The sequence below is a fragment of the Iodidimonas nitroreducens genome, assembly GCA_000710935.1.
Taxonomy (GTDB): Bacteria; Pseudomonadota; Alphaproteobacteria; order Sphingomonadales; family Rhodothalassiaceae; genus Iodidimonas; species Iodidimonas nitroreducens.
Genome location: BAYV01000024.1, coordinates 1 through 47,879 on the forward strand (window position 1 = coordinate 1; position 47,879 = coordinate 47,879).

A 47,879-nucleotide genomic window follows, 5' to 3' on the forward strand; every position below is an offset into this window, starting at 1 on the left:
CGGTGCGCGCCTGCCGATCCACCCGCAGGGCGACTTCGATCACCGCCCCGCAATCCATGGCATAGCGCGCCGTGCCATCCTCAAGCCGATCAATCACCGCCTTGACCGAGGCTTCGGCATTATCCTGCACATGGCCCATATAGCGATCCACCACAGCAAGCCCATAAAGATCGACGAGCCGCCTCACCTCGGCCACGCCCCGCTCATTGGCGGCCAGCTTCGCCTTCAGATCGGCGATATTCTGATCGGGATTGCGCGCGGGCCATGGGCCTTCGCCCAAACCCTTGCGGAGATCATCCTCCAGAAACCGGCCTTGGTGGCGGATCAGGCAGGGGGGGATCAGCACGCCTTCTTCGCGGATATCCTTTGATTGCGCCGGCATCGATCCCGGGGCGATGCCCCCGATATCGGCATGATGGCCGCGCGAGGCGACATAAAACTGCGGCTCCCTTTGTGTGCCGCCCCCCTCATCGCCCCCCTCATCGCCCTCCATAAAAACGGGGGTGACGACAGTAATATCGGGCAGATGCGTGCCGCCATTGAAGGGATCGTTCATCATCACCGCATCACCGGGATGAAATTGCCCCGCAAAGGCGGCCATCACTGCCTTTACGCTTTCCCCCATCGAGCCCAGATGCACCGGCATATGGGGGGCATTGGCGATCAGATTGCCATTGCGATCAAACACCGCGCAGGAAAAATCGAGCCGTTCCTTCATATTCACCGAATGGGCGGTGCGGGCCAGCACCACCCCCATATTTTCCGCCACGCTCATGAACAGATTATTGAACACCTCGAGCAGCACCGGATCGGGCTTATCCTCATCACCCGTGCGCATCCGGCGTGCCGCCACCCGCTCCATCAACAGATCATCGCGATCGGTACGCACCGCCTGCCAGCCGGGCTCCACCCCATAGGTTCCGGTATCATCCAGAATGACCGCGGGCCCTGCTATGGGGCGATCCACCGCCAGATCCTGCCGCCGATAGAAAGGCGCCTCTAAAAGCGCCAGCCTGCCATTCTCATCCCGGCAGGTGATCGGCCGATGCTCCAGCGGCTGATGCGATCCCGAACAGGCCTCAAGGGCCAGAGCGCTTTTCTCGCCCTTCGCCACGGCCTCCACGCTCACCGCATCCACGATCATCGGGCGGCCTTCATCAATGAAGCCGAAATTCTGCCGATGTGCCGCCTCGAAGGCCAGCTTTGCCTTCGCCACTGTTTCAAAGGGTACCAGAAGGGTGCTGTCGCTGCCGCGATATTTCACATGGACCTGACGTGTGCACAGGATCGCCTCGGCGCCTAAATCAGCGCCCGGATGATCCGGTGGCACCAGCTGATCGGCCAGAGCAGCGCGGGCTTCGCCCTCGATCTGATCAAGGGATCGGGTGATGGCCGCCTCATGATCATCATCCAAAGTCAGATCAGCCGCCTGCTCGCGCAATTCCCGCAGATCGGCAAGGCCCATCCCCAAGGCCGACAAAACCCCCGATAAAGGATGCAGCAAAACCCGCGTCATCCCCAAAGCATCGGCCACTAAACACGCATGTTGCCCCCCCGCCCCGCCAAAAGCCACAAGGCTGTAGCGGCTGATATCATGGCCGCGTTCAACGGTGATTTTTTTGATCGCCCGGGCCATATGCTCCACCGCGATGGTGATAAAGCCCTGCGCCACCGCCTGCGCCGACATTTCAGCACCCTGCTGCGCTGTGATCTTTTGGGCCAGCGCCTCAAAAGCGGCCACCACGCCATCGCGATCCAGCTTTTGCGCCTGATCCGGGCCAAAAATGGCAGGGAAATGATCCGGGGCCAGAATGCCACGCATCACATTGCAATCGGTGATCGTTAAAGGCCCACCCTTGCGATAGCATAAAGGCCCGGGATCGGCCCCCGCCGATTGCGGCCCGACCCGCAGGCGCTGACCATCAAAGGAACAGACCGAGCCGCCCCCCGCCGCCACCGTGTGGATCAGCATCTGCGGCACCATCAGCCGGGCCCCGGCAATTTCCGCATCGAAACTGCGCTCATAAGCCCCGGCATAATGGGAAACATCCGTTGAGGTGCCCCCCATATCAAAGGCGATCACCCGATCATGACCGGCAGCCAAAGCCGTTTCCACCGCCCCCACAACACCCCCCGCAGGCCCCGATAAAATCGCATCCCGACCGCGAAAATGATCCGCCTTGGCCAGGCCCCCCGATGAGCGCATGAAAAAAAGCGGCACGCCCCCCAAAGCGGCATCGAGCCGGCTGACATAGCGGCGCAAAACAGGGTTGAGGCCGGCATCCGCAACGGTGGTATGCCCCCGGGGCACCAGCTTGATCAGGGGGGCCACATCATGGCTCATGCTGATCTGCGCGAACCCCGCTTCCCGCGCCAGTTCGGCCGCCCGCTTTTCATGGGCGGTAAACCGATAGCCATGCACAAAGGCAATCGCCACCGCCCGCAGCCCGGATCGCCGAGCCGCCTGCAAATCGGCCAACAAGCGCTCTTCATCCAGTGGGATCAGGATCTCGCCATCCGCCGAACAGCGCTCATCCACCTCGATCACATGGGAATAAAGCGGCGCGGGGCGGCGAATATCCAGATCAAACAGATGCGGCCGATTTTGCTGGCCGATCCGCAAAGCATCGCCAAAACCGCGGGTGATGAGCAGCGCAACCGGCTCGCCCTTGCGCTCAAGCAGGGCATTGGTGGCCACCGTGGTGCCCATGCGGATGCCGGAAATTTCGGCTTTCGGAAAAGGCGCATCATCAGGCACCGCCATCAAACGCCGCATCCCGGCCACCGCCGCATCATCATAATGATCGGGATTATCTGATAAAAGCTTGGTGCTGATCAGGGTGCCATCGGGCCTGCGCCCGATGATATCGGTAAAGGTGCCCCCCCGATCAACCCAGAATTGCCATTGGCCATCCGACACCGCATGTTCCCCGCTCGGCTGAGAAAATATTTTGCTGCCATGGCTTATGAATCATAAGCGCAACAAAACAGAGCTAAGCGCCACGCAGAACAAACTTCAAGCCTTGTCGGTAAAATGATTGCCGGATCAATCGCCCCGGATCAATCGCCCCGGATCAATCGCCGGTAAAACCTTTTTTCAGGCGATCATCCAATGTGATGCAATCGAAATCGCGCAGGGCAAATTGAATCCACAAGCCTGCCAGAACGGGTATCGCCGCCCAGAACAAAAGATTGCCATCAAATCCCACCAGATACACCTTCCATGAGGCCACTGTGCTCACCGCATGCATCAAAAAGACCAGCAGATAGCTGAAGGTTTTCATGAAACCCAAAAGAAAAGCGATGAGAATGATCCCCTGCACCAGCCCCAGAACCCAGGTCAATTCCGCCGCCAGATCAACGCCATAGAAATTCGAGAAAACCCCCGCCGTGTGGGCGGGATTGACGAATTTATCCAGGGTCCAGATTCCCATGAACAGGAAAACGGCAATCCGTTGAAGCAATAATGGAAAAGCGGCTTTATTGGTGCTTGTCGAAATCATATCAGGTCCCTGTTTCTCCCATAGAACAAAACCCTATTCTGTGTGGGGGGGGAACGACAATGAACCTCTTATCACAACCCCGTGTATATTCATGGAAATATGTGAAACGATTTTGCTGGAACCCATAAGCAGCGAAGGCTAGATAAACATCATGTCGATTTGGGACTCATTATTTTCCGCCGCATCCGGCTTGCTTCGCCTTATCACGGGAAGTGAGAATGAGGATGATGCAACCCGAAAGATCACCTTTACCATCGGGGTGATCGCCTTATCCGCCAAAATGGCCAAGGCCGACGGACAGGTGACGGAAGATGAAGTGGATGCCTTTCGCGCCATTTTCGATATTCCCCCCCATGAATTGAAAAATGTGGCCCGGGTCTATGATATGGCGCGGCAGGATACCGCCGGTTTCGAGGTTTATGCCAAGCAGGTGGCGGCCCTGTTCAAGGATCGTGCCATTATTTTAGAGGATCTGCTCGACGCCTTGTTTCATATCGCCCGAGCCGATGGTTCGGTGCATCCTTCAGAGCTTGATTTCCTGCACAAGGTGGCGGGCATTTTCGGTTTTAGCGATGCCGAATTCGAAGCCCTGTCGGCGCGCCATATCGGCACGGATCGCAACAGCCCTTATACGGTTCTGGGCGTTTCACCCGATATTGCCGATGCCGATCTCAAAGCCGCCTATCATCGACTGATCAAGGAAAACCATCCTGATCGCCTGATGGCCATGGGCCTGCCGCGCGAATTCATCAGTGTTGCCAATGATCGTTTGGCTTCCATCAATGCCGCCTATGATCGGGTAAAAGCCCAAAGAAACCAGTGATCATGCCGCCAAAACGCATCCTATCCCGGACTGCCGCATGAGCCTTGGCCATATCCTGTTTGTTTTGCTCATCACCCTGCTTTGGGGGGTGAATTTTGCGGCCATCGCGGTGGCGGTGGATCATTTTCCGCCCCTTTTGGCCAATGCCATACGCTTTGCCATGGTTTTGGCGGTTCTGTTTCCTTTTTTAAAGCCGGTCAGGGGGCAGATGAAAATTCTGCTGTCCCTTGCCTGTATTTTGGGGATTTTCCATTTCGGTAGTGTTTTTCTGGCGATGGCGGTGTCTGCCGATCTGGCCCCCGTCGCGATCATTGCCCAAACCAATGTGCCTTTTGCAGTGATTTTGGCGGTTCTGTTTTTAGATGAGCGAATCGGCATCTGGCGGATTTCCGGCATTGCCCTTTCCTTTGCCGGCGTCGTGGTTTTGGGGTTCGAGCCGGGGGGCACCACCACCCTCACATCTATCGGCCTTGTTTTATTTTCCGCCTTTTCCTATGCCGTGGTGGCGATCCTGATGCGCCGGATCAAAGGGGCCCATCCCATGACCGTGCAGGCATGGACCGCTTTGGCCGCCATTCCCGGTTCGCTTTTTTTATCGTCACTTTTCGAGTTTGGCCAAGCTGAAGCCTTGTTCGCAGCCCCATGGCAGGCCTATGCGGCCATCGCTTATTCCGCCCTTGGGGCCTCGATTCTGGGCCATGGCGGGATGAATTATCTTTACCAGAAATACCCGGTCACTCTGGTCAGCCCCTTTTTGCTGATGGCGCCGGTTTTTGCCGTGCTCACCGCCGTTTTATTCCTTGAAGAACATCTGAGCATCAGCGATCTTCTGGGCGGCGCGATGACCCTGCTTGGTGTTTTGATCATCAGCCTGCGGGCCCGACAAAAAGCCACCAACCGCCCCTGATCTGCCACCCCTGATCTGGATATAGAGATGGATAGCCACCTGACCCAAATCCATCGGCCTTCGCCCAATTTCGGCCCCCGTCATCCGCTTTTGGGGCGGGATCTCCCCGATCTTGTGGTGCTGCATTATACCGGCATGATCAGCGCCAAAGCCGCGCTGGCCCGCTTATGCGATCCGCGATCCTTAGTTTCGGCGCATTATCTGATTGATGAGGATGGCACCCTTTATGGGCTGGTGGCCGAAGATCATCGCGCCTGGCACGCGGGCAAAAGTTGCTGGGAGGGGATCAGCGATGTGAATAGCCGATCCATCGGGATCGAATTGGTCAATCCCGGCCATGGCTTTGGTTATCGGCCTTTTCCCACGCCGCAGATTGATCGGCTGATCGCCCTGCTGCACGATATCCGGCAGCGCCATCCCATCGCCGATTGGCATCTTCTGGGCCATAGCGATGTGGCCCCGGCCCGCAAAATCGATCCCGGAGAGCGCTTCCCCTGGGCTTTGCTGGCCCGACACGGTTTGGGCCTTTTTCCCGAAATCAAAGCCCTTGGCTCGGCGTGCAATATTTCTGTCACAGACTTGCAATATGACTTGATGGCCTTCGGCTATGATCTCGACCCTAATGGCCTTTATGATCATAAAACCATGCAGATCGTGCGGGCCGCACAGCGTCATTTTACGCCCGATCATATCACCGGGGTGGCGCAGCCGGCGCTGGTCGCATTTTTAAAGGCCCTATGTTATGCCAAAGCCCAACAGGGCAAGGTCACAGACGAACAGGAGTTTCCATGACACTGCTTAAAACCGCCTGCACAGGCTTTGCTGCTTTTTTATGCATGGCAGCCTCTGCACCCGCTGATAGCGGCTTTCGGGCGGTTGCAAAAGATCGCCCCACGCTTTTGGCACAGGCTGAATTGGAAACCCCCAAAGCCTCGGCGCAGATGATCGAAAGCTGCCTGGAAAATCCCAATCGCACCTGCGCTTTGGCCTCGGCCCTTTTGGTCACCGCCGAAGAAGAATTGCCTATCGCCCGGGTTGATACGCTGATCGCTTTGGGCAAAAGCTTTGCGCGTATCGGGGATCAGGATCGCGCCGCCCAAACCCTTGATCTGGCCCTTGAGGCCGCGCGCGATATTGGCATTTCCATCGGCACCGAACAAAAGCTGGCCCTGATTGTCGGGCCGCTCACCGAAATCGGGCGCAGCGAAGAGGCCATCGCCATCGCCTCCGACCTTAATGATCGTTTCCTGAAAGCCGATGCCTTTGGCGAGATTGCTCTCGCCGAGGCCCGGCGCGGCAATATCGCCGCCGCACTGGATCATCTCGATCGCATCACGGAACCGCTGCTGGCTTTGCGTTCAACCGTATCGATGATCGAATGGCTGGCCAATGAAGATCAAAATGATGCCGATCTTCCGGTATCCGCCCTGATGGATCGCCTTGATAATCTTGATCATGATCTGCTCAAGGCTTTGGGGGAAACCCGCCTCGCCCGGATCGAGGCAGAGCGCGGCCAGCCCGAAACGGCCCGGGATCTGATCGCCAAAGCCAGCGAAGCCCTGGGCGCTTTATCCCTCAATCATGAACGGGCGCGGCTTTATGCCGGGCTTGCCCTGGCCAGCCAGGCGCTGGGGGACCAAGCCAGTTACGAAGATTATGCGGATCGGGCGGCGAATCTGGCAGCGGGGGTGCGATCCGATTATGATCGCCCCATCGCCATTGCCGATGCCGTTCATGCTCTCACCCTTGGTGGCCATATTGATCGCGCGGCAAAGCTTGCGCAATCCGTCACGGGCCTGCGTGAACAAAGCGCCCTGATCCGGCGCTTGGCGGCTTTGCCCGGTTCCCGGCCCATTGTGCAGGCCTTGAGCGATCATCTGCTTGCCCTGCTGACCGAAGAAGATTCGCGTTTCGAGCGGGATCGGGCGCGGGTCGCCATGGCCGAGGCTTTGGGCGATGTAGCGGCTATCGAGCAGGCCACCCGCATCATTGCCGCCATCGAAAGCGATGATGCCCAGGGGCAGGCTTTGGCGGTTTTAGCGCGGTCCTTATAGGCTTTTATAAGGGTGGGGGCTGCTTATTCCCCCTCATCCGCCTCTGTGCCAAAAAAGCGCACCAGATCAGCAATATTCGGGCGCGGGCGTTCGGTAGGCTGTGCTGCGGCGCTGCCAAAAAACAAAAATCCGGCGATCCGGTCGCCTGAACCCAAGCCCAAATGGCTGTGCACGGCCGGGCTATATGCGGGCCAATCGGTTAGCCACTGCCCCACATAGCCCAGCATATGCGCTGCCATCAGCATCGCCATGGCGCTGGCCCCGGCGGAAAGCTGCTGTTCCCATAGCGCGATGGGTTTGGCATCCGATGGGCAGGAGGCCAGCACCACCAAAAGCGGGGCCTGCCGGGCAAAGCCTTCCATCTTGGCTAATTGGGCTGAGGTGCAATCGGGGTTTTCCTGTTGAAAGGCCCGTATGATGATCGCCGACAGGGCTTCTTGCCCTTCGCCTTCAAATACGAAAAACCGCCAGGGCGTGAGCTTGCCATGATCGGGCACGCGCATGGCGGCTTCTAAAATCCGGGCCAATGCCGGGGCATCCGGCCCCGGGGCGATCATATCCCGGGTTTTCACGGATCGACGGGTCAATAAAACATCGATGGCTTCGGGTCGGGCCTTATTCAATGACATGGAACGTTCTCTGGTTGTCTTTAGCGGGATGAACCCTAAAATAGATTAAGCGCATTTCTCTCAAAGGAGGACCGTCATGAAACGCTGGCCCACATATTCGTTGCTGATCCTTGGCTTGATGGCCCCGGCTCAACTCAGCGCACAGATACAAGATCCATCCGAACAAAAGCAAGATAGGGCGCAATGGTCGGCAGAAAGCGGCACATTGGATCGTGATCTTTCGATCCGCCTGCCCAAGGGCTTCAAGGCCACCCTGTTTGCCGATGATCTGGGCCGGGCCCGGCATCTGGCGGTACGCGCCGATGGCACGGTTTATGCCTCGCTCTATGGCGAAAAGGATGGCGGCTGGCTCTGGGCGCTCAATGATGATGACGGGGATGGCAAGGCGGATCGCCAGAAACTTTTTGGCGATTATGGCGGCACCGGTCTGGCGATCCATGATGGTTGGCTTTATTTCAGCTCGGATACCAAAATCGGCCGCTATAAGCTTGGGGATGAACCCATGCCCACCAGCGCCCCGGAAACAATTGTCAGCGGCTTTCCTGAACAAAATACTCATGCCACCAAGCCCATGACCTTTGATGGCAAGGGGGCGATGTTTGTCACGGTTGGCGCGCCTTCCAATGCCTGTCAGGAACGCGCCCGCACCCCGGGCAGTATGGGGCTGAAGCCTTGCCCGCAGCTAGAACTTCAGGCCGGAATCTGGCGTTTTAATGCCAATGAAACGGGGCAGGTGCATGGCAAGGATGGCAGCCTTTATGCCACCGGTATTCGCAATGGGCTGGCCATGGATTGGAACAAAAGCGCCGATGCCCTTTATTTCCTCAGCCATGGCCGGGATCAATTAAGCCAGCTTTTCCCGCAATATTATAATGATCAGCAAAATGCCGAATTGCCTGCGGAAGAATTTCACAAGGCTTATGAAGGCAGCGATCATGGCTGGCCCTATAGCTATTGGGATCATATCCGGGGCGAACGGATGGTGGCGCCGGAATATGGCGGCGATGGCAAAACACCGGTCAGCGATGCCGATTACGTCGAACCGCTCAGTGTTTTCCCCGGCCATTGGGCACCCAATGATCTGGTTTTCTATGATGGTACGGCTTTTCCCGATGCTTTCCGGCATGGCGCGTTCATTGCCTTTCACGGAAGCTGGAATCGCGCCCCCCTGCCCCAGGCGGGCTATAATGTCGCCTTCATCCCCATGGATGCGGAGGGCACGGTGACCGGCGAACCCATCATTTTTGCCGATGGTTTCAAGGGAACGGATGAACTCGCCTCGCCCCGCGCCGCCAAGCATCGCCCGACCGGCCTTGCCATTGGCCCCGATGGTGCTCTTTATATTGCCGATGATGCCGCAGGGCGGATCTGGAAGGTGACCTATGAAGGCCGTTAAGGTCATTCTTGGCGGGCTGCTGCTCGCCGTCCCGGGGTCGCTTGCAGTGGCGAACGACGACAGCCTGAACAGCCATGGCAGGACGGTTTATGAGCAGCATTGTCTGGTGTGCCATCAGGCCGATGGGGGCGGCGTTCCCAATATGCAGCCCGAATTATGGTCATCGCCCCGGCTCAATGGTCCGGCTCCGGCGCTGATCCGCTTCATCTTGCATGGCAGCGCCGAACTGCCCCCCGAGCAGCGCAGCCATGATAATATCATGCCGGGCTTTGCCACGCTTATTGATGAGGATCTGGCCGCCCTGTTGAGCTATCTGCGCCAGACATTCGATAATGATGCCCCCGCCATCACAGCGGCGCAGATCGCCAGGGTCCGCGCCGCTGAACAGATGTCGGCAGATGACAATTAAGAAACTATAAAGTACAAAATTATCAACCAATGAGAAACTTTAGGTAAGTTTTTTTGTTGACATAGACATAAAATCCCGTACCCTGATCTCGTTGCATTCTATTTTGCAATTGCGGTCCCGATGCAATAGAGCGCCGCGTTCGTGGTTTTTTCCTGATCGTGCGCTTGAGCATTCCCCAAACTTCACCCGCTGTGTTCTTCACAGCGGGTTTTTTTATGAGCACAGCGGTTTTTTGATGGCAGATGCACAGTCCTGACTTGCACAATATATTCATATTCGATATGTATAAATCTGTTATATGAATAACTCCGACAGTCAGGACATCCCATGTTGAAAAAGCGCATTCCCCTCACCATCCTTGCCGTGCTGATGATGGGCGCCGCCCCATCCTTGGCCGAGCCCATCACCCAACAACGCGACCTGCCCGCCTTTGAAAAAATCCGCATCAAGGGGGCAATGGATGCCAATATCATGGTTGGCGGAAGCCAATCGGTTGCCATCAGGGCTGAACAGGATGATCAGGACCGCATCAAAACCAGCGTCAAAGACAAAACGCTGATCATCGATATGAAGGGCCGATTCCAGTCATCCGATAAATTGCTGGCCACCATCAGTGTGCCCAATCTTAATGCCATCATGATCGATGGATCATCGGATGCCACCATCAAGGGTATTAAAACTGATCGCTTCTCTGCCGAGATCAGCGGCTCGGGCGATATTATGGCCGATGGCACCTGCGGATCCGCCGATTACGAGATCAATGGCTCCGGGGATATCGATATGCGCGCCTTGCGCTGCGATCAGGTGGCCATCGAAATCAATGGCTCGGGCGATGCCGATGTCTATGCGGGCAAGGGCATCACGGTCGAGATCAATGGCTCGGGTGATGTGTCCGTAGCGGGCAAGCCACTGGTCAAATCCGTCTCGATTTCAGGGTCGGGCAATTTTGAAATGCATGATGGCGAATGAGGGCTTGATGCCCACCATGGCCCCTAAAGCCTCGACCGCCACAGCAGATGGCTTGCACTTGGCGGCCCAGATAGGCACACTCCCCCGCGGGCAAATAAGACACCATGGGGAGATGACACAATGCGCTTATTCGAATTAACCGGCAGCGATGAGGAACTGAGCTTTTCCCCTTATGTGTGGCGCATTCGCATGGCGCTGGCCCATAAGGGGATCGAGCCCGAGCGGGTTTTTACCCGCTTTGGCGATAAATCGGCCTTTGCCCCTTCGGGCTCATCCACTGTGCCGGTGATCGAGGATCAGGGCCAATGGGTCAGTGATAGCTGGGCCATCGCCTGCTATCTGGAAGACAGCTATCCCGAACGGCCTTCGCTTTTTGGCGGGGCTATTGGCCGGGGGCAGGCTTTTTTCATGAAAAACTGGGTGGACCGGACGATTCTGGCAGGCTTGTTCCCGATGTTGGCGGCCGATATCTGCGCCTGCCTCGACCCCGAGGATCAGGACTATTTCCGCACCAGCCGGGAAAAACGCCTTGGCTGCCGTTTGGAAGACGCAAAAGCCAATCGCGAACAGGCCTTGCCGCGCTTTCGCCAAAGCCTTGATCCCCTGCGCGCCACCTTGAAGGATCAGCCCTTTATCTGCGGCGATCACCCGGCTTTTGCCGATTATCTGGCCTTTGGGGCTTTTGTTTGGGCCCATTGTTGCTCTGATTTTCAGATTCTGGCTGATGATGATCTGATCTGCCAATGGCGATCGGCGATGTTTGATCTTTATGGCGGCCTTGCCCGCTCGGCAAAAAGAGCCGTTTAGCGGCCTTTATTGATCGTCTTCATGTCCTAAATAAGAGAGGCGGCGGGACGTTCAGCCCTGTTCCGTTTGCCCAATTTTTCACCAGGATTTCATATGCACGAGAATAGTTTGATCAAAGCCCGCGGTTTGAGCCGCGCATTTGGCCCTTTTCTGGCTGTGGATGGTCTCTCCCTTGATGTTGGAAAAGGCGAGGTTCTGGGCTTTCTGGGCCCCAATGGCGCAGGCAAAACCACGAGCATGAAAATGCTCACCGGCTTTTTGCCGGCAACAGCGGGCGATGTCGAAATCTGCGGCATCGATATCAAAAAAAATCCCGTTGCCGCCCGCCGCCATCTTGGTTATCTGCCCGAAGGGGCCCCCCTTTATGACGATATGACGGTGGATGCTTTTCTCCATTTCATCGCCCGGGCGCGGGGGTTGGCAGGGGATGCGGCGGATCGGGCCTGCCAAAGGGCCGCGCGCGCCGTCAATCTTCTCTCGGTTCTGGGCCAGCCCATCGATACCTTATCGAAAGGCTATCGCCGCCGGGTGGGGCTCGCTCAGGCCATTGTACATGATCCCGATGTGCTGATCCTTGACGAGCCCACCGATGGCCTTGATCCCAATCAGAAATATGAGGTCCGGCGTCTGATCGAACAGATGGCCCCGCATAAGGCGATTTTGATCTCCACCCATGTTCTGGAGGAAGTGGAAGCCCTGTGCACCCGGGCGGTGATCATCGATCGCGGGCGGATCGTGGCCGATGGCACCCCTTCAGAGCTCAAATCCCGATCCCGCTATCATCATGCCCTGATGATCGAAATCGACGAGAAGGATGCCGCACAAAGCCGCGCGGCTTTGGCCGACCTGCCCGGGCTTTCAGACATCGAACAGCTTGATGGACATGGCCTGAGCCGTCTCACCCTCTTTCCCGAAAAGGGGGGGGATATTCTGGATGCCGCCCGCCAGCGTCTTGGGGATCAGGGCATCATGATCCGCCAGATTTCGCTGGAGGCCGGACGGCTCGATGATGTGTTTCGGGCGCTCACGCATAATGATCTGGAACAAACACGCATCTCGACCACGGAGGACGCCGCATGACATCCGCCATGAGAAGCATTTTCCGCCGGGAATTTTCCAGCTATTTCGCCACTCCCGTGGCTTATGTGTTCATCGTGATCTATCTGATGCTTTCGGGGATCTTTACCTTTTATGTGGGGGGATTCTACGAACGCGGGCAGGCTGATCTATCCCCCTTCTTTACCTATCAGCCCTGGCTGTTTTTGTTTTTGATCCCGGCCATTTCCATGCGCCTGTGGGCCGAGGAACGCAAATCGGGGACCATCGAATTGCTGCTCACCTTGCCTTTGGGGGTGATGGATGCACTTTTGGGCAAGTTTCTGGCCGCCTGGGCCTTTACCAGCATTGCCCTTTTGCTCACCTTTCCCATCTGGATCACGGTCAATTATCTGGGCGATCCCGATAATGGGGTGATTGCCGCCAGCTATATCGGGGCCATGCTGATGGCCGGGGGCTATTTATCCATTGGGGTGGCCATGTCGGCGCTCACCCGCAATCAGGTGATCGCCTTTGTGCTGGCCATCGCATTTTGCTTCATTTTCACCATGAGCGGCTTGCCCATCATCCTCAATTTTCTGGATGGCTGGGCGCCTGACTGGTTCATCACCCTGATCGCCAGCTTTTCCTTTCTCACCCATTTTTCCACCTTGTCGAAGGGGGTTCTGGATGTGGGCGATCTGCTCTATTTCTTCAGCCTGATGGCTTTGTGGCTGTTTTTGGCCCATGTGATCATCGATGCCAAAAGGGAGGATGGCTGATATGTCGAAAACCATGTTTTCATCCCTGCTGGTCGGGGCTTTGGGGCTGATTTTATTCATTGCGGTGAATATCATCATCAATCAGGGTCTGGGCTCGGCCCGGATCGATCTCACCGAAGATCGGCTTTATTCTATTGCCGATGGCACCAGAACCGTGCTGGATGATCTCGATCGGCCCCTTAATATCAGCTTTTTCTTCTCCCAATCGGTGGCCCGGGATTATCCGCAGATCTTTTCCTATGGCCAGCGCATCCGCGATCTTTTGCGCGAATATGTAGCGCTGTCGGATGGGATGCTCAATCTGGAGATCATCGAGCCCGAACCCTTTTCCGAGGCCGAGGATCGCGCCGTGGCCGCAGGCCTGCAGGGCATCCCCACCGCATCGGGAGAGCAGATCTTCATGGGGCTGGTGGCCCGGGATCTGACCGATCAATCTGCCCTCATCCCCTATTTCAGCCAGGATCGGGCGGATTTTCTGGAATATGATCTGACCAGGCTGATCGCCAATATCGCCAATCCGGAAAAGCCGAAGATCGGCCTGATCACCAGCCTGCCCATGATCCCCACCGATTATGCGGGGCCGGGCAGGCCCGCTCAACCGGGCTGGATGATTTATGAACAGCTCGATCAGCTTTTCGATATCGACAATCTTGGTGCTGATTTCACCGCCATTCCCGAAGAAACCGAGGCCCTTTTGATCGTTCATCCACCCGCGCTAGATGATCGCCAGCTTTATGCCATCGATCAATTTGTGATGGCGGGCGGCCATGTGGCGCTGTTCACCGATCCTTATGCCGAAAGCACTTCGGGCTTTGATCCGATGATGGGTCTGGGCATGGGCGGCGCGCCGGAAAGCTCGTCATTGGCAAAACTCACCACGGCTTGGGGCTTTAAGATCACCGATGATCAGGTGGTTGGCGATGTGGATCTGGCCCAACGGGTGAATATGGGCAGTGGCGGACCCCGGGCGGTGCGGGATTATCCGCTTTGGCTTGCGGTGCGTGCCGAAATGATTGCGGGCGATGATCCGGTGAGCGCCAATCTCGAACAGATCAATCTCGCCAGCAGTGGGGCCATCAGCCTTATCGAGGGATCGGGTTTGACTCTTGAGCCGCTTGTCTCCTCAAGCCCGGTCTCGGCCCTATTGCCCGGTTCTGTGGCCCGGGGGATGCCCGATCCCGATCAGGTGATGCGGATGATCACCCCTGATGATCAAAGCCATGTGCTGATCGCCCGGCTCAGCGGGGTGCTCAACAGCGCCTTTCCCGATGGTCCGCCTGCAAATGATGAAGAAGACCATGATGATGAGGGGACACAGGAAAGTGGAGCACAAACCCATCTCGCCCGATCACAGGGAAAGATCAGCCTGATCGTGGGCGCAGACAGCGATTTTTTCGATGATCGCTTCTGGGTGCAGATACAGGAATTTTTTGGCGAGCGCATCCCCGTGCCCATTGCCGATAATGCCAATCTTTTGATCAATGCGATGGAACAGCTCAGCGGTTCTGAAGCGCTGATCGGCCTGCGCAGCCGGGGGGTGACCCAGCGCCCCTTCAGCCGGGTTGAAGCCATTCGTCGCCAGGCGGAAGCCCGCTATCGTGAAAAAGAAGAAAATCTGCAAACCGAACTCGCCCAAACTGAAGCGCGACTGGCCGATCTGCAATCCGCCACCATGGATGGAGAAGTGCGCTTTTCCACCGAGCAGGATGCCGAAATCCAGCGCTTCCGCCAGCGGACCCTGGAGATTCGCCAAGACCTGCGGGAAGTTCAGCGCAATCTGATCGAAGACATCACCATGCTGGGGCGGACTTTGGCCCTGATCAACATCATCCTCGTGCCGGCTCTGCTGATACTCCTGGCACTGGGGCTGGGTTTCTGGCGGCGTCGGCTGCGCGCGCGAAAGGGCATTTCATGACTGAAAAACAAACATCCATTCTGGGCTTTCTCACCCTTTTTGCCGTTTTGGCCGCAATCTGGCTGATTTTGGGCGAAAACAAGCCCACCCAGTCCATGCGCGATGAACGCCTGTTTCCCGATCTTTCACAAAAACTGCAGGAAGTAGAGAGCATCACCATCAGCGATCCCGGCAATAGCGTGCAGCTTATCCGCCGCGATGGCCTGTGGCTGATCGAGGAAAAACAGGACCATCCGGCGGATCAGGCCCTGATCGGCAGGCTTTTGCGCAGCCTGGCCGATGCCCGTATCAAGCTTGCCAAAACCAGCGATCCGGCCCTTTATGATCGCATCGGGCTTGATCCTGAGCAGGCCACGCGCCTGAGCCTGATGGATCAGGCTGGAGAGACGATGGCAAGCCTTGGTATTGGCAACCGAGAGGCAAATAATCGCCAGTTCGACAGCTTTGTGCGCCCCCTTGATGGCCCCCGCAGCTATCTGGTGAAGGGCCTGCCCGAAATCCGCCCGGAAGCATCAACTTGGCTGGATCCGGTTATTTTCCAGCTTGATCAAACCCAGATCGCCGGTATCGAGATCGTCCATCGGGATGGCGAACGCATCCTGATCAAACGCGATGATCCCGGCGATCCGCTCGGGCTGACCGATCTTGCCCCGGATGAACAGCCAAAGCCCACCATGCCCGGCAATCTGGTGGCCGCAGCCTTTAGAGAATTGCGCGCCGAAGATGTGCGCCCGGCATCTGATTTCACAGAACAATCCGCAAAAGCTTCAATCGGGCTGGTGACATTCGAGGGCGACAGCATGGATATGACGCTTTATGAGGCGGCGGATGAAACGGGGGATATGTGGGCGATTCTCACCATGGATGCGGCCCTTGATCAACAGGCTATCAGCCTTGATCGGGCCCGCTGGGCCTATCGCCTGCCCGCCGCCGCATCCTTTTCCCTGATCAAATCGCGCGATGATCTGATAACAAAAGATGGCGGGAAAAAGGATGATGGGGCTTGACCCCGCGCGCCGCCGCCCCAAATCCACATCATCATCATGAACAAGCCTGACCGGATCGGCATAACCAATCCGGGTGCCCCTCAGCATCCGGCGATAAAAGAGGATAGAGGATGACACGGCAAGCCCAGATAGACCGAGACCATCAGCCCGCCGCCGAAAAGCCCAAAAACAATGAGGAACGGCGCGGTTTTGAAGCGGAAGTCTCTCGCCTGCTGAAGCTGATGGTGCATTCCGTTTATTCTGATCGCGATATCTTTTTGCGCGAACTTGTCTCAAATGCCTGCGATGCCTGCGACAAGTTGCGCTATGAAGCGCTGACCAAACCCGAGCTGCAGGCGGGCGAAGGCGATTTTGCCATCCATATCAGCATCGATAAAAAAGCATCGATCCTGCGGATTTCCGATAATGGGATCGGAATGGATCATGATGATCTGATCAATCATCTGGGTACCATTGCCCGCTCGGGCACCGCCGCATTTCTGGAGAAGGTAAGCGGCGATCAAAAGCCCGATCTCTCCCTGATCGGGCAATTTGGCGTGGGCTTTTATTCCAGCTTCATGGTGGCGGATAGCGTGCGGGTGATCAGCCGCAAAGCTGGCAGTGCGGACGCCTGGGAATGGGAAAGCGATGGCGAGGGCAGCTATGTGATGCGGCCAGCCAGCCGTGATCAGCATGGCACCAGCATCGATGTGCATCTGAAAGCCGATGCCAAAGAATATCTGGAGCCATCCCGCCTGCGCACTATCCTGCAGCGCTATTCCGATCACATCTCGGTGCCGATCTATCTGGATGATGGCGATCCCAAATCCGACCAGACTGCGGATGAAACCCCAAAGCCGGTGAATGATGGCTCGGCCCTTTGGGTGCGCCCGAAATCAGACATTACCCCGGACCTTTATACCGCCTTTTACCAGCATGTGGCCCATGCCCATGATGAACCGGCGCTGGTTCTTCATACCAAGGCAGAAGGGGTGATTTCCTACACCGCCTTGCTGTTCATCCCCCAGAACCGGCCGATGGATCTGTTTGATCCGGCGCGCAAACCCCGGGTGAAGCTTTATGTGAAGCGGGTGTTCATCAGCGATGACAATGATGAGCTGTTGCCCGGCTATCTGCGCTTTTTCAAAGGGGTGGTGGATAGCGAGGATCTCAGCCTTAATATCAGCCGGGAAATGCTTCAGCAAAATCCGGTGGTGCGCCGCATCCGCAAGGCCCTGACCAACAAGGCTTTGGCCGAACTTCAAAAAACTGCAGATAAAGACAGCGACCGCTATGGCAAAATCTGGGATGCCTTTGGCGCGGTTTTGAAAGAGGGGCTTTATGAAGATGCCGACCGCCGCCCGGCCCTTTTGAAGCTGGCGCGTTTCCGCTCCACCCATGCGGACGGTTTGATCTCGCTGGCCGATTATCTGGGGCGAATGAAGGACAATCAAAAAGCCATCTATTATGTGACCGGCAATGATCTGGCCGCCGTCCGACGCTCCCCACAGCTCGAAGGCTTTCGCGCCCGGGATGTCGAGGTTTTATTGCTCTGTGATCCGGTGGATGAATTCTGGCTCTCGGCGGTCAATGCTTATGAAGACAAGCCCTTCAAATCGATCACCCGTGGGGGCTCTGATCTGAAGGATCTGGAGCCAAAAGACCCCACTGCGGATGCGGAGACAAAAGATAAGGATGCCAGCGATCGCCATGATGCCGCGATTGACAGCCTCATCACCGCGCTCAAATCCCTTTTGGGGACGCAGATATCGGATGTGCGGAGTTCGGATCGGTTGACACAAACCGCTGCCTGTCTTGTTGCCGAAGACAATGGCCTTGATCTGCATCTGGAACGCATTTTGCGCCAGCATCAACAGCTTGATCAGATGGCCATGGGCAAAATCCTTGAGATCAACCCCGATCACAGCCTGATCAAAGCCATGGCCGCCCAATGCGCCAGCAAAGAAGGATATGACCGCTTGGCAGACAGCGCCGAACTGCTGCTGGATCAGGCCCGCATTTTAGAAGGCGAAGGCCCCAGCGACCCCACCGCCTTTGCCCAGCGCCTTGCCCGACTGATGGAGCAGGGCCTGCCCAGCCAATAAACGGCGCGGCGTTCTACGCGACATCGAAGGCCAAAGAAAACGCCCGCAGCCTGAGGACAGGTGCGGGCGTTTTGTTTTTCGGACAGTGGGGCGGAAAAGCCAAACTCAAGCCCAAATCAGGCTTTCTCATCCTTACCAACCCAAGGCATCGCGCCTTTTTTGATGGGCCGCCAGATCCGGCGATTGGTGAGATAAAGCAGCACCACGAAAATCGACATGAAAATCATAAAGGAAAAGCCGATGGATTTGCGTTGTTCCATCGAAGGCTCGGCAAGCCAGGCCAGAAAAACCGTCACATCCTTTGCCATCTGCTCAACGGTAGCTTCGGTGCCATCTGCATAGCCAACCATGTCGTCATAAAGGGGTTGGGGCATGGCGATTTTGTGACCGGCCATATAGGCATTGTAATATTGCCCGGGTGCCAGTTCGATATCCGCCGGTGGCTCTTCATAGCCGGTGAGCAGGGAATAGAGATAATCAGCGCCCCCCGGCCGGGCCTTCACAATCACCGATAAATCCGGGGGATAGGCCCCACCATTGGCCGCACGGGCGGCATTCTGATTGGGGAAAGGGGCCGGCATCCGATCCGAAAGCTTGCCCGGACGCTCGAACATATCGCCAAAATCATCGGGGCCATCGGTGATCTGATATTCTGCGGCAATGGCTTTGGCCATCTCCTCGGAATAGCCAATGCCCTCAAGATTACGAAAGGCAAAATATTGAGCGCTATGACAGGATGAACAGATTTCCCGATACACCTGAAAACCGCGCTGGGCTGCAGCCCGATCAAAGGTGCCGAAAGGCCCTTCAAAGCTGAATTCAATATCTTTCAACTTCACCGCTTCGCCCGCCGCCAGAGCAGAGGGAGCCAATCCGAGATTGGCAAATCCCAGGCTGGCCACAAGGCCAAGGATGAACGTTTTCTTGATGCGCATTGCGTTTTCTCCTGGCCCTGTCATTCAGCCGGCTGGGCGGCTGGTTTCGCCCCTGCCTTATCACCCAGAACCGCTTGCGCGATCGACTGTGGCAGAGGTTTTGTTTTTTCAACTTTCCCAAGGATCGGCAGGATCAGCAGGAAATGCGCGAAATAATAGGCCGTTGCCAACTGCCCGATTAAAATCCAGGCCCCTTCCGGCGGATAGGCACCGACCACACCCAGCACCACGCAATCCACCACCAGAAGCCAGAAAAACATCTTATAGGCCGGGCGGAAAATCGCCGAACGGATTTTCGAGGTATCGAGCCAGGGCAGGAAGAACAAAAGCCCCACAGCGGCAAACATCAGCAACACGCCGCCCAGCTTATCGGGCACGGCCCGCAGGATCGCGTAAAAGGGCAGGAAATACCATTCCGGCACGATATGCGCGGGCGTCACCATGGGATCAGCCGGAATATAATTATCGGGATGGCCCAGGGAATTGGGCATATAAAAAACGAACAGGCCGAAAAAGATCAGGAAAACCCCAACGCCCAGCGCATCTTTTGCGGTGTAATAAGGATGGAAGGGCACCTGATCCTGCGGCCCTTTCACATCAATGCCCAAAGGATTATTCGATCCCGGCAGATGCAAAGCCCAGATATGCAAGATCACCACACCCACAATCACGAAGGGCAACAGATAATGGAGCGAGAAAAAGCGCTGCAAGGTGGGTTCATCAACCGAAAAACCACCCCATAAGAAGGTGACGATCTGATCGCCCACCAAGGGAATGGCGGAAAACAGATTGGTGATCACCGTGGCGCCCCAAAAGCTCATCTGCCCCCAGGGAAGCACATAGCCCATGAAAGCGGTGGCCATCATCAACAGCAGGATCACCACGCCCAGCATCCATAAAACCTCGCGCGGGGCTTTATACGAGCCATAATAAAGGCCGCGAAAAATATGGATGAACACCACGATAAAGAACATCGAAGCGCCATTGGCGTGAATATAGCGCAAAAGCCAGCCATAATTCACATCGCGCATAATATGCTCAACAGAATTGAAAGCCCCCGCAACGGTGGGGGTATAGTGCATGGCCAAAACGATGCCGGTGGCGATCTGAATGACCAGACACAAACCGGCAAGGCTGCCGAAATTCCAGAAATAATTGAGATTACGCGGTGCCGGATAGCCGGCCCCCAAGGATCCATGAACCAAAGACAAAATGGGCAGGCGGTCATCGAACCAGCGCAGCGCACCATTTTTGGGCTTGAAGCTTCCCGTTGACATTCTTTAACGCTCCTTAGCCGATCAAGATACGGTCGTCGCTGATGAATTGATAATCCGGAACTTCCAGATTGAGGGGTGCCGGGCCTTTGCGAATCCGCCCTGCGGTATCATAATGCGATCCATGGCAAGGGCAGAACCAGCCGCCAAATTCACCGGCCTCGCCCAGCGGAATGCACCCCAGATGGGTGCACACGCCCACCATCACCAGCCATTGTTCATGGCCGGGTTTGGTTCGCTCCGCATCGGTTTGCGGATCACGGAGATTGGAAATATCAACCGCTTTCGCTTCCGCCACTTCTTTTTCGGTGCGATTGCGCACGAAAACCGGCTTACCGCGCCACATCACCTTGATCGACTGGCCGGGTGCAATGGCACTGATATCCACCTCGGCAGAGGCGAGGGCCAAAGTATCCTTTGATGGGTTCATCTGATGGATGAATGGCCACACGGCATAAGCCGCGCCCACCGCCCCCATCGCTGTCGTGGCGATATAGAGAAAATCACGGCGTGTGGTGCCGTTTTCATCGCTCTGTTCAACCGTGCTCGGGTTGCTGCTCATCTTTTCGTCCCACTCCTCGCCCCAATCATGCCGTACAAAGCTTTTCAAACCAGAGACTGAAAGGCTTCGCTTCCCGTTCCGGGCCGATTTGAAGGCCCGTTTCTGGTAAAAATATCACGTCTATCTATCGTTATCCGACACCCGCTCCTATGCGACAAGGGGTCACGCAGGGGCCAACACCGCCAAGAGACAGCCGGATCAAAGATAAGCGAGGTTTAGCCGGACCCTAGACATATTGCAATATTTAAACCCGCGACCCCTTTGGATCGGAAGATTTTGCGTGTTCATATCGTCTTGATGCCACCCGCCTGCAGCTGACCCGGCCCGCAGGGGCGATCCGCTTTATCTGGGCGCTCTATTCGGCAAAAGTTTATAGCGCTGTGATCTTAGCGCGTGATCTGGCTGCTTCTTAGCCCGCCTTGAACAGAGCCTCCACCCGATCCGGATCGGGCAAAGTGCCCCGCCGCCCAACGCTGGCGATGCTCAGCGCCCCTTCAGACAAAAGCCGCTCGCACACCGAAACCAAAGCGCGGGCATCCACCGCCTCTACCTTTGCCACCATTTCTTCGGGACTGATGAAGCGATCAAACAGATGATATTGCCGGGCCATATGTTCGATCCGGGCCGATGTGCTTTCAAGAGACATCAAAATCCCGGCCTTCAACTGTGCCCGGGCACGGGCGATTTCAACTTCAGGGGCATGATCGGCCATGGCCAGCATTTCACCGGCCATAACCTGCAAAAGTTCGCCCGCCTGTTCGGGGGATGTGCCGGCATAAATCCCGAACAATCCGCAATCCACATGGGAATTGAGGAAGCTGTAAACCGTATAAGCCAGGCCGCGCTGCTCTCGCACCTCCTGAAACAGGCGCGATGACATGCCGCCGCCCAGAAGGGTCGAGAAAACCTGGCTCGCATAATAGTCGGGATCATCAAATGAAACCGAAGGAAAGCCCAGAGTGATGTGCAATTGTTCCGTTTCACGGTCCTTATGATAGGCCCCGCCCTGATAGCGGGCAGGCTCGAAGGGCGTGGGGCTGCCCGTGGGGATGGCGGTGAAAAGATTTTCCGCCAAATCCACCACCGCCTGATGATCGATATTCCCGGCCACGCTGAGGATGGTATTATCGCTGCGATAACGGCTTTTCAAAAAGCGCTTGACCGCATCGGCCTGAAATCCCCGCACCCGTTCGCGGCTACCTAATATGGGCCGACCAAGGGGCTGATCGGGATAGGCCACATCCTGCAGATAATCATGAATGATATCATCGGGCGTATCTTCCGCCTGCCCGATTTCCTGCAACACCACATCGCGTTCGCGATCAAGCTCAAGAGGATCAATCTGGGCATTGAGAAAAAGATCGGCGAGAATATCCATCGCCAAAGGCACATCATTTTTCAAAATCTTGGCATAAAACATCGTGTGATCGCGCGAGGTATAGGCATTGAGATGGCCGCCCACCGTCTCGATTTCCTCGGCAATATCGCGGGCACTGCGCCGGGCTGTCCCCTTGAACAGCATATGTTCCAAAAGATGCGACATCCCGTTTTCAGATGCCGCCTCGCAGCGTGCCCCGCTATCCACCATCAGCCCGATCGAGGCGGATTCCACCGATGGCATATGATCCGTAACGACCCGCAAACCGTTGGACAAACGGGTGAGTCGGGGCGCGCCGTGATCCTGTTGGCTGGCATCAGGGTGAAATTGATTGTGAAGCACGTCTAAATCCTTGATCTTGCAGTCGGCTATATGGTTCGAAATGAAGCGAACCCCTATCCGCTTTGGGTTTTTGCCTTCTCTTTGGACGTCTCTTTGGCTCGGCGCAGCCCATAGAGGATATAAATCACCAAAAGCGCCAAAGCGAAGCTAAACCATGTGAGCGCATAGCCCAGATGATTATTGGGCAGGGCCAAAATGGTGGTATCCCCACGCGGCCACCCCCCGGGGGCATCGTGCAGACTATCGAGATAGACCGGCGCCACTTCCGCCAAACCGGAAGCCCGCGCCATCGCCTCCAGATCGCGCCAATACCAGCGATTGCCTGCGGGATCATTCTCCGGGGTAAACAGATTGGGTTCCCCCGCCATTCTGACAAGACCCTCGATGGTGATGAGGCCAGAAACCAACCCTTCGGGGCGCCGCGCGGGCAAGAGCTTTTCGCCCGGCACATAGCCGCGAACCACCAGAACCGGCGCCCCGCCATCCCTGCGGATCAGGGGGGTGATGATATGAAAGCCGCGCCCCTGATGCAGATAAAGCTCATGCGCATGATCGAAAGTCCCGCGCACAGTCACCGGGCGATAGCGCCAATCCCGCAAAGCCGCATCCGCACTCAGATCTTTGGGCAGGGCCACAGGCGGCGCGCTGGTGCGGGCCTCGATCTCGGCCAGCAGCGCGGTTTTCCATGCCAGCCTTTGCACCTGCCATTGGCCTAGGGCGATGAGTGTCAAAACACCGATCAGCGTGAGCAGGCTGGGCCATAAACCGGGGGCAAAACGATGAGACAGCGGCCTAGACATCATCATCCATAGACGTGCCTTCTCCGGCCTTGTGGCGATATTGCAAAGCCACCATCATGGCTTTTAAAGGCCGCAAAAGCCCCAGCGACAAGGCCAGAATAAGCGGCCCCCATAAAACCACATGCACCCAATAAGGCGGCTGAAATTGCGTTTCCACAAAAAGGGCGGCAAAGGTCACGATGAACCCAACGATCAGGATGATGAACACCGCCGGACCATCGCCGCTATCGATACCGCTGAAATCCAGACCGCAGGATGAACAAGAAGGTTTGATGTTCAGAAAACCGGAATAAAGGGCCCCATTCCCGCAACGTGGGCAGCGCGAGAAAAGTCCGGCCTTGAACAGAGAAACCGGCAGAAAGGAACTGCCGGTCTCGTTTGCTTCCTCTCCGAATCGCTGATCGGAATTTAAAGGCTCATGATTCAATGGGTTACTGATCCCGCGCCCCAGATATAGATGCTGGCGAACAAAAACAGCCAAACCACATCCACAAAATGCCAATACCAGGCTGCAGCCTCGAAACCAAAATGCTTTTCGGTGGTGAAATGCCCCCGATAGGTGCGGATCAGGCAGATAAGCAAGAACAGCGTGCCGATAAAGACATGGAAACCATGAAAGCCGGTGGCCATGAAGAAGGTGGAGCCATAAATGCCCGATGACATGCCGAAAGCCGCTTCGCTATATTCATAGATCTGCAAGGCACTGAAAAAGGCTCCCAAAAGAACGGTTGCCCATAAACCCTGCTTCAGACCCTGACGATCCCCATGCAGCAAAGCATGATGCGCCCAGGTGACACTGGTGCCCGAAAGCAGCAGAACCAGCGTATTCACATAAGGAATATGCCACGGATCAAAGGTCACGATCCCTTCGGGCGGCCACACCGAGCCGATCTGTTCGGTGGGGAAAAGGGCGGCATTGAAATAAGCCCAGAACCACGCCACAAAAAACATCACTTCAGACGCAATGAACAGGATCATGCCATAGCGCAAACCGATCTGGACCACCGGCGTGTGATCGCCTTTCAAGGATTCCCGAACCACATCGCTCCACCATTCATACATGGTGTAAAGCACGCCGATCAGCCCCAAAGCAAACAGATAGCCAGAATAGGCCCGATCATGCATCAGACCAACGCCGCCAATTGCCAGCATCAAAACCGCAATCGAGCCGACCAGCGGCCAAGGGCTTGGATCGACAAGGTGATAATCATGTTTGACGTCGCCCGCCATGGTTATACTCTCTTTTATCTGTCGGGGAGGCCAAAGGCCCCTCCCTTATTGTTGGTCACTCTTTAGATCGAGCGGTTTCGTTTATTGGCGCATCTGCAGCACCCTTATCAAGAGCGGCATGAATGTCATTAGCTGACGGTTCAGGCGTTTCCTGATAAAAGAAGGTGTAGGATAAAACAATCTGCGACACCCCATCGAGATTGTCTTCTTCGGCAATCGCGGGATCGATGAAATAGGTCACCGGCATATTCACCGTTTCACCCGGCTGCAGGGTTTGTTCGGTAAAGCAAAAACACTCGATTTTCGAGAAATAAAGCCCCGCCTTATGGGGTGTGACATTGAAAACCGCCGTACCGGTAATCGCCTTGTCCGATAGATTGGTGGCTTCATAAAAGGCCAAAGCCGTTTCGCCAACCTTCACGCTTTGGGTGGTTTGCACAGGCTTGAAGGCCCAGGGGAGCGCGCTATCCACGGACCCATCAAAACGCACCTCCATCACCCGATCGAGGATTTCCACCCCCGCCTGATCAACCCTTTGGGTGGTGCCCCCATAGCCGGTGACCTGACAAAAAAGCTGGTAAAGAGGCACCGCAAAAACCGCAAGCGATCCAGACGCCGCCAAGGCCAGCAGAGCCAGCCCCACAGCGCGCAGATTTTTCGTGGCCTGCGTCATGCCGACAACTCCTGCAATTTGACCAAAGTCACAATGAAAAACACGATGACCATGCCCACCAGAACAAGCGCCAGACCGATATTGCGCTGCTTGCGCCGCTTTTCAAATTCAGGGTCCATCAGCCTGCCCAGCCCAATATGCTTTCAATGCCCAAAGTGGCAAAGATCAGGAACAGATAAAGAATCGAAAAGGTGAACAGGCGCTTATCACCCCCGGCATCCCCCCGATAAAGCCGCCACGCACGATAGATGAAGATCGCGCCTAAAAGGGTTGAGACCACGCCATAGGCAGTGCCTGCAAAGCCCAGAATGAAGGGGGCCACCCCGCTCAAAGCGAGCAACAGGCTATAGAGCAGGATTTGCCGCCGGGTTTCCGGCTCGCCTGATGTAGTGGGGAGGATCGGCACCCCGGCCCGGGAATAATCCATCTTCACAAACAAGGCCAAAGCCCAGAAATGCGGCGGGGTCCACAAGAAGATGATGGCAAATAACACCAGTGAATCGATGGTCACCGATCCGGTGACGGCGGCATAGCCGATCATCGGCGGAAAGGCCCCCGCCGCCCCGCCAATCACGATATTCTGCGGCGTGCGACGCTTGAGCCACATGGTATAGACCAGAACATAAAAAACGATGGTGAGCGCCAAAAGACTTGCCGCCACCCAATTGATTGCCAGCCCCATGAAGGTGACCGACCCCACCGCCAGAACCATGCCAAAGCCCAGGGCATCAGAAGGCGTGAGCCGCCCCGATGGCAAAGGCCGCTTGGCCGTGCGCGCCATCACCCGATCAATATCGGCATCAAACCACATATTGAGGGCCCCAGCCGCCCCCGCCCCGATGGCAATGCACAACACCGCCACGAAGCCGAGCACGGGATGCAGCGCCCCCGGTGCCATTAAAAGCCCGACAAGGCCGGTAAACACCACAAGCGACATCACCCGAGGCTTCATCAGCCGCGCATAATCACGCACATCCCCACCCCATGAGGGGGCAAGCGGTTCCTCGCCCAAGGGGATATTCAGGGGGCTGTTCGCGGCCAGTGTTTTGGCAGAGTCGCTCATGATGTGATCAGCCTCATTGGTCGGTTAGGAATGAACGGCTCATTTGATCCGGGGCAGTTCATTGAATTGATGGAAAGGCGGCGGCGAAGCGAGGGTCCATTCCAAAGTGGTTGCCCCTTCGCCCCAGGGATTTTGCTGGGCTTTCCTGCCCGCCATGAGGGTATAGGCCACCAGCCCGAAGAACCACAGCAGGCCAGCCCCCGTGAGATAGGTGCCATAGCTTGAAACCGCATGCCACAGGGCATAGCCATCGGCATAATCCACATAGCGCCGGGGCATCCCCTGAAGACCAAGGAAATGCTGGGGGAAGAAGATCAGATTGACCCCCACGAAGGTGAGCCAGAAATGCACCTTGCCCGCCCATTCGGGATAATCGCGTCCGCTCATTTTACCGATCCAGTAATAGAAGGCGGCAAAGATCGCGAAAACCGCGCCGAGCGACAGCACATAGTGGAAATGTGCCACCACATAATAGGTATCATGAAGCACCTGATCGACACCGGCATTGGCCAGCACCACCCCGGTGACGCCACCGAGGGTAAAGAGGAAGATGAAGCCAACAGCCCACAGCATCGGGGTTTTCATCTCGATCGAGCCGCCCCACATGGTGGCGATCCAGCTGAAGATCTTGACCCCCGTGGGCACCGCGATGACCATCGTCGCCGCCACGAAATAGGCTTTGGTATCCACATCAAGGCCCACCGTATACATATGATGCGCCCAGACGATAAAGCCGATGAAGCCAATGGCAACCATGGCATAAGCCATGCCCAGATAACCAAATACGGGCTTTTGGGAAAAGGTCGAGACGATATGGCTGATGATGCCGAAGGCCGGCAGGATCAGGATATACACTTCGGGATGACCAAAATACCAGAACAGATGCTGGAACAGGATCGGATCGCCACCGCCCGCCGGATCAAAGAACGCCGTGCCGAAATTACGATCGGTGAGCAGCATGGTCAGCGCCCCGGCCAGCACCGGCAGGGCCAGCAACAACAGGAAAGCCGTGACGAGAACCGACCAGGCAAAAAGCGGCATTTTGTGGATGGTCATTCCCGGTGCGCGCATGTTCAGAATGGTGGTGATGAAATTGATCGCCCCCAGAATGGATGAAATCCCCGCCACATGGAGCGACAGGATAGCCAGATCCACGGCCGGTCCGGGATGCCCCGCCGTGCTGCTGAGGGGGGGATAAATGGTCCAGCCACCGCCCACACCCAAAGCCCCGGGAGGGCCTTCGACGAAAAGCGACAAAACCAGCAACAGCAAAGACGGCGGCAGCAGCCAGAAGCTGATATTGTTCATCCGGGGAAAGGCCATATCCGGCGCGCCGATCATGATGGGGATGAAGAAATTCCCGAAGCCGCCGATGAGGGCGGGCATCACCATGAAGAAAATCATGATCAGGCCATGGCCGGTGATCAGGGCATTATAAAGCTGATAGGCGGCATTCATGTCACCGCCCGTCAGGAAAGGCAGAAACTGAACGCCCGGCTCGGCAAGCTCGATCCGAATGGCCAGAGACATCAAAAAGCCAACCAACCCGGCAAAGCCTGCAAACCACAGATAAAGGATCCCGATATCTTTGTGATTGGTGGAAAACAGATAGCGCTTCAGGCCGGTGGGGTGGCCGTGATCGGATGCATCATGGGTGTGAGCCGTGCTGACCATGTTATCGTTCCTCGATCGTCAATATTGCATAAAACTTAGCGACCAGCCGAGGCCAGACGCTTGAAATCCGAAGCCGAGGCATATTCGGCGCGGGTCCGCTCGACCCAAAGCTTGAACTGCTCCTCGCTCACCACCTCAACCACAATGGGCATATAGGCATGGCGGATGCCGCATAATTCCGAGCATTGGCCATAATAGGTGCCGATCTCGGTTGCCTTGAACCATGTTTCGTTCAGCCGCCCGGGCACCGCATCAACCTTCACGCCAAAGGAAGGAATGGTCCAGCTATGGAGCACATCCGATGCCGTCACCAGCATCTTCACCACCGTGTTCACCGGCACCACAATCCGGGTATCGGTATCGAGCAGGCGATAGGTTTCGGGCAGTGTGTCGCGAACCAGAAAATCCGCCAGTCTTTGCTCGGCAGCGCGGCGATTTTCCTGCGATTCTGCCGACTTATCCGTATAAAAGCTTTCCGCCAGCATCAGCGCATCAAAGCTCATATTCTCATAATCGGGATATTCATAGGTCCAATACCATTGATGCCCCGTGGCTTTGATCACCAGATCGGCTTTCGGGGTTACATCCTGAGCATAAAGCAGCTTGAAGCTGGGAATGGCGATCAGCACCAGAATAAGGATGGGCACCGCCGTCCACACCACTTCAATCACGGTATTATGCGATACTTTTGAAGGCTTCGGATTGGCTTTCCGACGATAGCGGACCATCACCCAACCCAGCAAAGCCGCCACCAAAAGGGTGATCACCGTGATGATCACCAGCAAAAGATCATGAAAAGACGTCAGCTGCTCCATCACCGGTGTTGCCGCCGGTTGCAGGCCCATCAGCCCATCTTCCCCTTTACGCACGACCTGCGCCATGGCTGGCGAGACGGCAAATCCCGCAAGGGCTGCTAAAGCGCCGATCATGGCCAGACCGATCATGCCGAAAAGCTTCTTCATCACTCAATCCCGCATCAGGAGTTTATTTTACAGGTTTTGGCCCGAAAGCCCCGCCCTTTACCGTTTTTATCAAGCCTTATCTGCCCCTTCATACGCAAAGAACCACGCTTTGCAGATGAGACAAATTGCCCGGCCCCTTCTTCCAACTCTGAACCCAGCCGCCTGCAGCCAGAAGATCATGGCGCGGACATATAGCAGGAGATCACCCAAGGGCAAACATCAAGATCACCCTATCCACCCATTTACGGCCTTTAAAGATGTCCACAAACATCTTAATTATAGGTGATCACCTAAGACTCGCAGATTTTTAAACCAGATATCAGCGCACTTTCCAGAGCACAAGAACAGGATCATTATGAGCCTTCATCCCGACTTTTTCTATACACATGCCCAAATGGATCAAGGCGCTGTGGAACGCCTCACCGATCGCAGCCTGATGGGCCTTGATGATGGCGAACTTTATTTGGAATACAGCCAATCAGAAGGTCTGGCGTTTGATGATGGCCGGTTGAAATCCGCCTCATTCGATACGGCTCAGGGCTTTGGCTTGCGCGGTGTGATGGGGGAAGCCACCGGCTATGCCCATGCATCCGAGCTGTCGGAAGCCGCGATCCTGCGCGCTGCCGAAACCATCCGGGCCGTGAAAAACGGCCATTCCGGCCATCATGCCGAAACCATCGCCCCGCCGCCGCCGGGCACCAATCGCCACCTCTATAGCCCCGATAATCCCCTTGATGCCCATGAATTCTCGCAAAAAGTGGCGCTTTTGGCTGGCATCGATGCCTATGCCCGAAGCCTTGACAGCCGGGTGGTTCAGGTCTCGGCCTCCCTCGCCGGGCGCTGGCAGGTGGTGGAAATCCTCCGCCCCGGCGGCATCCGGGCGCGGGATATCCGGCCTCTTGTGCGGCTCAATGTTTCGCTGGTGATGGCCAATGGAGACCGTTTGGAAAGTGCCAGCTTTGGCGGTGGCGGACGCCATGGCTATGATGATTTCTTCAATGAGGCGACATGGAAATATTATGTCGATGAAGCTTTTCGTCAGGGCGAGGTCGCGCTAGAGAGCGTGGATGCGCCAGCAGGCACCATGCCTGTGGTTCTGGGGCCGGGCTGGCCGGGCATCTTACTCCATGAAGCCATCGGCCATGGCCTTGAAGGCGATTTCAACCGCAAGAAAACCTCGGCCTTTTCCGGCCTGATGGGTGAGCGGGTGGCCTCCAAGGGCGTGACGGTGGTTGATGATGGGACGCTCGACAACCGGCGCGGATCACTTACCATCGATGATGAAGGCACCCCCACCAGCCGCACGGTTCTGATCGAAGATGGCATCCTCACCGGCTATATGCAGGATCGCACCAATGCCCGGCTCATGGGGATGACCCCCACCGGCAATGGCCGCCGCGAATCTTATGCGCACCAACCCATGCCGCGCATGACCAATACCTATGCGCTGGCGGGCGCGCATGATCCCGGCGAGATTCTGGCCAGCGTCCCGGATGGGCTTTATGCGGTCAATTTCGGTGGCGGACAGGTGGATATCACCTCGGGTAAGTTCGTTTTCTCCTGCACCGAAGCCTATCGCATCCGGGGCGGCAAGATTGCCGAGCCGGTGAAAGGGGCGACGCTGATCGGCAATGGCCCTGATGTTTTGACGCGGGTAAAGATGATCGGCAATGATCTCGCCCTAGATAATGGCGTGGGCACCTGCGGCAAGGCCGGGCAATCGGTGCCTGCGGGCGTGGGCCAGCCAACCATGCTGATCGATGAACTGACTGTGGGCGGCACGGCCTGATCATTTTCGGTGGGCTTTGCCGCTGATTTGAGCTAAATTGAGATGGATGTTAACAGAGTATTAAAGTGTCTCTGTTAGGTATAAGGGTCAGATTCGGGTAGACCGAGTCGTTTTAACGGTTTTGGAGAGCAAAATGGCAATCATTGGTGACAGCGGTCTTGCGGGGCTGGTTTCCGGGAATGCACAGGCAAGCCAGACCAATGCACCGCAAACGCGGGACAATACCGGGGCTGGTGGTGCCAATGCCCGGGGCGGTTCATCCGACCGTGGTGAGGGTGTGATCATTGATCTGTCTTCGGCTGCTCGTTCGGTTGTGGAAGCGCCGCGTGATGGGGTGAACAGCACCCCCGCTGATGCTGGCCCCGGTGATCGCGATGTGCAGGCTGATCGGGCCGAAGCGCGCGATGATACCGCCGAAGTGCGTGCCGAAGAGGCGGATGCCCGCCGCGATGCCAGCGCAGAACGCCGCGAAAGTGTGGATCTTCAGGTCTAGGCTCGACAGTTTCGGGCGCACCGCTTCGCTCGGCCCTGATCGATCAGCCTTTCTCGCCCCGGTCCTTCAGGCCGGGGTTTTTCATAGCAAGGCCCTGATCCTCAAGCTCAACCCCGCCAATAATCCGGATCAAGCAGCACCAGAACAGTGAACAGCTCCAGCCTGCCCAGTAGCATGGCGGCGGATAAAACCCATTTGGCCTCATCCTGCAATGATGAAAAATTTCCCGCCGGCCCGATGATCTCCCCCAAGCCCGGCCCAACATTGGCAAAGGCCGTGGCCGAGGCCGACAAGGCGGTGACGAGATCAAGCCCCATCGCCGCCAAAAGCACCGTTGTAATGGAAAAAGCCCCCACGAAAACCGCAAGGAAGGCCAGCACCGATGCCTGCACATCCCGGGTCACATGCAGCCCGCCATAATTAAGCACATCCACCCGATGCGGGCTGATCAACTGCCGCACATAAGCCTGCACCGCCGTCCACAATATCTGATGGCGATAGATCTTGATCCCCCCCGATGTCGATCCGGTGCAGCCGCCCACAAAGGTCAGCGCAAAAAACAGGCCCACCGCCAAACTGCCCCATAAGGTATAATCCGCTGTCGCAAAGCCGGTGGTGGTGACGATCGACACCACATTGAAGGCTGCGAGCCGCAGCCCTTCCTCCAGGGATTGCGCCTGCCCGTTGCTGGTCAGCCATATCCCCAAACTGATCGACACAAAGGCAAGGAAAAACAAAAAGGCCTTGATCTGCACATCATTGAACAGGGCCCCATGCTGGCCCCGCACAAAGCGGATATAGGCCACGAAGGGAATCCCCCCCGCCAGCATGAAAAGGGTCCCCCCCCATTGCAGATGCGCCGATTCAAAATAGCCGAATGAGGCATCATGGGTTGAAAAGCCGCCGGTCGACAAAGTGGACATGGCATGGCCCATAGCATCGAAAGCACTCATCCCCATGGCATAATAGGTGATCGCGCAGATGAGGGTGAGGCCAGAATAAATCAGGCTGATATAAACCACGAACTGCCGGGCCCGGGGGACGATCCGACCCGAGCGCTCGGAACTCTCCGTTTCAAAGAGCTGCATCCCCCCTACGCCCAGAAAGGGCAGCATGATGATCGCCATCAGGATGATCCCCACCCCGCCGATCCATTGCAGAAGATGCCGCCACAGCAAAATACCCGGCGGCTGCTGTTCCAGCCCCGCAATCACTGTAGAACCGGTGGTGGTGAGGCCGGAGATGGATTCAAAGACCGCATCGGGCAAAGACAGGGCATTGCCATAAAAAAGGAAAGGCAAAGCCCCCGCCGCCGACACGAAAATCCAGGCAAATGTGGTAAGAGCAAAGGCCTGCCGCCGCGAAATCTCAGCCGGGCTGCCGCTGCGGGTGGCCAGATAAAGAGCCCCCCCCACAAAAGCGGTGAGCGCCGATGACGAGAAGAAAACCATCCAATCGGGATTGCCATTGACCACATCGGCCAAAGCCGAAAAAATCATGGCCACGGCCATCACGATCAGCAACATCCCGCAAATATTCAGAATCGGCCGAAAATCAATCATGGATTTTGCTGCCTTGGCCGAGGATCAGAGAGAGGGCCATGGGTCAGGGCTTTAGACCAAAGAGCAGAAGAAAAACGGCCCCGCTGATCATAAAGGCAGACCAAGGCGCAGCAGATCCTGCTCCAGAGTTTCAGGACCTGTGAACACAAGGCCTTGCAATCCTCGTTCAATCGCCGCCTCCACATTATCTGGCCGATCATCGATGAAAACGCTGTGTTCGGCACGAACCCCAAATCGTTTGATCGCCAGATCGTACAGCCGGGGATCGGGCTTGACCATCCCTTCAGCGCCTGAAACGACGATATCGCGAAAACGGTCGGAAAATCTGAACCGGCGGCGAAAATCGGGAAAGGTTTCGGCGGAATAATTGGTCAGCGCAAAAACCGGAACCCCCGCATCATCAAGCTGTTCGAGAATCGCCACCGATCCGTCGATGGGGCCATCGATGGTCTCGTCCCAACGCTCGTAAAACAGGGCGATGAGATCGGCATATTCGGGAAATTGCTGCTGACGCGTCTTGATGTTTTCGGCAAACGGCACCCCCAGATCATGCTGAGTGTGCCATGAAAGCGGCACGACCGTTTCAAGAAACCAATCCAGTTCCTTTTCATCTTCGATCAATTGGCGATAAAGCCTGCGGGGATTCCAGCGGACCAGAACATTCCCGATATCGAAAATGACTGCCTGCACCGGCGCTGACATTGGCAGGACCCCGTTTTTCTCAAGATGTTGCAAAAAGCCAGACATGAAGGCGCCGCGCCAAAACCCCTGATCGGGAATCCCAACGCGGCGATTTTTCTGTCTTGCCCGCAAGGCAAAGCACGCGACAAAGCCCAAGCCCCACCGCAATGCTTGCTGATCAGCCCTGGCGTGCCTTGAAACGACGATTCGTCTTGTTGATCACATAGGTGCGACCTTTGCGACGAATAACCCGACAATCGCGATGGCGCGATTTCAGTGATTTGAGTGAATTTCTGACTTTCATAACGTCAACCCGTCATCGCCACAGGAACCAGCATGATGACATGCCGAAACCGGGATCATTAATCTGATTAGAGCGCGCGACCATATGGGCACAGCCATGGACTGTCAAGCACCCTGTTGGTCGCTTTAATGGCATTAAAATCCAGATAAGGCGGCCCCGCGCCTGAAAATAATCCAGAGAAGGCGGCCCCGCGCCTGCATAAGTGGGATCAAGGCCGGGTCGCCTTCCCTTTTCCGCGCCTTGTAAGGTGCGGTGATATGCCGGCACTTTCGAGCGACCGGTGCGCCCATCAGCGTCGGTGATAGGATTATACATGAAATCACGGCTTTTCGCACCCCGATTTTAGACGCAAAAATGCACCATCAGACTTAAAAAGCGCTATCATCCATCGCCCTGATGAGTAAGGGACACAGATCGAAGGCTTGCAATCAAACCGGCTCCCTTGGTAATTTGTAGAGATGATCATGAACACACGCATAATGAGAACTCTGGCACTCCTTTTCCTCATGGGGATGGTGGGAGCCTGTGCCGGGCCGCAATTCAAGGCTGAGGTGGTGCGCTTCCACACGGCACAGATCGATGCAACCAATGGCCGAACCATCACCATCAAGCCCGCCCGCAAAGAGCTTGAAACATTGGAATTTGGCGCCATTGCCGAAATGCTGGGGGCCGAGCTCGAAAAGCACGGCTTCAGCCCGGCAGGTGATCAGCCCCCCGAGATCATCGCCGAACTTGATTATATCAACAGCCCGGCGGCGGCAGCGCCCAAAGATCAAGGCACGATCAGCATCGGTGGCGGCAGCTTTGGCCGCAGGGGGGGCATTGGCGGCGGCGTCAGCTTCCCCGTTGGCGATGATGAGCCTGAAACCGTGTTTCGCCGCCGCCTTGAACTGGTTTTGATCGATGCCGCCAGCGGCAACAGGATCTGGGAAGGCCGGGCCCTATCCACCGGGCGGGTGGATGATAAAACACGCATCATCCCGCTTTTGGCACGGGCCCTTTTGCAGGATTTTCCCGGCCCTTCAGGCCGCACGACACAGGTCACCCTGAACCCTGATCCCGGTTCCTGAGGCCCCTATTCCTGAAAACCCGATACCGAAGTTTTCAATCTTCCTCATCAACATGCCCGGCCACGGCCCGGCGCTTCATCATCACAGCAACCCTTTGAGAAACAAAGCATATGGATATCACCAGCAATTTCGACGGCGGGAATATTGAAGTTCTCGGCCCCGGCGGCCCCCACAGAATTCGTCTGGCCATAAAAAAGGATCATCAATCGGATTTTTTCCAGTGGTTTTATTTCCGTGCCACCGGTGCCCTGCGGGCCGATTGCCGCATTCTGATCGAAAATGCATCGCAAAGCGCCTATCCCGATGGCTGGCACAATTATAATGTAGTGGCATCCTATGATCGCCAAACATGGTTTCGCGTGCCCACGGAATATGATGGCACAAGGCTGATCATCAATCATCGGCCGGAATATGATGTGGTGTGGTATGCTACCTTCGCCCCTTATTCCATGGAGCGTCATGCCGATCTGATTGCCAGTGCATCGGTCAATCCTTTGGTCCGCATCAGATCCATTGGCCAAAGCCTCGATGGCCAGGATATCGATATGATCGAAGTGGGCAGCGGCGGCGGACAAGAAGGCAAAAGAATCTGGTTCATCGGTCGCCAGCATCCGGGGGAAACCATGGCCGAATGGTGGATGGAAGGCCTGCTTGATCGCCTTCTTGATACCGATGATCCGGTCACCCGCAGCCTGTTATCGAAGGCGCGTTTTTATATCATTCCCAATATGAACCCCGATGGATCACGGCGGGGGCATCTGCGCACCAATGCCGCCGGGGTCAATCTCAACCGGGTGTGGAATGATCCCGATGAGAAAAACAGCCCCGAGGTTTATTGGGCGCGGCGCAATATGGAACGTTTGGGCGTTGATTTTCATATGGATGTGCATGGCGATGAAGCCCTGCCCTATAATTTTCTCGCCGGTTTCGAGGGCATCCCTTCGATCAATGAAAAGCAGTTGCGCCTGTATCATCGCTATCAGGCAACTTTGGCCCGCTTGAGCCCGGATTTCCAAACCGAACATGGCTATCCCAAGGATGCCCCCGGCACATCCGATCTCAAGAAATGCACCGATTGGGTGGCGGAACGATTCGGCTGCCCGGCCATGACTTTGGAAATGCCCTTCAAGGACAATGCCAATGATCCCGAGCCCACATTCGGCTGGTCGCCCGAGCGATCAAAGCATCTCGCCCGCCATTGCCTTGATGCCCTTCATGAACTGATCGACGATCTGTGAGGCTTGGCATGAAAAAGGGCTGACCATGGATTTCGATTGGGCGCTCAGGATCATGGAGCATCTGGCGGGCCAGCCTTTGCTGTTCATCGCCCTCGCCATCGGGCTGAGCTTCATCTCTGAAGATGCGGTGACCGTGGGCACCGCCCTTCTGGCCGCACAGGGCCTGATCGGCTGGCCTTTGGGCTTCCTCGCCGTGAACATCGCGATCATTCTGGGCGATGGGGCCCTTTATGGCGCAGGCGCCCTGGCGGCCCGCTACCGCTTCATGCGCAGGCTGGTGGCCACGCGCCGCATCTATCAAACCAAACGCTGGGTGGAACAAAGGCTGGGGCCCATTCTGCTGGCCACCCGCTTCATGCCCGGCACCCGCTTTCCCACCTATACGGCCAGCGGCTTTTTCGGCTTCTCCTTTCCTTTCTTCATCGCCATCCTCAGCCTGGGCTCGGTTTTATGGACCGGCCTTGTGTTCATCGTGATCTTTTATGCCGGGAAGCCCTTTCTCGATGCCCTTGGTCCATGGAAATGGCTGGGGGCGATCATCATTTTATTGTTTGGCTTGGTTGTTCCGCATTTTATTGGCCCCATATGTGCGCGGATATTCGGGGTTCGCCCCCTGCCTGAGGATCACCATAGATCATGACTGCACCCCTGATGACTGCCCCTGAAAAGTCTGACACTGAACGTCCCATAGCGGCCCCCCATGCCAATATGCCCGCCCTTGATGAAAGCGCGCAAAAGCTGTCGTTTTTTGAATTCTGGCCCCAGTGGCTGTTTTATACTCCGGTAATCCTTTGGTGGCTTTGGCTCAGCCTGCGCTATGGCGGCCCCGCCTTGCCCACGGCGGCCAATCCGGGCTTTCCCAATGGCGGCTTTGTGGGGGAAAGCAAGGCGCAGGTGTTCTCGCGCTTTGGTGTGAAGGCAAAAGCCGCCCTCGCCCCGTTCATCTGCTTTTGTGCCGATCATCAGGCCAAAGATCAAAGCCTGAGCGTGATGGCCGAGGCGCGGGGATCGGGCCTTGATTATCCGCTGGTCGCCAAGCCCGATATGGGCTGCCGGGGGGCGGGCGTGCAGGTGGTGCGCAATGATCGCGATCTTGACCGCTATATCGCAAGCTTTCCCGATGGGGCCCGGATCGTCTTGCAAAAGCTGGTGGATCAGCCGGGCGAGGTGGGGCTTTTTTATGTGCGGTCGCCATCGCAAAAGCAGGGGCGGCTGTTTTCTATGACCTTGAAATATTTTCCCACGATCATCGGCAATGGGCGGGATCATCTGGAACGCCTGATCATGGATGATCCCCGTGCCGGGCAATTGCCCCATCTTTATCTGAAGCGAAATGCAACCCGGCTCGATGAAATCATCCCCAAAGGCGAGCCCGTGCGCCTCGCTTTTGCCGGAAGCCATTCAAAGGGCGCGATTTTCCGTGATGGCCGCCCCTATATCACCGAAGCTTTGACCCAAGCCATCGACGCACTGGCCCGCGATATCGATGGTTTTTATATCGGTCGCTTTGATGTGCGCTTCAGTGATTTCAAGGCCCTGCAAGAGGGCCGCGATTTCACCATCATCGAGGTCAATGGCGCGGGCGGCGAAGCCACCCATATCTGGGATTCGCGGATGACCCTTAAAAAAGCCTATGGCGATCTGTTTGAGCAATTCTCGATGCTGTTTGCCATTGGCCGGGACAATCGCAGGCGCGGCGCACCGCCCATCAATCTATTGGAATTTTATCGGGCATGGCGCCACGAAGCCCGGCTGGTGCGCGGCTATCCGCCCACGGATTGATTGACGCCCATTTCCCACGCCCCCAAAAGCCGGGTGGCCTGTTCATCGCGATAGCCCGCCCGGCGGATCAGCTTCAGCACATGGGTGGCGCTATGGGCGCTGATAATCCGCTCGATGGTGATGATATCGATGCCGGTTTTATAGGCCATCACACTTTCAAAAAAGCGCAATCCGCCGCGCTTGGTAATATCGACCAGATAGCGATCGGTCAGCGCCCCGCGCTGTTCAAGCTGCCGGATATGTTCATTGAGCGCCCCCCGGCTTGCCCCTTCCAACCATTTCAAAACGGTATCGGCCCGGCTTGCGGCGGCCAAGGCATCGGCTTTTTCAGCCGACAGATCATAATGCGCGATTAAGCCATCACGGCAGGCCTGCGACACATGATCCACCAGCCGCTGAACGATTTCGAGGGGCAGATCCCCCCGGCGGCTCAGATGATCCATCATCGCCCGATTACCGCTGAAGCGATTGAGGATGGGGCCACAGGCGCGTTCGATTTCGGCACCGGGATTGCGGATCAGATAGGTCACCGGCCGTTCGCCGCCGGTTTCCGCAATGGCCACCGCCACGATATCGGGCACATGGGATCGCCGGGCGATGGCAATCTGCGCATGTTCATCCAATTCACGGGCCAGCCGCGCCAGATCGTCTTCTTTAAAAACAGAGACGTGCTGCAAAAAAGGCGAGGATACATCTTCGACATCGCGGGCAATTTTCTCGGCCAGATCAAGGGGCAGATAACCGGCCCGGCGCAATTCAAATGCCAGAGTTTGGCGCACTTCCACGCTCAGATCATGGGCAAGGGTGCGGGCCACGTCTTCCACGACCTGCCGCTCGCCCGGGTCGTGCTTTTCAAGGAGAAACAGCCCGACCTTGCGCGCCAGAACAACTTTTTCAAGCTGTGCGCGGCTCGATGACGGGGGCAATCTCAATCCCTTGAACTCCATAAATTGACGCCTGCTTTGAATTTCATAAGGTTGATTTTACGATAGTTAGCCTTAACAGGGTCTATAGAAGCATGATTAATCGGGGGTTACGGCCTCTGTCCACTTGGCCGCTGCAAAGCCTTATGCGCCCTCAAAAAACGGCCATGCCCGGCCTTGCGCCAGAGATGTGCGCCAGAACACATTTTCGTGTGACCATCACATACCAGGGCAAAATCCCTTGGCGACCATGAAAGCCCACATGCCCGCCGCCCCGGCTGATCGCCACCTGAACATGGCCCCCATCGGGCCAATCGGCTGCCTGATAAGCATCAAGGGGAATCCAGGGATCATCATCCCCATGCAGGGCAAGAACCGGCAGGCGGATCCGTGAAAGCCCGTGGGCCGCCGAAGCCCGGTAATAATAATCGTCGGCATTGCGAAAACCATGGGCAGGAGCCACGATCCGATCATCGAAATCGCGAATGCTGGCAACCGCCCGCAGGCGCATTTGCAGATCATCATCCGATGGTGCCCATTGCGCGCCATCCCGCTTCATCCAGCGCAACAGGGCCTGATGATAGATGCGATTGCGCGGCGCGGCAATGCGCGCCCCCGCCGCCGCCAGATCCAAAGGGGCGCTGATGCTCATGATCGCCAAGGGGTGCGCGGCTTCAAGCTCAATCTCGCCCGCCCCCAATTGCCCCGCCAGGCGCAAAAGCATATGCCCGCCCAAAGAAAAGCCGATGGCCAGCACCGGCTGACCGGGCCTTTCCGCATGAAGCCACGCCAGCACATCGCACAGATCATCGGTCAGCCCCCCATGATAAGGGCCAGAGCTGCTGGCCGCCGATGGCCCCGCCCCGCGCAGATTAAGGCGGATCACCTCAACTCCGCAGCCCTCAAACCCAAGCGTGGCAAGGCGCAGATAGGCGCTATCCTCGCAGCCGCCAAGGCCGTGCACCATAAGGACGATGGGCGAGGCCCCCAGCTTTTCCTGTTTCGCCTTTGCCAGATCAAAAGGCGCATTGGAAAGCGCCGACAAAGCCCCAAAAGATGGGGATCGCAAAGGGATCAAAAGCCGCCTTTCCACCCCCCATAAAGCTTTGGGGGGTGCAACCAAGCGATTGCGCAGGGTTTGCAGATCGCCCCCGATCCAGGGCCAGCGTGGCTGAAAATCCGGCACATCCGCCCAAAAGGGCGCGTGCGGGCTGCCGGCCAAAAGCCTGAAGCCACGCCCGCTGTTCATCCCCATGGGCGATGCTTATTTTTTCGGGAGCGGCAAAGGCACCCCGGGCACCCGCTTTGACGAGCGGATGGTGAGCGAGGTTTTGACACTTTCAACATTGGTCGAGGAGGTGAGTTCGGAAGTCAGAAAGCGCTGAAATTCAGCCAGATCCCGCGCCACAATTTTGAGAATGAAATCAATTTCGCCATTGAGCATAAAGCATTCCCGCACCAATGGCCAATCGGCGACTTTCCGCTCGAAAGCCTGCAAATCAGCATCGGCCTGACTGCGCAGAGAGACAAGAGCGAAAACAGTGATCCCAAAGCCCAGGGCTTCCTGATCGAGATCGGCATGATAGCCCCGAATGAAGCCCGATTCTTCGAGGGCCCGCACCCGGCGCAGGCAGGGCGGCGCGGTGATCCCCACCCGTTCGGCCAGATCAACATTGGTCATCCGACCTTCATCTTGCAGGGACGTGAGAATTTTCATATCCACTGCATCAAGCTTCACTCTGGCCATCGTCTTTCGCTCCATCTGCATGTGACAGACGCATTTCGCGCCTTTTCCCCAAAAATATTATAACAATATAATAATCAATGGTCAGGATATTTCCAGCCCTTCCCTGCTGAAATTTAGAGGGTTTGCGTTCTGCGAATAAACAGTGCAAACTCTGCGCGGGACAAGCGCGGGGGCGCTTTCGGGAACGGAACAGGCGCGGGGGCGCTTTCGGGAACGGAACAGGGCAAGACGACCATGCATCAAGAGGAAACGGAACGCGCTGATCATCAGCGCAGAACCGGCGCATCAGTTCTATACGCCGAGCCGGAACAGAATTTTGAGTTTGGGCGGGATTTGATCCCTGATAGAGGGCATCAGAATCAGGATGTCGCCATGGATCATATGGATGGCAATCGCGAACATACCGAGCTTTTCATCGCTCTGGCCCGGCGTTTGCTGCACGAAGATCGTGAAGACGAGCCGGAACGCCGGGGCCATCTTTTGCGGATGCTGGAAAGCCTGATGCCCCAGGCCGCCCCCACAGCCCGGCGCAAAATGGTGCAGCATCTGGCCAGCCTGCCCGCGCCGCCAAAGGATCTGGCCAGCCTTTTGGCCACCGATGAAGCCAGCATCAGTACCCCGCTTTTGCGTCAGGTGCCTTTCAGCCCCCCCGAATTGATCCAGTTGATTTCCAAAACCGGCCCCGATCATCATATCGAAATCGCCAGACGTGCCGATCTCACCCTTGATGTCTGGCTGGCCTTGGCCCGTGTTACCGCCCGGCATTTGCAACAGCCCAATAAAAGCGCCGCCAGCCCGAAATCTGCTGAGGCCAAAGCCCCCCTATCGCCGCAATCAAATCCAAACCCTGAACCGCTTGCCCCCCAAGCTGCGGCCAAGACTGCCCCTAAGCCCGCCCCTAAGCTTGAGCCCCAACCCAATCCAAAGGCTCAACACAATCTGGAATCGGCGAAAAATCTGGAGCCGCAACTGAACACGACGCCCATCCCTGCCCGCCCCAAACATCTGGAGCCTTTGGTGGATCAATCCGATGATAGCTGGCAATTTGAAACCGCCCGGGATGGCCGGATCACCCGGCTTTCCCCCAATGCGGTGCAGGCTTTTGGCGCGTCGATGCCTGCGCTTTATGGCGAATTTCTGACCTATGCCCTTGATCTGCACGCCGCCGCCCCAACAGCCGATGATATTGCCCGGGCGATGGCCCGCCATGTGCCTTTGCAAGATCTGGTTTTTCAAACCATGCCAAAAAATCAGCCGGCCCGACGCTGGCGTTTGCGGGCCCAGCCGCGCTTTTCCTTTCCCGAAGGCCGATTCGAGGGGTATATCGGCACCGTGCGCGATCTTGATCGCATCACCAGCCCCGATGCGGGCGGGCGTCATCGCAGCCCTGTTGATCGCGCCGATGATCTGCTTGATCGCATGGCCCGGGCGGCGGATCGTTTGTCGCAATCCACCACCTCGCCCGAACTGGAAGATTACGCCAAAACCATGCGCGATTGTGTGAAGGCCCTGAAAGCCCTGCCCCTTGGTTCGACGCAGTCCCGCCCTGATCGGCGCGCCTATCACCATGATTGATTCCCCACGCTTGATTTTCCTCAGCACAGCCGCATCTTGCGCCCATGGGTTTTGAGGATTAAATAACTGAAAGTTCGACGCATCGCTTTGGCGGTGCTTTTTGTTATTGCCCATCCATGAAAACCCGCCCCACCCGGCGGGCAGCCGGAGAGACCCGATGCCCCAAAGCCAAGCGCCCGCCCCCCATCACAGCAAAATTCTGATCATCGGATCGGGGCCTGCGGGCTATACGGCGGCGATTTATGCGGCACGGGCGAATCTAAGCCCCACCATCGTCGCTGGCCTGCAACCGGGCGGCCAATTGACCATCACCACCGATGTGGAAAATTACCCCGGCTTTGCCGATGTGATTCAGGGCCCATGGCTGATGGAACAGATGAAGGCTCAGGCCCTGCATGTGGGGACAGAATTGATCGAGGACATCATCACCGATATCGATCTCGACAGCCGCCCTTTCCGCGCCACCGGCGATAGCGGCAGGCTTTATACCACCGATTCTGTGGTAATTGCCACCGGCGCGCAGGCCCGCTGGCTGGGCATCCCATCCGAGGAAAAATTCAAGGGCTTCGGGGTCTCCGCCTGCGCCACCTGCGATGGTTTTTTCTATCGCAACAAAGAAGTGATCGTGGTGGGCGGCGGCAATACCGCCGTGGAAGAAGCGCTTTATCTGACCAATTTTGCCTCGAAAGTAACGCTGGTTCATCGCCGCGATCATCTGCGGGCGGAAAAAATCCTGCAAGATCGCCTTTTTGCCCATGAAAAGATCGAAGTGATCTGGGATCATCAGATCGATGAAATCTTAGGCGATGAAAATCCCCTTGGGGTCACCGGGGCGCGGCTGGCCCATAGCCGCAGCGGCGAAACCCGGATCGTGCCCGCCCATGGGGTGTTTATCGCCATTGGCCATGTGCCCGCCACCAGCCTGTTCAAGGGCAAGCTGAGCATGGATGGCCATGGCTATATCAAAACCGCGCCGGATTCCACCGCCACGGATATTCCCGGGGTTTATGCGGCGGGGGATGTCACCGATGATATTTATCGTCAGGCCGTAACGGCGGCGGGCATGGGCTGCATGGCCGCGCTGGAGGCCGAGCGTTGGCTTGCGTCCGAAGCCGCCCAAAGCAGCAAGGCAGCAAAAGGCAAGCAGGCGGCGGAATGATCAGGCCAAATAATCAGGCCAAATGATCAGGCGAGCGGCCGCAAAACCCCATCATGAAAGAGCAGGGCATTGGCCGTGCGGCTGATCACCTGCTCCACCTGCCCCACGATGATGCGGTGATCGCCGCCGGGATAATCGGCATATTTGCGGCATAAAAAAACCGCCACCGCGCCTTCGGGGATGGGGATATCCTCGCCCAAGGGGTGCCATTCCACATGGTGAAAGCGCCCATCCTGAAAGCGCTTGTCTTCCGGTCCGGCAAATTGCCGCGCCAGTTGGCCCTGATCTTCGGCCATCACGCTGACCACAAAATGTTCGGCCCTGATGAAATCAGCAGCCCGCGAGGCTTGATGATCTACGCTCCACAAAACCAGCGGCGGTTCCAGGCTCACCGATGAAAAGCTGTTGATGGTGATGCCGATGGGCTGGCCTTCTGCCCCCTGCGCTGTCACCACCGCCACCCCGGTGGGAAAGCGGCCCAATGCTGCACGAAAAGCCCGCCGATCATGATCAATGGGCAATCCATGGCTTTGGTCAAAGGCAAAGCGGCTGTGCCCTTCATCTGGCTTGTTATTCTGTTCGGTCATGATCGGCGGTCTGTTCCGTTTATGCGTGGGTCATAGATAGGGGGACTGGTGCCGGGGTTTTAACATGGATAGAGATTAATGCGCCGGGTTTTTAAGGCTTTCATAAACAGCGCGCAAAAAAGCTTCGGGGTTGATGAAACCGCTGCCCCATGCCTCGTCATAGGCGGCCATGGGCCGGGCGGCAATCACCTCGTCCAGGCTTTTACCATCGGCGATCATCGGCCGCACCCGATCCCGCGCGGTTTCCAGCACATTCAGATAAGCCCGCACCCGTTCGCGATCCGCCAGCGGACCATGCCCCCCGATGAACATGGTTTTTTCATCGGCCAAAGCCATCGCCTTGATCACCCCATCGATGATGCCCAGAAGATTGCCGCCGCTTTCCACATCGATGAAGGGATAGCGATCAACGAACAACAGATCGCCCATATGGATCACATTGCTTTCGGGGAAATGGATGATGCTATCGCCATCGGTATGGGCATGGGGCATGTGATAGGCCCGGGCATCTTCACCCAGATGAAAGCTAAGCTGATCATTGAAGGTCAAAACCGGCAAAGCGGCTTTGGGCCGGGCTTCGGTATTGCGGCGTTCATTGCTGAAGCGTTGCGGCTGGGCCAGCCTGCGATACACATGATCATGGGCCACGATCACCACGCCCCCTTCGCCCAGATTTTCATTCCCGCCGGTATGATCGCCATGCCAATGGGTATTGAGCAGGAATTTCACCGGCCCGCTGTCAAGGCTGGCGATGGCCTCCAATATCCGCTCGGTCAAGGGCGCAAACTGATCATCGATCAGAATCACCCCGTCATCACCGGTCAGCACGCCGATATTGCCCCCGGCCCCATAGAGCACATGCACATTGCCCGCCACCGGCTCGATCTTGATCTCCACATCGGAAAAATCGCGCTGGGCTGCGGCCGAATGGCTCAATCCTGCGGCCAGCAAAAGCGCGGCCAAAGCCCGCTTTCCATCAAATCCGTTTGCCATTGAAATCCCCCTCATCAGTATGTTTTATCACCATCGGGCTGATGATGTTTACCATGACCACCATAAAGCCCTTCGATACGGCTGCGATAGACTTTCGAGATCACATGCCTGCGAATTTTCAAGGTTGGGGTCATCTGCTCATTTTCGATGGAAAAAGCTTCATCGGCCAAAGCAAAGCGGCGCAGCCTTTCGGGGCTGGCCAGCCGCTTGTTCACCCGGCTCACCGCTTCATCCAAAGCCGCGTGCAAATCCTTGTTATCCGCCAGCGCCTTGAGATCGGGGGCACGGCCTGCGGCTTTCGCCCATGCCCCCAGCCATTCGGCATCGGGCACGATCAGCCCCACCAGATAGGGTTTTTCATCGCCATAAATCATCACCTGCGCAATTTCGGGTTCAAGGGAAAGCATCCCCTCCACCCTTTGCGGGGAGATATTTTCGCCCTTATCCGAAACGATGATATCCTTTTTCCGATCCGTGATGAATAAATGGCCATCCGCATCGAATTGGCCGATATCGCCCGTATGCAGCCAGCCCTCGCGCAGGGCCAGATGGGTGGCGCGCTCATCGCCCCAATAGCCGGCCATCAAAAGATCGCCGCGCACCAGAATTTCGCCATCCTCGGCAATTTTCACCTCCACACCTTTCATCGGCGGGCCCACGCTGTTGACCTTGGACTGATGGGGCCGGTTGACCGAGATGATCGGCGCGGCTTCGGTTTGGCCATAGCCCTGCAATAAAGGCAGGCCCAGCCCGATGAAAAACGATCCCACCTGCCGGTTCAGCGGCGCGCCGCCCGAAACCAGCGCCTTCAATCGCCCGCCAAAGCGCCGCCGCACCTTTGCCCGCACCAGCCGATCCAGCAGCCGATCCATGATATCATCGAGCCGATCCAGCCTGCCGCCCTGTTCATGGCGTTTCACCCCCAATGCCAAAGCTTTATGGAAAAGCTTTTGCTTGAGGCCGCCCTCTTTTTCCACCTGCCGCAAAACCCGCTGACGAAGCATTTCAAACAGCCGGGGCACCACCACCATGATGGTGGGGCGCGCTTCGGCCATATTGGCGGCGAGCTTATCCAGCCCTTCAGCATAAAAAATCTCGGCCCCTATGGCCACCGGCAGGGCCTGGCCCGCACTATGTTCATAGGCATGGCTCAGCGGCAAAAAGGAAAGGAAACGATTACCGGAAAGCCCGATCTCCGCCAAAACATCGCAGGCCCCCATACAATTATGCAAAATCGCTTTATGGCTGATCATCACCCCTTTAGGTGCGCCCCCGGTGCCGGATGTATAGATCAAACAGGCAATATCATCGGGCCTGATCTGCCGGGCTGCCGCCTCGATCCGCTCCACACAGGCGCTTTGCTGGGCCAGAATATCCTGCAGGCGCAAAATCCGGGCATTGATGCTTTGGGCCAGTTTCGTGTCATCGATCGCGATCACAAATTCGACAGGATCGCTTTGATGCACGGCGGGCAGCACCATGCGGGCAAGCTTGGGGCTGCTGATGATCACGCCCTTCGCCCCGCTGTTGTTCAGGATGTGCTGATAATCGGCGGTGGTGGATGTGGTATAGGCGGGCACGCTGATGGCCCCGGCGGCCATGATGGCAAAATCGGCGATCAGCCATTCCGGGCGATTTTCAGAAACCAGCATCACCCGATCCCCACGCCCGATCCCCTGCGCCATCAGGGCGGCGGCCAGCCTCGCGACCTTGTCGGCCACGTCAGTCCAGCTTTGGGGCTGATAGCGGCCATCACGCTTGGTATATAAAAAAGGCTTTTTACCGTTTTTGTTGGCTTGATCAAAAAGCAGGGAAACCAGATTGGCGGGTGCGTCCAATGTCATTGATCTTTATCCTTTTATCGTCACTCCCCGCTTTTTTCTTAGCCCAATCCTGCCGCCCAAACCATCGCTAAAAATGACCTTCTTTTCCTTCGCCCCCCTCAATCGTCACATTGGCGCGCAGCCAAAGATCCAGTGCATCCATTGTAAATGTGGCGGTTTCATAAAGGCCGATGATAAAGGCATGAATATCCTCGGCCTCGGCCATGATCTTCGCCCCGTTGATCGCAAGGAACGTATAGCAAACGGCAAAAGCGGTGCGTTTATTCCCGTCGATGAAAGGATGGTTCTGCGCAAGGCTTTCCCAAAGGGCCGCCGCTTCTGCGATCAGATCGGCATAATAGCCGGTTTGCGGGCGATAAAGGGCGGCTTCCAGCATTCCCCGGTCGCGTAACCCTGCCGCACCGCCATAACGTTCTATCTGGTCATCATGGATCATCAAAACTTCGATAAGGGTCAGATAGTCCGTCATTCAGCCAGCTTTTTATAAAGCGGCGCATAGCGATCATGGCTCGCCTGATAGGCAGCCATCACATGCGCGCGGGGCCTGCCCTGCCTGCGTTTTTCGATCAGATCGGCCAGGGCTTCATCAACTAAAGCCTGCAACTGCCGTCCTTCATCCTGTGCCAGATCGCGGATTGCCGATAAAATCTCGGGATTGACCTGTGTGGCGAATTTTTCTCGCCTTTTCGTTTCCATGGCCTGTCTCCTTGATCCTAGCATCCGTTTGTCATGATATATCATGAAATATCAAGATCAGCCAGCACGCCAAAGCCCCCCCGCATCACCCCGCCCCCTCTTCCGTCACCCCGGGCTTGACCCGGGGTCCATTCTTCCTTCCGTCACCCCGGGCCACCCCCTCTTTCGTCACCCCGGGCTTTTTTACTTTCGTCACCCCGGGCTTGACCCGGGGTCCATCTCG

Annotated in this window: 47 protein-coding genes; 21 read left to right on the forward strand and 26 right to left on the reverse strand. The window is 56.8% G+C overall.

The genetic code is table 11. The annotated features are described in order from the left end of the window. A partial coding sequence (locus AQ1_RS09790) for a hydantoinase/oxoprolinase family protein (protein ID WP_042086761.1) occupies positions 1 to 2,920 on the reverse strand: 2,920 nt, incomplete at its 3' end. Positions 2,921 to 3,074: 154 nt separating this feature from the next. Next, positions 3,075 to 3,503, reverse strand: coding sequence for a hypothetical protein (locus AQ1_RS09795; RefSeq protein WP_042086763.1), 429 nt, complete (start codon positions 3,501 to 3,503; stop codon positions 3,075 to 3,077). 151 nt (positions 3,504 to 3,654) lie between these two features. On the opposite strand from AQ1_RS09795, the gene AQ1_RS09800 reads away from it, so the two are divergent. Genes AQ1_RS09800 through AQ1_RS09815 form a run of 4 tightly spaced genes read left to right on the forward strand, consistent with a single transcriptional unit; the run spans position 3,655 to position 7,287 of the window. Beyond that, entirely contained in the window at positions 3,655 to 4,326 is a 672-nt protein-coding gene (locus AQ1_RS09800) for a molecular chaperone DjiA (protein WP_042086765.1), read from the forward strand. Positions 4,327 to 4,363: 37 nt separating this feature from the next. After that, complete coding sequence (locus AQ1_RS09805; RefSeq protein ID WP_042086767.1) at positions 4,364 to 5,233, forward strand: DMT family transporter; 870 nt, start codon at positions 4,364 to 4,366, stop codon at positions 5,231 to 5,233. 27 nt (positions 5,234 to 5,260) lie between these two features. Continuing rightward, positions 5,261 to 6,025, forward strand: coding sequence for an N-acetylmuramoyl-L-alanine amidase (locus tag AQ1_RS09810; protein ID WP_042086768.1), 765 nt, complete (start codon positions 5,261 to 5,263; stop codon positions 6,023 to 6,025). Then, a complete protein-coding gene (locus AQ1_RS09815; RefSeq protein WP_042086769.1) occupies positions 6,022 to 7,287 on the forward strand; it encodes a hypothetical protein in 1,266 nt (421 codons plus the stop codon). The genes AQ1_RS09810 and AQ1_RS09815 overlap by 4 nt, the downstream gene beginning before the upstream one ends. A 23-nt stretch (positions 7,288 to 7,310) precedes the next feature. Here AQ1_RS09815 and AQ1_RS09820 read toward each other — a convergent pair whose 3' ends face one another. Next, on the reverse strand, positions 7,311 to 7,916 hold the full coding sequence (locus AQ1_RS09820) for a nitroreductase family protein (RefSeq protein ID WP_042086770.1): 606 nt from the start codon (positions 7,914 to 7,916) through the stop codon (positions 7,311 to 7,313). A 76-nt stretch (positions 7,917 to 7,992) separates the two neighbouring features. On the opposite strand from AQ1_RS09820, the gene AQ1_RS09825 reads away from it, so the two are divergent. The 9 genes from AQ1_RS09825 to htpG all read left to right on the forward strand — a co-directional run bounded on the left by AQ1_RS09825 (position 7,993) and on the right by htpG (position 18,320). Next, on the forward strand, positions 7,993 to 9,312 hold the full coding sequence (locus AQ1_RS09825) for a PQQ-dependent sugar dehydrogenase (protein ID WP_052371180.1): 1,320 nt from the start codon (positions 7,993 to 7,995) through the stop codon (positions 9,310 to 9,312). Further along, positions 9,299 to 9,721 carry a c-type cytochrome gene (locus AQ1_RS09830; protein ID WP_052371181.1) on the forward strand — a complete coding sequence of 141 codons (423 nt, stop codon included), beginning with the start codon at positions 9,299 to 9,301 and terminating at the stop codon, positions 9,719 to 9,721. Before AQ1_RS09825 ends, AQ1_RS09830 begins: the two co-directional genes overlap by 14 nt. A 327-nt stretch (positions 9,722 to 10,048) precedes the next feature. Further along, positions 10,049 to 10,690 (forward strand): head GIN domain-containing protein, encoded by a 642-nt coding sequence (locus AQ1_RS14585; protein WP_052371182.1) that lies wholly within the window; start codon positions 10,049 to 10,051, stop codon positions 10,688 to 10,690. A 120-nt stretch (positions 10,691 to 10,810) separates the two neighbouring features. Beyond that, on the forward strand, positions 10,811 to 11,497 hold the full coding sequence (locus AQ1_RS09840) for a glutathione S-transferase N-terminal domain-containing protein (RefSeq protein WP_042086772.1): 687 nt from the start codon (positions 10,811 to 10,813) through the stop codon (positions 11,495 to 11,497). Positions 11,498 to 11,590: 93 nt separating this feature from the next. Continuing rightward, positions 11,591 to 12,577 (forward strand): ABC transporter ATP-binding protein, encoded by a 987-nt coding sequence (locus AQ1_RS09845; RefSeq protein ID WP_313980149.1) that lies wholly within the window; start codon positions 11,591 to 11,593, stop codon positions 12,575 to 12,577. Further along, the gene (locus AQ1_RS09850) at positions 12,574 to 13,314 is read left to right on the forward strand and encodes an ABC transporter permease subunit (protein WP_042086774.1); all 741 of its coding nucleotides are present in this window, start codon (positions 12,574 to 12,576) and stop codon (positions 13,312 to 13,314) included. The genes AQ1_RS09845 and AQ1_RS09850 overlap by 4 nt, the downstream gene beginning before the upstream one ends. Before the next feature lies 1 nt (position 13,315). Then, positions 13,316 to 15,229, forward strand: coding sequence for a Gldg family protein (locus AQ1_RS09855; protein WP_042086816.1), 1,914 nt, complete (start codon positions 13,316 to 13,318; stop codon positions 15,227 to 15,229). Further along, on the forward strand, positions 15,226 to 16,236 hold the full coding sequence (locus tag AQ1_RS09860; protein WP_042086776.1) for a DUF4340 domain-containing protein: 1,011 nt from the start codon (positions 15,226 to 15,228) through the stop codon (positions 16,234 to 16,236). The genes AQ1_RS09855 and AQ1_RS09860 overlap by 4 nt, the downstream gene beginning before the upstream one ends. 110 nt (positions 16,237 to 16,346) lie before the next feature. Further along, positions 16,347 to 18,320 carry a molecular chaperone HtpG gene (htpG, locus tag AQ1_RS09865; protein WP_081837256.1) on the forward strand — a complete coding sequence of 658 codons (1,974 nt, stop codon included), beginning with the start codon at positions 16,347 to 16,349 and terminating at the stop codon, positions 18,318 to 18,320. 116 nt (positions 18,321 to 18,436) lie between these two features. Here the strand turns inward: htpG and AQ1_RS09870 are convergent, their stop codons facing one another. The 12 genes from AQ1_RS09870 to coxB form a co-directional block, all read right to left on the reverse strand. Next, entirely contained in the window at positions 18,437 to 19,255 is an 819-nt protein-coding gene (locus AQ1_RS09870; RefSeq protein WP_042086778.1) for a cytochrome c1, read from the reverse strand. Between the two features lie 20 nt (positions 19,256 to 19,275). Further along, a complete protein-coding gene (locus AQ1_RS09875) occupies positions 19,276 to 20,532 on the reverse strand; it encodes a cytochrome b (RefSeq protein ID WP_042086780.1) in 1,257 nt (418 codons plus the stop codon). A gap of 13 nt (positions 20,533 to 20,545) precedes the next feature. Next, positions 20,546 to 21,091: a ubiquinol-cytochrome c reductase iron-sulfur subunit gene (gene petA / locus AQ1_RS09880; RefSeq protein ID WP_042086782.1), complete on the reverse strand. Its 546-nt coding sequence runs from the start codon at positions 21,089 to 21,091 to the stop codon at positions 20,546 to 20,548. A 409-nt stretch (positions 21,092 to 21,500) separates the two neighbouring features. Next, positions 21,501 to 22,811, reverse strand: coding sequence for a M16 family metallopeptidase (locus AQ1_RS09885; protein ID WP_313980137.1), 1,311 nt, complete (start codon positions 22,809 to 22,811; stop codon positions 21,501 to 21,503). A gap of 53 nt (positions 22,812 to 22,864) precedes the next feature. Next, the gene (locus AQ1_RS09890) at positions 22,865 to 23,617 is read right to left on the reverse strand and encodes an SURF1 family protein (RefSeq protein ID WP_081837257.1); all 753 of its coding nucleotides are present in this window, start codon (positions 23,615 to 23,617) and stop codon (positions 22,865 to 22,867) included. Then, a complete protein-coding gene (locus AQ1_RS09895) occupies positions 23,604 to 23,969 on the reverse strand; it encodes a DUF983 domain-containing protein (protein ID WP_042086822.1) in 366 nt (121 codons plus the stop codon). The genes AQ1_RS09890 and AQ1_RS09895 overlap by 14 nt, the downstream gene beginning before the upstream one ends. Before the next feature lie 65 nt (positions 23,970 to 24,034). Next, on the reverse strand, positions 24,035 to 24,841 hold the full coding sequence (locus AQ1_RS09900; protein ID WP_042086784.1) for a cytochrome c oxidase subunit 3: 807 nt from the start codon (positions 24,839 to 24,841) through the stop codon (positions 24,035 to 24,037). 55 nt (positions 24,842 to 24,896) lie between these two features. After that, positions 24,897 to 25,514, reverse strand: coding sequence for a cytochrome c oxidase assembly protein (locus AQ1_RS09905; protein ID WP_042086786.1), 618 nt, complete (start codon positions 25,512 to 25,514; stop codon positions 24,897 to 24,899). Next, positions 25,511 to 25,633 carry a hypothetical protein gene (locus tag AQ1_RS15465; protein ID WP_281301303.1) on the reverse strand — a complete coding sequence of 41 codons (123 nt, stop codon included), beginning with the start codon at positions 25,631 to 25,633 and terminating at the stop codon, positions 25,511 to 25,513. The genes AQ1_RS09905 and AQ1_RS15465 overlap by 4 nt, the downstream gene beginning before the upstream one ends. After that, positions 25,633 to 26,577, reverse strand: a complete 945-nt coding sequence (locus AQ1_RS09910) for a heme o synthase (protein ID WP_081837258.1) — start codon at positions 26,575 to 26,577, stop codon at positions 25,633 to 25,635. The genes AQ1_RS15465 and AQ1_RS09910 overlap by 1 nt, the downstream gene beginning before the upstream one ends. Positions 26,578 to 26,616: 39 nt before the next feature. After that, positions 26,617 to 28,251, reverse strand: a complete 1,635-nt coding sequence (gene ctaD / locus AQ1_RS09915; protein ID WP_042086787.1) for a cytochrome c oxidase subunit I — start codon at positions 28,249 to 28,251, stop codon at positions 26,617 to 26,619. A 35-nt stretch (positions 28,252 to 28,286) separates the two neighbouring features. Beyond that, positions 28,287 to 29,213, reverse strand: coding sequence for a cytochrome c oxidase subunit II (coxB, locus tag AQ1_RS09920; RefSeq protein WP_052371184.1), 927 nt, complete (start codon positions 29,211 to 29,213; stop codon positions 28,287 to 28,289). A gap of 355 nt (positions 29,214 to 29,568) precedes the next feature. On the opposite strand from coxB, the gene tldD reads away from it, so the two are divergent. Then, complete coding sequence (tldD, locus tag AQ1_RS09925) at positions 29,569 to 31,002, forward strand: metalloprotease TldD (RefSeq protein ID WP_042086790.1); 1,434 nt, start codon at positions 29,569 to 29,571, stop codon at positions 31,000 to 31,002. A 133-nt stretch (positions 31,003 to 31,135) separates the two neighbouring features. Beyond that, positions 31,136 to 31,495: a hypothetical protein gene (locus AQ1_RS09930; RefSeq protein ID WP_042086791.1), complete on the forward strand. Its 360-nt coding sequence runs from the start codon at positions 31,136 to 31,138 to the stop codon at positions 31,493 to 31,495. A 107-nt stretch (positions 31,496 to 31,602) separates the two neighbouring features. Here the strand turns inward: AQ1_RS09930 and AQ1_RS09935 are convergent, their stop codons facing one another. From AQ1_RS09935 to ykgO, 3 genes are all read right to left on the reverse strand, one after another. After that, positions 31,603 to 33,057, reverse strand: a complete 1,455-nt coding sequence (locus AQ1_RS09935; RefSeq protein ID WP_042086792.1) for a TrkH family potassium uptake protein — start codon at positions 33,055 to 33,057, stop codon at positions 31,603 to 31,605. An 87-nt stretch (positions 33,058 to 33,144) separates the two neighbouring features. Beyond that, positions 33,145 to 33,759 (reverse strand): HAD family hydrolase, encoded by a 615-nt coding sequence (locus AQ1_RS09940; protein WP_042086824.1) that lies wholly within the window; start codon positions 33,757 to 33,759, stop codon positions 33,145 to 33,147. Positions 33,760 to 33,916: 157 nt separating this feature from the next. Then, positions 33,917 to 34,042, reverse strand: a complete 126-nt coding sequence (ykgO, locus tag AQ1_RS14900; protein ID WP_081837259.1) for a type B 50S ribosomal protein L36 — start codon at positions 34,040 to 34,042, stop codon at positions 33,917 to 33,919. Positions 34,043 to 34,506: 464 nt separating this feature from the next. Here ykgO and AQ1_RS14590 point away from each other — a divergent pair, with 464 nt between their 5' ends. From AQ1_RS14590 to AQ1_RS09960, 4 genes are all read left to right on the forward strand, one after another. Continuing rightward, positions 34,507 to 35,112: a DUF4136 domain-containing protein gene (locus AQ1_RS14590; protein ID WP_161760546.1), complete on the forward strand. Its 606-nt coding sequence runs from the start codon at positions 34,507 to 34,509 to the stop codon at positions 35,110 to 35,112. A 110-nt stretch (positions 35,113 to 35,222) separates the two neighbouring features. Then, positions 35,223 to 36,350 (forward strand): M14 family metallopeptidase, encoded by a 1,128-nt coding sequence (locus tag AQ1_RS09950; RefSeq protein ID WP_042086794.1) that lies wholly within the window; start codon positions 35,223 to 35,225, stop codon positions 36,348 to 36,350. A gap of 25 nt (positions 36,351 to 36,375) precedes the next feature. Beyond that, positions 36,376 to 36,990, forward strand: coding sequence for a DedA family protein (locus tag AQ1_RS09955; protein ID WP_052371186.1), 615 nt, complete (start codon positions 36,376 to 36,378; stop codon positions 36,988 to 36,990). Then, on the forward strand, positions 36,987 to 38,132 hold the full coding sequence (locus tag AQ1_RS09960; RefSeq protein ID WP_150006961.1) for an ATP-grasp domain-containing protein: 1,146 nt from the start codon (positions 36,987 to 36,989) through the stop codon (positions 38,130 to 38,132). The genes AQ1_RS09955 and AQ1_RS09960 overlap by 4 nt, the downstream gene beginning before the upstream one ends. Here AQ1_RS09960 and AQ1_RS09965 read toward each other — a convergent pair. From AQ1_RS09965 to AQ1_RS09975, 3 genes are all read right to left on the reverse strand, one after another. Further along, positions 38,114 to 39,064 (reverse strand): DUF2336 domain-containing protein, encoded by a 951-nt coding sequence (locus AQ1_RS09965; protein WP_161760548.1) that lies wholly within the window; start codon positions 39,062 to 39,064, stop codon positions 38,114 to 38,116. The two genes, AQ1_RS09960 and AQ1_RS09965, sit on opposite strands and share 19 nt — an antisense overlap. Before the next feature lie 145 nt (positions 39,065 to 39,209). Beyond that, on the reverse strand, positions 39,210 to 40,304 hold the full coding sequence (locus AQ1_RS09970) for an alpha/beta fold hydrolase (protein ID WP_042086829.1): 1,095 nt from the start codon (positions 40,302 to 40,304) through the stop codon (positions 39,210 to 39,212). 15 nt (positions 40,305 to 40,319) lie between these two features. Beyond that, complete coding sequence (locus AQ1_RS09975) at positions 40,320 to 40,802, reverse strand: Lrp/AsnC family transcriptional regulator (RefSeq protein ID WP_042086831.1); 483 nt, start codon at positions 40,800 to 40,802, stop codon at positions 40,320 to 40,322. A 372-nt stretch (positions 40,803 to 41,174) separates the two neighbouring features. On the opposite strand from AQ1_RS09975, the gene AQ1_RS09980 reads away from it, so the two are divergent. Then, positions 41,175 to 42,377 (forward strand): PAS domain-containing protein, encoded by a 1,203-nt coding sequence (locus AQ1_RS09980; RefSeq protein ID WP_161760550.1) that lies wholly within the window; start codon positions 41,175 to 41,177, stop codon positions 42,375 to 42,377. A 157-nt stretch (positions 42,378 to 42,534) separates the two neighbouring features. Continuing rightward, positions 42,535 to 43,536, forward strand: coding sequence for a thioredoxin-disulfide reductase (trxB, locus tag AQ1_RS09985; RefSeq protein WP_042086803.1), 1,002 nt, complete (start codon positions 42,535 to 42,537; stop codon positions 43,534 to 43,536). Between the two features lie 26 nt (positions 43,537 to 43,562). Here the strand turns inward: trxB and AQ1_RS09990 are convergent, their stop codons facing one another. The 5 genes from AQ1_RS09990 to AQ1_RS10010 all read right to left on the reverse strand — a co-directional run bounded on the left by AQ1_RS09990 (position 43,563) and on the right by AQ1_RS10010 (position 47,656). Further along, positions 43,563 to 44,123, reverse strand: coding sequence for a flavin reductase family protein (locus AQ1_RS09990; RefSeq protein ID WP_052371188.1), 561 nt, complete (start codon positions 44,121 to 44,123; stop codon positions 43,563 to 43,565). A 75-nt stretch (positions 44,124 to 44,198) separates the two neighbouring features. Further along, a complete protein-coding gene (locus AQ1_RS09995; protein WP_042086804.1) occupies positions 44,199 to 45,116 on the reverse strand; it encodes an MBL fold metallo-hydrolase in 918 nt (305 codons plus the stop codon). A 14-nt stretch (positions 45,117 to 45,130) separates the two neighbouring features. Beyond that, positions 45,131 to 46,960 carry an AMP-dependent synthetase/ligase gene (locus AQ1_RS10000; RefSeq protein ID WP_042086806.1) on the reverse strand — a complete coding sequence of 610 codons (1,830 nt, stop codon included), beginning with the start codon at positions 46,958 to 46,960 and terminating at the stop codon, positions 45,131 to 45,133. A 67-nt stretch (positions 46,961 to 47,027) separates the two neighbouring features. Then, positions 47,028 to 47,429: a type II toxin-antitoxin system death-on-curing family toxin gene (locus tag AQ1_RS10005; RefSeq protein WP_042086807.1), complete on the reverse strand. Its 402-nt coding sequence runs from the start codon at positions 47,427 to 47,429 to the stop codon at positions 47,028 to 47,030. Next, positions 47,426 to 47,656: a hypothetical protein gene (locus AQ1_RS10010; protein ID WP_042086810.1), complete on the reverse strand. Its 231-nt coding sequence runs from the start codon at positions 47,654 to 47,656 to the stop codon at positions 47,426 to 47,428. Before AQ1_RS10010 ends, AQ1_RS10005 begins: the two co-directional genes overlap by 4 nt. Between the last annotated feature and the right edge of the window lie 223 nt (positions 47,657 to 47,879).

Coding starts and splice junctions, on each gene's coding strand:
- AQ1_RS09805 (WP_042086767.1), top strand. CDS start 4,364: ATGAGCCTTGGCCATATCCTGTTTGTTTTGCTCATCACCCTGCTTTGG.
- AQ1_RS09830 (WP_052371181.1), top strand. CDS start 9,299: ATGAAGGCCGTTAAGGTCATTCTTGGCGGGCTGCTGCTCGCCGTCCCG.
- AQ1_RS09950 (WP_042086794.1), top strand. CDS start 35,223: ATGGATATCACCAGCAATTTCGACGGCGGGAATATTGAAGTTCTCGGC.
- AQ1_RS09970 (WP_042086829.1), bottom strand. CDS start 40,304: ATGAACAGCGGGCGTGGCTTCAGGCTTTTGGCCGGCAGCCCGCACGCG.
- AQ1_RS09795 (WP_042086763.1), bottom strand. CDS start 3,503: ATGATTTCGACAAGCACCAATAAAGCCGCTTTTCCATTATTGCTTCAA.
- AQ1_RS09990 (WP_052371188.1), bottom strand. CDS start 44,123: ATGACCGAACAGAATAACAAGCCAGATGAAGGGCACAGCCGCTTTGCC.
- AQ1_RS15465 (WP_281301303.1), bottom strand. CDS start 25,633: ATGGACCCTGAATTTGAAAAGCGGCGCAAGCAGCGCAATATCGGTCTG.
- AQ1_RS09900 (WP_042086784.1), bottom strand. CDS start 24,841: ATGGCGGGCGACGTCAAACATGATTATCACCTTGTCGATCCAAGCCCT.
- tldD (WP_042086790.1), top strand. CDS start 29,569: ATGAGCCTTCATCCCGACTTTTTCTATACACATGCCCAAATGGATCAA.
- AQ1_RS10005 (WP_042086807.1), bottom strand. CDS start 47,429: ATGACGGACTATCTGACCCTTATCGAAGTTTTGATGATCCATGATGAC.
- AQ1_RS09935 (WP_042086792.1), bottom strand. CDS start 33,057: ATGATTGATTTTCGGCCGATTCTGAATATTTGCGGGATGTTGCTGATC.
- AQ1_RS09800 (WP_042086765.1), top strand. CDS start 3,655: ATGTCGATTTGGGACTCATTATTTTCCGCCGCATCCGGCTTGCTTCGC.
- AQ1_RS09810 (WP_042086768.1), top strand. CDS start 5,261: ATGGATAGCCACCTGACCCAAATCCATCGGCCTTCGCCCAATTTCGGC.
- AQ1_RS09820 (WP_042086770.1), bottom strand. CDS start 7,916: ATGTCATTGAATAAGGCCCGACCCGAAGCCATCGATGTTTTATTGACC.
- AQ1_RS09980 (WP_161760550.1), top strand. CDS start 41,175: ATGGATCATATGGATGGCAATCGCGAACATACCGAGCTTTTCATCGCT.
- ykgO (WP_081837259.1), bottom strand. CDS start 34,042: ATGAAAGTCAGAAATTCACTCAAATCACTGAAATCGCGCCATCGCGAT.
- coxB (WP_052371184.1), bottom strand. CDS start 29,213: ATGAAGAAGCTTTTCGGCATGATCGGTCTGGCCATGATCGGCGCTTTA.
- AQ1_RS09930 (WP_042086791.1), top strand. CDS start 31,136: ATGGCAATCATTGGTGACAGCGGTCTTGCGGGGCTGGTTTCCGGGAAT.
- AQ1_RS09850 (WP_042086774.1), top strand. CDS start 12,574: ATGACATCCGCCATGAGAAGCATTTTCCGCCGGGAATTTTCCAGCTAT.
- petA (WP_042086782.1), bottom strand. CDS start 21,091: ATGAGCAGCAACCCGAGCACGGTTGAACAGAGCGATGAAAACGGCACC.
- AQ1_RS10000 (WP_042086806.1), bottom strand. CDS start 46,960: ATGACATTGGACGCACCCGCCAATCTGGTTTCCCTGCTTTTTGATCAA.
- AQ1_RS09860 (WP_042086776.1), top strand. CDS start 15,226: ATGACTGAAAAACAAACATCCATTCTGGGCTTTCTCACCCTTTTTGCC.
- AQ1_RS09955 (WP_052371186.1), top strand. CDS start 36,376: ATGGATTTCGATTGGGCGCTCAGGATCATGGAGCATCTGGCGGGCCAG.
- AQ1_RS09870 (WP_042086778.1), bottom strand. CDS start 19,255: ATGCGCATCAAGAAAACGTTCATCCTTGGCCTTGTGGCCAGCCTGGGA.
- AQ1_RS09960 (WP_150006961.1), top strand. CDS start 36,987: ATGACTGCACCCCTGATGACTGCCCCTGAAAAGTCTGACACTGAACGT.
- AQ1_RS09905 (WP_042086786.1), bottom strand. CDS start 25,514: ATGACGCAGGCCACGAAAAATCTGCGCGCTGTGGGGCTGGCTCTGCTG.
- AQ1_RS09875 (WP_042086780.1), bottom strand. CDS start 20,532: ATGTCAACGGGAAGCTTCAAGCCCAAAAATGGTGCGCTGCGCTGGTTC.
- AQ1_RS14585 (WP_052371182.1), top strand. CDS start 10,049: ATGTTGAAAAAGCGCATTCCCCTCACCATCCTTGCCGTGCTGATGATG.
- AQ1_RS09910 (WP_081837258.1), bottom strand. CDS start 26,577: ATGAGCGACTCTGCCAAAACACTGGCCGCGAACAGCCCCCTGAATATC.
- AQ1_RS14590 (WP_161760546.1), top strand. CDS start 34,507: ATGAACACACGCATAATGAGAACTCTGGCACTCCTTTTCCTCATGGGG.
- ctaD (WP_042086787.1), bottom strand. CDS start 28,251: ATGGTCAGCACGGCTCACACCCATGATGCATCCGATCACGGCCACCCC.
- AQ1_RS09940 (WP_042086824.1), bottom strand. CDS start 33,759: ATGTCAGCGCCGGTGCAGGCAGTCATTTTCGATATCGGGAATGTTCTG.
- htpG (WP_081837256.1), top strand. CDS start 16,347: ATGACACGGCAAGCCCAGATAGACCGAGACCATCAGCCCGCCGCCGAA.
- AQ1_RS09995 (WP_042086804.1), bottom strand. CDS start 45,116: ATGGCAAACGGATTTGATGGAAAGCGGGCTTTGGCCGCGCTTTTGCTG.
- AQ1_RS09845 (WP_313980149.1), top strand. CDS start 11,591: ATGCACGAGAATAGTTTGATCAAAGCCCGCGGTTTGAGCCGCGCATTT.
- AQ1_RS09975 (WP_042086831.1), bottom strand. CDS start 40,802: ATGGCCAGAGTGAAGCTTGATGCAGTGGATATGAAAATTCTCACGTCC.
- AQ1_RS09815 (WP_042086769.1), top strand. CDS start 6,022: ATGACACTGCTTAAAACCGCCTGCACAGGCTTTGCTGCTTTTTTATGC.
- AQ1_RS09855 (WP_042086816.1), top strand. CDS start 13,316: ATGTCGAAAACCATGTTTTCATCCCTGCTGGTCGGGGCTTTGGGGCTG.
- AQ1_RS10010 (WP_042086810.1), bottom strand. CDS start 47,656: ATGGAAACGAAAAGGCGAGAAAAATTCGCCACACAGGTCAATCCCGAG.
- AQ1_RS09825 (WP_052371180.1), top strand. CDS start 7,993: ATGAAACGCTGGCCCACATATTCGTTGCTGATCCTTGGCTTGATGGCC.
- AQ1_RS09840 (WP_042086772.1), top strand. CDS start 10,811: ATGCGCTTATTCGAATTAACCGGCAGCGATGAGGAACTGAGCTTTTCC.
- AQ1_RS09890 (WP_081837257.1), bottom strand. CDS start 23,617: ATGATGATGTCTAGGCCGCTGTCTCATCGTTTTGCCCCCGGTTTATGG.
- trxB (WP_042086803.1), top strand. CDS start 42,535: ATGCCCCAAAGCCAAGCGCCCGCCCCCCATCACAGCAAAATTCTGATC.